Below are 55,950 nucleotides of genomic sequence, written 5' to 3' on the forward strand. Positions count from 1 at the left end.
GTGATCGCTGGGGACAATGACCAGCCTGACTTGTTGTTTGAGGCGTGCGCGGGCGCCCAGGTGCTGGTGCATGAAGCCACCTACACCGAAGAGATGGCCCAGAAGGCTGGTGATGTCGGGCATAGCTACGCCAAGCTTGTCGCTGCGTTTGCCGAATCGGTACAGCTTCCCAATCTGGTGCTGACGCACTTTAGCCCCCGTTACCAGCTCCACCCCCTTGCCTCGCCTTCCATTGAAGACATCCGAAAGGAGGCCCAGCGCGTCTACTCGGGTTCGCTTTATCTGGCACGGGATTTTGGCGAATACACCCTGGATAAAGCGGGCCACTTTTCTGAAGTGGCGGGCGAGTAGTCTCTTTATGTTTTGATCTATGCGACCCAACGCTACTGCTAGGAAGGCGGCTACTAAAGCAGTAATGATTTGGTGAGGTAATGGTGTGCGTGAGGTGGGCTTAAATCCAATCTTCTACTCTAAGCCCTGGTACGCGATTAAACTCACGTAGATTATTGGTTACAAGAATCAGCCCTCTTGAGCGAGCATGCCCAGCGATCATCAGATCATAGGGTCCTATTGGTGTGCCTGCTTTGGCTAGCTCTGTACGTAGCAGGCCACTGTGATAGGCGGCACCGGAGCCGTAATCAAGAACATCCAGCCGGGCTGCGAACCCCTCTACCACGCTTAAGTTCTTCTCAGGAGAAGCAGACTTTTCAGCACCATACACCAACTCCATCAGTGTCACGGTGCTGATGCATAGCTGGTCGCTATGCTGGTTAAAGGTCTCACGAACATGAGGGGGTTTATGTTTGATCGTGAAAATGCAGATATTGGTATCGAGCATGTACTTAAGCATTAAAACGCTTCGCGCTCCTGTTCGTTTGGTTGCTCGCGTTCACTCATAAAGTCTGCAGTGACACTTTGGCCATCAAACCAGCTATCCCACGCTTCACCTACGGGAGTAATTAAGCGCGCACGGCCCAACGCAATAACATCTACGCGTTTAATGTCCTCTGGCAGCGCGAGAGACTTAGGCATACGCACCGCTTGGCTACGGTTACTTTTAAACACCGCTGCTTTTTCCATGGCTATCTCCTGATTATTGCTGCTTTTACTCGCTAAATACACGACGTAACGTACTTCTTAAGTATGATCGTATTTTGGGATATGTCAATGGGATATACATTGCTGTGTCGTTTAAAAAAAGGGGCTATACAGTAGAGCTTAATAGAGAATATGAAATGGTGTGTGAGCAGAAAGTAGCAATGCCAACGGACGTAGGGATTTGAGCTATGCTGGGAAAGCTATTTTTTCTTAACGTTTTACCCTTCCGCTCAAGGATACGGTGACATGAGCCTAGAAATAACGTTGATCGTATTGCTCGCTGCCATCTTCAACGCCAGCTGGAATGCCATCGTTAAAGTGAGTGGCGACAGGATTGCCGTCATGGCGGTGATTACTTTATTGGGCAGTCTGGTTTCTACACTCGCCTTGCCTTTCGTGACGCTCCCTGATCCTGCTAGCTGGCCACTTCTTGGCCTAGCCATATTGATTCATACCGCTTATCACTTTTGCCTGCCCATGGCTTACCACTATGGTGATTTCGGTCAGGTTTATCCCATCGCGCGCGGGTCGGCGCCATTACTCGTGACCCTTGGCGCAGTCGCGTTCGCGGGTGAAATGCTGGGCTTTATCCCATTACTCGGCGTGCTGTTTCTTGGGGTCGGCGTGATGTCGCTAGCCTTCGATACCAGCACCGGTATCACCAGAAATCCTCGCGCTATCCTTCTTGCTCTCGGTACGGGCGCCTTTATCGCTTCATATACGTTGGTGGGCGGTCTGGGTGCTCGGCAAGCTGGCTCGGTACTCGGCTTTGCGGTGTTGTTGACGCTCGGCAATGGCTTGCTGACGTTCGCGATTGCGCTTACGTGGAAAGCCAAGGAAATAAAAAAAGTGATAGGCAGCAATCTGGCGCCCGCCATTGCGGGCGGTGGCATGCAGGTCGGTGCGTATTGGATCGTGATATGGGCCATGGCCTACGCGCCGCTCGGCATGGTCTCGGCGCTACGCGAAACCAGCGTGCTGTTCGCCGCGCTGATTTCCACCATCATTCTGAAAGAAGGCTTCGGCGTATGGCGGTTTGTGTCTTCGGGGCTGATCGCTTGCGGCATTGCGTTGACGCGTTATAAGCCTTAGCCACTGCCCATCAGTAGTAGGACGAAAGATGATCTCCCTGGTATCGAATGTGAGAACATGGCGGTTGTGTTCGCTTGGTCAGCACTTTATGTGCGTTCGGGGAAAAAATGAAAAAGTGGCTACTCATACTGCTCGCTACGCTGTCGCTTGCAGCCGTGGCTGACGACGAGGCGCTTGATTTCAATAATATAATGAACACGCTCGAGACCAATCGGTGCGCGGCTATCGAGTTAGAGATCGCCGAGGAGGTACTCACCCACTATCTGGAAACGAGCGTTGAGCATAACGCGGTTGATCCTGCGTTAGTCGATGCTATCCAGGTGGCTCAAAAGCAGTGGCAGGCGTATGCCGCTGCCCATTGCGGCGCTGTCTATACGCAGTGGCGCGAGGGGAGCATTCGGAACGTCATGGGCATTACGTGCAGTACTCGTTTAACGAAACAGCGAACGCACGACATCTGGCAAGACTTCCTGACCTATATGGACAGTACGCCGCCGGTGTTACCGGAACCCACTATCGAGTAACGCCTTTATTCGTTACATGACGGTACTGTCGTTACTTTCTATAGGCACGTACCATGCCTTCTTCAGTTTTATCGAATGAGGGGATTGCCCAATGCAGACGTTGAGAATTGACCTGGTGTCCGATGTTGCTTGCCCGTGGTGCGCCATCGGCTACCGCCGCCTGGAACAAGCGCTGGAAACCCTGCAGGGCGAAATCGAAATCGAGCTGCACTGGCAGCCCTTCGAGCTCAACCGCGACATGCCGCCCGAGGGTGAGCCAATACTTGAACACCTGTGCCGAAAGTACGGCAAGGACGCGGCCACCATGGAGCAGTCCCAGCGTGAGATCATGAAGGTCGCCGAAGAGCTGGGATTGAATTTCCGTGGCGCCCTGGAGCGGCGGGCGAACAATACCTTCGCCGCCCACCGCGTGCTGGCCTGGGCTGGAACGCAAAACCAAGAGACAGCCCTGCAGTTGGCCCTGTTTGATGCCTACTTCGGTGAGGCGAAAAACCCTTCAGACCCAGAGGTTCTTCGCGAAAAGGCCATTGAGGTTGGGCTTGACGGTGACACTGCCGAAGCCATTGCCCTGTCTGATCAGTACGCGGACGAGGTTAGAGCGGCACAACAGCGATTTATGGAGGCGGGGGTGAGTGCGGTGCCGGGATTCATCCTCGACGGCCGCTACCTGATTTCTGGCGCCCAGCCCGCTGACGTGCTGGTCGATGCGCTTCGTCAGGTGGCTGAAGAAAACGCGAACGGCTAACGTCTCGCATTAGAGTGATCACCGAGTCTACTGACTTCAATTCAACTGTGAAAAATGCCCATGACGTCATCACTTCATCGCCTTTACTCTTTTCGTCGCTGCCCCTATGCCATGCGTGCCCGGCTCGGCTTATTGTTTGCTGAGTTACCGGTGGAGCTGCGCGAAATCACATTGAAGAACAAACCGGCCCAGATGCTAGCGATTAGCCCGAAAGGCACTGTGCCTGTTTTACAGCTTTTTGATGGTACTGTGATCGAAGAGAGCCGAGAAATAATGGTGTGGGCGCTTGAGCAACAAGATCCGCAAGGGCTGTTAGATGCGAAGGTTAGGACTCAGGCCAATGTCCTGATCGAGCAAAACGATAATGAATTTAAACATTGGTTGGATCGCTATAAATACGCCGACCGACATCTCGAAATGACCCAGGCAGAGTACCGGCAACGGGGTGAAGCTTTTTTACAGGTTTTAGAGGAGAAGCTGACTCAAAAGCCTTATCTTCTGGGAGATAAGGCGACCATTGCTGATATTGGCATCATGCCTTTTATCCGCCAATTCGCCCATGTAGATCGCGATGTTTTTTATAGCCTACCTTACCCGCACCTGCAGCGGTGGCTACAACACTGGTTGGAACACGCGTTTTTTCTGCAGGCCATGACCAAGTTTCATCCATGGCAAGAAGGGGATGACGTGGTGGTTTTTCCATTTTGAAAAGCGCTACCTGTTAATTCCTTGTCGGTTTTCTCACGAAGGCCATTGAGGTAGGGTTTTATGGCGACGCCGCTGAGGCCATCGCCCGCTCTGATCCGTACGCGAATGACGTTCGTGCGGCAGAGCAGCGCTTCATGGAAGCCGGAATGAATGCGGTGCCGGGTATCATCCTCGACGGCTACTACCTGATTTCCGGCGCGAGGGCTAGTCGATCAATATGGCGCCACACACGTGGCGCCATGTGCCTCTTGGCTTTACTCGCTCAATCCCACTTTCTCCATAAACGCCCGCGCATGCACATCCACCGCTTTAATAGCGTGAACAATCTGCTTGGGCGTTAGCTCATACGCCAGGTTATGGCTTGATTCACCCTCTTTAAGCGCCGCTTCGGCTACACGATAAAGATCTTCCTCGCTTGCCTGGTCGAGCTTCAGTGCTTTCAGCGTCACCGGTAGGCCCAGCGCCAGGTAGAGGTCTAAATACTCTTCCAGCTCCGCCTGAGGCGCTTGGTCGAGAATCAGCTGCGCGACCGTGCCGTAGGCCACTTTTTCGCCGTGGGTCAGGTTGTGAATCTCGCCGTGCAGGGCGGTAAAGCCGTTATGGATGGCATGCGCTGCCGCGAGGCCGCCGCTTTCAAAGCCCAGGCCGCTGAGCAGTGTGTTGGCTTCGACCACGGCTTCAAACGATGGCGTGACGATCTGCGCTTCGTTGGCCTGATAGGCCAGCATGGCGTGCTCGAAGAGGATGTCTTCGCACTTCTCACCAATCGTGGCGCCCAGCAGTGTGGCTTTGCCGCCCGCCATATTGTTGGCGTTAGCGCGAATAGCGGCGCGTGCCTCAACCCAGGTGGCCAGTGCATCGGCAATGCCCGAGGCCAGAAAACGCGGCGGCGCTTTGCAGATGATGCCGGTATCGACCAGCACCAGGTCGGGATTCTTGCTGTAGAAGCGGTAGGACTCAAACTCGCCATCGTCACTGTAGATGACTGACAAGGCGCTGGTAGGCGCATCGGTAGAAGCAGTGGTTGGCAGTATGGCACAGGCTGCTTCGAGCTTTTCAGCCACACCTTTGGCAGTGTCGATGGCTTTACCGCCACCAAAGCCGATAACGACATCTGCCTGCTGCTTGCGGCCGAGCTCAACGAGGCGGTCGATTTCGCGGGTAGAAGCCTCACCTTCGAACACTGCACGCTCGAAACTGACGCCTTCGCCTTCCAGGCTCGCGCTAAGCTCCTTACCCGCGATGTCCCAAACCACATCGTCGGCAATCAGCAGCGCCGTTTTCCCGAGCGCTGACACATAGTGTCCGGCGCGGGCGGTAACACCTTCCCCCTGCACGTAGCGGCCGGGGCTGATGAAGACTTTCTCGTTGATGGCTGTCATGGCAAATCGTCCCTAAAAGAGAGTGGGTTGCCTGACCATTGGTAACACATGAAAGGTGCATGTGTATTGCGGTCGTGTGACTTATTAGCGCTTATGTTGACCGCTGTCAGCTAAATAAAGGAGTGCCAAATGCTTACCACCCAGGATGGGGGAACGCTGGCTAATTTCGGCAGAGGCCTTGCCGACCACTTGTTACAGCGGGCTACCGAAGGTATCGGTAAAGCGTGACACTCGGGGAAGTTAAGTGGCGTTTTGGGTATTCAAGATATTGATATCGCAGGGCATGTTTCAGTACCTGACTTTATTGTTTATTAATGAGGGAGTAATGATCTCTTTAAATTTGGGGAGTCGTGGCAATATGAGCGATGCATACGAATAATGGCGGCTATTCAACCGATTCACACGTTGGCTGGTGTATTTTTCTCACTGTTTAGCGGCCATGCCGATACCAATCAATAGATGCCCCGGAAGAATATGAACTTACTGTTTCTAGGCACCTCCGCCGGTGTGCCCACCAAAAGCCGAAATGTGACTGGCATTGCTTTGCGCGAGAGCAAGGGCAAAGGCTGGTACCTGATTGATTGTGGAGAGGGCACCCAGCATCAGGTTTTGCGTACGAAGCTGTCGTTTCATTCATTAAACGCCATTTTGATTACCCATGTGCACGGCGACCACTGCTATGGGTTACCGGGCATACTGGCGAGCGCGGGAATGAACGGTCGGAAAGCGCCGCTTACCATTGTCGCACCCGCAGGCATCAAAGCGTGGTTGGAGGCTACTTGCGAGGCCACGCAGCTAGGTTTGCCCTTCGCGCTGGAATTTATCTGCTCAGATGACCTGCCGAGCATTGAGTTTGAAAACATGGCAGTTGCCACGTTCAAACTTTCCCATGGGGTGGCGTCTTATGCCTATGCGTTGACAGAGAAAAACATCGACGCTGCCCTGGACATCGAAAAGCTCATCCAGAAGGGGGTTCCCAGAGGGCCGTTGTGGGGGCAGTTGAAAAGAGGGTTCGATATTGAGTTCGCGGGGGAGACATTAACAAGCCATGAGTGCTTACTCCTCAAGCATGAGGCCAGGAAAGTGGTCATCGCAGGAGACAATGCCCAGCCTGAGCTGTTGTGGGAAGCGTGCGCTGGGGCGCAAGTGCTGGTGCATGAAGCCACGTATACGCAGGAAATGGCCCAGAAGGCGCTTGAGGTGGGGCATAGCTACGCCAGGCTTGTAGCTGATTTTGCCGAATCGGTAGCGCTGCCCAACCTGGTGCTGACGCACTTTAGCCCGCGTTATCAGCTCAACCCCCTGGCATCGCCCTCTATCGAGGATATCCGCAAAGAGGCCCAAAGCGCCTATTCGGGCGCGCTTTACCTTGCGCGAGATTTTCTTGAATTTAGCCTGGATAAGTCGGGCCACTTTGCTGAAGTGGCGAGCGAATAAGTTTTCCCGGTTTTAACGATTCTTGCGAATGGGCGGCTACCCGAAAGCAGGTAGCCGCTTCTTGTGATTGCCGGGAAAATCAGTCGCGGCAGTAACCTTCGCCTGCCTGAACTACCAGGCAGTCTTCCTTCTCCGCTAGCCATTTCAAGCCGGTGGCTTCGCCGTCTCCGGCGCGAAGTCGCTGCTGGCCGTCATCGCGGCTGAAGCTAATGCCGTCGTCTGTAGCTTGCCCTTCGAATGTGCCGTGTTGGTCGGCGTCCAGGCCGTACTGCATTTCAAGCAGATAATGGCCGGGGCCAGCGGAATCATCTTGGCTGACCTCCAGAAATAACCCTTCCACACCGATCCATCGGCCAACCCACTGATCGGTCATCTCATGGTCTGGCTGGCTTTGCCCGGCTTCAGTCTCTGGTGCAGGTGCGTTGGAAGCGGCGGTGTTGTCGTCGTTACACCCGCTAATCAATGTCATGGCGCATAAAACTAACGATAGGGTTAACGCTGTTTTCATCATGGCGAGAGTCACCGGCGGTGGGGGTAGTTGAAGGGTAATCTGAGATTCGTCTTGATCAAGCCCTTTGGCGGAGATTAAAGGTACAGCACTCCCAATAGCGAGCTTTACCAGAAATAGACTACCCTTTTTTTTGCTCATATATTCGCTAAAACACGGTGCTTATATTAGTCACTAACACCTTCTGAGCGTATTCAGCTCACAGACCGCTGCATTAATATTCAGTATCATTTAGAAAATTCAGTACTTGAAAAAGGCAGTGCTTGAGATAGAGCGCGTGGTTAGTAATATTGATGGCAGGAGCCACGATGAATCGTACGCTGTTTGGCACCACCTTGATAAAGCAGGCATTTGACCATGCCTGGTATCACATCAGGACGTGTTTCTCGAAGCACCTCAAACACAGCGTTGAGGAGACTGGTTGGCATTTATTGGACCTTTCTCCACACCTTGGATATCCACTGGCGCTTGAGATTCAAGGTTGGCAAGGCTCTAGGCCTTTCTGTTGGAGAAGTATCAGCGACGGAGTCGTTGTGGCGGAAAGCCGCTTTCTCCAGGCGCCCGGCCTCCCTTTTGATGTTCTGAGTGCCCAAGGCAACGTACTTGGACAGGGGCTACCTTCTGAACTTGTCTCGTTGGGTGATAACGCGCCTTTTGTGCGTTATGCCCTTTACCAGGCTTGTGCCTGCTTACCAGCTGCCAGACAATTAGCGCAAGATTCTCCGTTACTGTTGATCCTCACGCTTGATTGGGCACAGAAGTTAACGATTGAACAAGCTGAATTAGCCGCTTGGCTTTCAGAAAAACGCGCTCGATTATTGGAAATGATTGGCCTACCGGGATCTGCTTCGCTCGCCAGGCTGCTACGTCGTATTCCATTGGCGCCAATGACGAGTTGGCAGCTGTGCTATGCACGCAAATGTTTGCAACAGCCTGATGATGTGGCGCTATTACGGCATCTCGCACGCCCCAACCTTAACCATTTGTGGTTTCTTAACCGCTTTCCTGCTCCTTGGCCAAAGCTGTTGGAGATGGTTGAGCCGAATATGCCGCTGCACGAAATCGCTTGGTTACAACGCATGGCCGAAGACATCCAGCGCCTTGCACCCAACGGTACCCGGCTTTATCGCGTAAACGATATCCACGTGTTACAGCAACTGCATGATAATCTCGTAGAGCGCTTCAATGCTTTAAGCCAGGTTAACCACGCCGCTGCACTGGCACTGCAGTACGGTGATTATCCTGAAGCGCCCATTCCGGGCAATGCCGATATTGTTGCGTTGGAAAGTTGGGATGCCTTACTGGCTGAAGGCAAGCAAATGCATCACTGCATTGGCAGTTATGCGGCACAAGTCAGCGCTCGCCAGGTATTTGTCTACCACATGGAAGCACCAGAAGCGTTAACCATCGCGCTCTCCCCACAAGGCAGCCAGTGGGGAGTGCAAGAAATACGTGGCTATTGCAATGCATTACCGAGCGAGGCGTCACTTGAGGCAATACAGCGATGGTTAACTGCTCACTATTAGGCGTGGGTTGTGGCTTGGGCTTCTGGCAGGAAGGCGTGCTCGTTCACCCATTTAGCTAAATCGCCCAGCGCTTTCATGGCGCCTGCTTTAGTGTACTCGTGGGGCCATGCACTCAATGCTAACCAGCGCCCTTTAACTTCGTACCAGGTATGCGTGTCATTGCCGTCTCTGTACCAACTACAGCTCGGCTGCTTAGTGACAGGCGTTACGTCCAGGAAAGCTTGCTCGATATTTTTTAGCCAAGGGTCATTGCTTGTTTGGCTTTCCAGATATACTCGAACTTCAAAACCGATACTTTCATCGCCTTCTGACACTGAAGAAGGATAATAAATGAGACATATTTGGGCAGCTCCTGAATTACCCCAAGTACTGGGGGAAAAGCGCCAGGCTTTTATATTGTCACCCCAGTCCTCGGGGTTATTTTTGGTATTAATGTCTGTCGTCGCTATTTGCAATGCAGCAGCAATATGACTTTTACCTTCCGCCACCAGTTCTTGCTCGAATTGTTTCAAACGTTGAGATGCTTCATATAAGCTATTGAAATGCTTTAACGAAAAATCCAGTTCGTTTTTTGTCATCGTCTTTTCTTCAGTTGGGTGGGCGATAGAGGCGAGATGCTGTAATAATTCCTGGTAGAAAACTTGCCACTTTGTCTGATTGGACGGGGCCACGTCTTGCCCGTAAAGTGCATACGCCGAGGCCACTATTTCCGAGTAGGATAGCGTCGGCCAGCCTGCGTTACGGGCGGGTATCCGAACATCTTCTTTGGTGTCATCCGGGCATAAAACGCACTTGTAGGTGGTAACCGCATAGCTTTCCAGCAATTTGTCATAGGCATAAAACGGATTATTCGTCGCTGCAGCCCATACTTTATGCTCGATGCCTAATACGAAGTCGTTTCCCGAAACCACTAAGTCCAAGCGTTTGGTTGACTCGCTTTCAACATTCCAGCTTCCTACTTCCCGTTCGGTAGTGATTGCTTCCCAGTCGACTTGCTGTTGATCGTCATGATCAAACTTACGAGCTAGCGCATGCAAAATGGCCTTGGCTAACCAGTGCGGTGCGCCGGGATAGCCGCCCATAAAGAAGGCCATTAAGTTGGATAGCCGGTTCTCATGCTGACCTGGCCCTGCAACGGAAAACAAATTGGGTGTTAAAGGTTCTGGTTTAGGCAGCAGTGCCAATTTCTCGAAAAAACGCTCCAACGCTGCCAAATCGGCCGATTCTGAAGACATTGATTAATCCTAAAGAGTGGTAAATGGGTCCCGTCCATTAGCTTGCTGCCTAATTATACTATTGGCGAATGCGAATCGTATGACTAGGTAACCTTAAATTATCCAGCGATAATTGGTCACGCGATAGCATAGCGTTAAGGGAAACTGTCGGTATTCGTCATCAGCGCCAAGCGAGCCACTTGGCGATAACGCCTTCTACGTTAACTGATAAGAGCGAATTAAAAGCGCAGCAATAGCTCACAGGTAACGCAGATAGCGTTACACCCAGGGGCAAGCGCTCCTTGATGTTGTTCGCCGCCGATACCGACAGAGACCGCTTGAAGTGAGGGCTGCCCATCTTTCAACGTTCCATCGAGTATCAGTATTTCATTCGCGTGGCTTTTAAGCTGGTGGCCGTCTGTAAAACAGGTTTGTACCAGGCTTCCAAGGCCCATGATCTGTGCCGTATCAATCCCGTAGCGTTTAGCGGTTGCTGCGATGGCGGCATTGAGGTCTTGATTGGGGCGTAGCGTCAGTAAGAGGGCGTTGGGCTTAGCGGCGCTGCTGGCGCCTTGGTAAGGCGCAAAAAGAGGAAACCGGGTTTCTTCATCAGCCGTGACGGCCAAATAGGCGCCTTCTATCGCGATACACGACACCTCAATGTCATTGGCTAATATCGACGCGGGCGCTAGCAGATGGCCAACCGCGGTATGCCCATCGCCTTGCTGCCATATCCCGTGGCAATGCAGGAAAGGTTCACCATCACGCAGGCCTACATGAATGCCTGCGGTGTGTATGTTTGCCGGTGGTGATAAGCGATGCGTTTCACTATACCAGGCAGCATGTTGCCCACTTGGGTCATCGCCCGGGATGACATAGTGAAGCGTTTGCATCGCTGCATTATTGATCGTTAAGTACGCTGACGAGATGGCCTGCTTTTGAAGCGCCTGGACGATGGCGTCATGTAGCGTTTGGCCGCCTTCAAGCGTGAGTGATCGCTCTTGTGTATGGCAGAGCTGCGCCTGGTAGCGCGTTTGTGCAGGCGTGCCTGGGTGTTCGATATAGCCAAGCGCTACCGCATTGCTGGGAGGAGAACTCATGTTGCCTCCTGTAATTCACCACGCTCAGTTAATGTTTCACGAATGAGCTTTTTAGTGATTTTTCCGTAAGCCGTTTTGGGCATTTCTTCCCAGAATACGTAGCTTTTAGGCATCTTGTAGCGAGCAATGCGCTCACTCAGCCATGCATTCAAGGAGGCAGTATCCAGTGGCTGGCCGGGGTAAAGCACACACACGGCCATGCCGACTTCACCCCAGACAGGGTCAGGTACGCCCAATACGGCTGTTTCGGAAATGGCAGGATGGCTAAGCAGCTTCTCTTCGATCTCGCGAGGATAAATGTTGGAGCCGCCCGATATATACATATCCGAAACGCGCCCGGTCAGGTAAATGAATCCTTCTTCATCCCGATGGCCCAGGTCACCCGTTAAAAACCAGCCATCTCGAAAGCTCTTTTGATTGGCTTCGGCGTTATTGTAGTAGCCCGCAAAAACAGCCGGCCCGATGACGGCGATTTCTCCCGTTTCACCGGCGGCCACTTCAGCACCGTTGCTATCCTGAATTTGCACCTGCATGCCGGTACGCGAAAAGCCGCAGCTCCCGATTTTCATGTGGTTATCGTCAACGTGGTGAAGCGCAGGGGGTAGCACCGTTATATTGCCGGTTACCTCGCCAAGCCCGAAATACTGAACCAGCACAGACCCTAATGTTTCCAGCGCTTTCACCTGGTCGGACCGGTACATGGGCGCACCAGCGTAGACAACGTAGCGTAAGGAGGAGTGGTCATGCCGCTTTACACTGGAGTGCTCAATGAGCATTTTGACAATAGTGGGCACGGTGAATAGGTTGGTCACGTTCCACTTTTCCACAAGCTGCCAAATCACCTCGGGGTCAAATTTCTCGTCCGCCGGGAGTATGGTTTTAACGCCGTGAGCGACTTGGGCAAGCTGATGAACGCCCGCGCCGTGCGACAGAGGCGCGACGACGATAGACGCGTCAGAGGCGTTGGTTCCTGGCATCAAGTCACATAAATGGTTAGTGACAACGAAGGCCATTTGGCCATGGGTCAGTACGGCTGCCTTGGGGCGTCCGGTGGTGCCAGAGGTGAAGAAAAACCACGCAGGGTCATCGCGATTAACCGCGGCGGCTGGCATGTGCTGGCCTGAAAAGCGTTCAACCAGCGTTTCGTAATCGACGGCGAAATCACTCTCTCCAATCGAGATCGTCACATCAATAAGAGGGGCACAAGCGGCGGCGTGATGGGTAAAGCTGGCGCCACAAAGCAGGCCTTTTGCCCCAGAGGATTCAGCCAGGTAAGCCACTTCGTCGGGCGACTGACGATAGTTGGTCGGCACCCATACGGCGCCTATTCTCCAACAGGCAAACATCGCTTCAAACATTTGGTGGCAGTTGGAGGACTGAACCAGTAAGCGGTCACCCTTTTGCAGGCCCATTTCATGGCGGAGCGCGTACGCAAACGCTTGTGAACGCTCCTCCATCTGTTTCCATGTCCAGGTCTTTTCGCCCCATACAAAGCCAATCTCATTCGAGAAGCGGCGCGCGCTTTCGGTGAGAAGGTGAGACAGGTTCATTACTCGGGTAGAAACAGGCATGACGCTATTGTGTTCATTCAGGCTCATTTCACACGCTCCAGAATAGACACGTAATTAGTGACGGCCGCGCCGCCCATATTGAAGACGCCAGCCAGGTTTGCATTGGGTATTTGCATCTGTTCCGCCTCACCCATTAACTGCATGGCGGCCATTACATGCATGGAAACACCCGTAGCGCCGATAGGATGACCTTTGGACTTTAGCCCGCCGGATGGATTGACGGGCAAGGCGCCATCTTTTTGCGTGATACCTTCCTGAATAACACGATAGCCCTCCCCCTTCTTGGCGAGCCCCATCGCTTCGTACTCAAGCAGCTCGGCGATAGTGAAGCAGTCGTGTGTTTCGACGAGGGATAAATCCATAATGTTGACGTCAGCGCTTGCGAGCGCTTTCTGCCAGGCCATCGATGCCCCACGAAACTCCAATATGTCTCGTCTTGAAAGCGCCATTAAGTCATTGGCTTGCGTTCGTGCCCGAAAGGCAATCGCACGCTTTAATTGAGCGGCCGTCTCAGCATCGGCAATAATCATGGCTGCGGCGCCATCCGATATGAGCGAGCAGTCTGTGCGACGCAAAGGGCCTGCGACCGTCGGGTTGTGGTCTGAAACGGTGGCGCAGAAATCGACGCCGATATCTTTGCGCATTTGGGCATAGGGGTTAAACACGCCGTTGGCGTGGTTTTTGGCCGCGATCATGGCGAGTTCGTAGGAGCGGTCCCCGTAGGTTTGGAAGTAACGTTCCGCAATTTCGCCGAACACCCCCGCAAAGCCCCCCGCAATATGGGCTTCTTCACGGTGATAGCTGGCGCTTAGCAGAATGTTGCCCACTTCAGCAGTGGGCGTTGCCGTCATTTTTTCAGCGCCGATGACCAGGGCGATGCGCCCACGCCCAGACTCTATAAAGTCGAGCGCGCCATGCAGCGCTGCGCTGCCTGTTGCGCAGGCATTTTCGTAACGCGTGGCGGGCGTGTGCGCAAAGCGCTCGTCGCCCATCGCCACCAGGGCTGCTTGGAAGTCCTGAGCCGAGAAACCGTTGTTATAGACACCGACAAAAATGCCGTCGATAGCCTCATGATCGACGCCTGCATGAACGAGCGCATCCTGAACCACGCTTTGCATCAGCGCTTGGGTGTCGGGTTCGGGCAATTTTCCAAAAGGGGAGTGGGCCCAACCGACGATCTGTGCTTTTGTCATTATTTGCTCCTGGCGAGGGGAGTGGGAGATGTTTGATGTCTTGTAAATTCAGCGGCTAACAGATGCTCAATCGCTAACGCCTCTTCTTTTAATCTCGGCACAAGCGTTTGGGAACGACGTGGTTCCTGCATACGGCTCTCTATCGCTGCTAGCGAAAGTGAGCCGGCCAGTACGCCATCAGGCCAACGTAGGGCAATGCCGATTCCCCATGAATCCGCAAACACCAGCCCAGGGTTAACGGCATAGCCCTGCAACCGCGTTTCGTTCACCAGGTTTACCATATGCTCTGGAGCCAGTTGGGGGTACTGCTGTTCAAGGAGCGGGCGTTGTGCATCTAATACGTGGGTAATTTCAGCGTCAGGCAGCGCTGCCAACATGGCGAGTGAGCCTGCGCCTACTCCCAGAGGATGATAGGCGCCTTGCACAAGGGCATGGGTCCGAATGGGATAAACGCCGTCTTCACGATACAGACACAGCGAGAAGTGGCCTCGGCGGATAGAAAGACAGGCGGCATCTTCCGTTCGCTGCGCTAAACGAGCGACATTGCACGTAGCCAGTCGCGTCAGGTTATGTTGCTCGGAAGCTCTGTGGCCCAGCAAATAGGCTTCTGGGCCTAATTGATAATGATGATTAGCGGGCGATTGCTCTACCATTCCTGCATTAATAAGTGCCAGCAGCAATCGTCTTACCGTGGGCTTGTTTAAACCACTGTGCCTGGTTAAATCGGCCAGTGAGCTGCCTTCGGCTTGTCGAGCAATCAGGCTTAATAACCCCAGTGCACGGTCGACGCTTTGTGCACCAGCGGTTGTGCTCTCCGTTATTAAGGCTTTGTGTTCCATATTATGGACCGATTGTTGTTTTAATGGCGCGTGTATTGAGCTTATTTTGCTGATACTTTGACTTTCTGGAGTGCTTTTGGCAAATTTTTATTGTCGTATATATAACGAATGGTCCATATTGTGGATTATAACAATCAAGTGCGTTAGCACGGATACGCCACGAGGAATAGAACATAATGAAACGCCATGCTTTTTTAAAAACTGTCTGGGCCACCTCTGCTGCAAGCTTGCTTTTTGCCAGTGCGGCATCCGCTGAAACATTAAGGCTTTCTCATAACACCGGTGACACCACCACGTGGCATGAAGCCGCTGAACTCTTTAACGACTTGTTAAATGAAGCCTCAGAAGGCGAACTGTCGGTTCGTACGTTTCCTAACTCGCAGTTAGCGGGTGGCGACCAGATGCGCCAGTTTGAAATGGTGGGTAGGGGCGCTATTGATTTAGTGATGACCTCCGCCATTAATGTCACGCCGTTAATACCTGAAATGGCTGTTTTTTCACTGCCTTATCTCTACGACGGTTATGATCAGGTAGACGCCACCATGAACGGCGAGCCGGTTAAGTTGCTTGAAGAGATCATGGATGAAAAGGGCGTTAAGGTGCTGGCCTGGGGTGAAAGCGGTTTTCGTGAACTGACCAATAGTAAACGGCCGATTCGTAGCCCTGACGATATGCGCGGGTTAAATATGCGCGTGGCAGGTCCTATGTATGTTGATGTTATGGATGCATTGGGCGCCAACCCGCAGCAAATGCAGTGGGTCGAGACGATCTCGGCATTGCAGCAAGGCGTTGTTGACGGTCAGGAAAATGGAATTGGTGCCGTTATCATTCCCCAGCGTATTTATGAAGTGCAAGACTATATAACGCTCTGGCACTACTCGTATGACCCTATCTTTTTAGGCATTTCCAAGCAGCGTTGGGAAAGCTTCGATGCTGAAACGCAGGAGATGGTTCAGCAAGCGGCTGACCAGGCCATGGCGCATCAGCTCGCCATTACACGCGAAAATACGGCTGAGGGCGTCGACTTCCTTCGTGAACAAGGCATGGATATTACCGAATTGACCCCGGAAGAGATCGAGGTATTTAGGCAAGCAACGGCACCTGCCTTTGATATCTGGGCTGAAAGAGTCGGTCCTGACATCGTTTCCAGCTTTGTCGAAACGATAGAAAGTTCCAAGCAGCAATAACGAATAGCATTTACTGACAATAACTCTGACTAACCTTAGTCAGAGTTATTGGTGTCAGTATAGGGTCAATGCCTTATGAAATTTATAATTAACGAATTTGAAAAAATAGTATGCACTGGCCTCTTCTTGAGTATGGCGCTACTTGGCTTCGCTAATGTCGTTGTTCGATACGGTACTAACTACTCGCTTGCCGCGACAGAAGAACTTCTTACCAATGGGTTTTTGATATTAACTATTTTTGGCGCGGCGATTGCGGCAAGGCGGGGTGAACACTTGGCGGTAACTGTTCTCTATAACGTATTGCCAAGGCACGCTAAAACAGTCGTCTTTATGTTGTCTGTGCTGCTGTCTGTAACGTTACTATGCATGTCAGCCTATTTCTCCTGGGAAGTGTTAAGCAATCAGTTTAATAGTGGAACCCGCTCTTACGGCCTAGGGTTACCCGCCTGGTACTACCACGTTGCGATACCTTTTGGCTTTATTCTCATTGCTATTCGATTTTTGCAGCGTGCATGGCAAGAAATGAACGGCAACGTGGAACCCACGATCGGAGGCGCAGATGTTTGATATCTTCGGCACGCTTTCGACAGGTTCACAGATGATTAGCGTCTTTTTCCTGCTGCTTTTGTTGAGGGTGCCCGTCGCATTCTCACTCGGTCTGTCCGCTATTTATGCCATGTGGCACATGGGGTTTGGATTAGATCTCGCCGGTGATTTGATTGCGACAGGTATTACCAAATTTTCATTATTAGCGATTCCCTTCTTTATTCTTGCTGGAACGTTGATGGGAAGGCTTGGAATCGCTGACCGGATGATCCGATTTTTCAGAGTACTGGTGGGTGGTCTTCCCGGTGGAATGGGCATCGTCGGTACGGTCGTTTGTTTGTTTTGGGGTGCTGTTAGCGGTTCTGGCCCGGCATCGGTTGCCGCCATTGGGCCCATGATCATAAAAGGCATGGAAGAAGACGGCTACCGCAAGGCCTATGCTGCAGGTTTGGTGTGTACGGGCGCGGCCTTGTCGATTGTTATCCCGCCTTCTATCGGGTTGGTGATTTACGGCGTTATTGCTGAAACCTCAATATCGAAGCTGTTTATGGCTGCCATTTTACCTGGCCTGATGATGGGCGGTTTAATGATAGTGACCCTGCCGTGGGGGCGCGTGAAAAACGCGGGAACTGCGGGATCATCGGGCCTGTCATCTGAACCTTCCGTTATGTCGATGGGCGATAACCCTTACCCGCAACTGGGCTATGCAGGTCGATTATGGGCTTCCTTTAAAGACTCTTTTTGGGGCCTGCTCACACCGGTCGTTATTTTGGGAGGGATATACGCCGGTGTGTTTACCCCTACGGAAGCCGCATTAGTGGCCACTATCTATGCGTTACTGGTGGGCGCGGTCATCTATAAAACATTAAGCATCAAAAAATTGTATGAAGCCGTTAGTGATGCGGCGGCATCGTCTGCCGTCGTTATGCTGGTGGTTGCTTACGCAAGCCTGTTTGGTTGGGTGGTAACGGTTGATGACCTGGTAGGCACTTACTCTTCCATGCTGTTAGGCATGAGCAACAACGAGTGGGTTGTTTTATTGGTTATCATGCTGATTCTACTGATTATTGGCATGTTTATGGATGCGGTAACGGTAATGTTTATTTCGTTACCGGTGTTTCTTCCTATTGTGCACCAGCTTGGCTGGGACCCTGTCTGGTTTGGTGTTTTGGTGATGATTAACCTCTCCATTGGCCTGATAACACCACCTGTGGGTATTAATCTTTATGTCGCTGCGAATGTGACAGGTCTTTCCATTGAAAAAATAGCGCGAGGCACCTTTATTTGTGTTGGCGCGTGTTTGGTAGGGCTCGCATTAGTGGCTTTCTTCCCGCAGATATCCATGCTTTTGGTCAGTCAATAATAACGAGAGAAGAGGTGCTTGATGGTCACTAAAAAAGTTGCCGTTGTAACCGGTGGTGCGCGGGGAATCGGGCTTGCTGCCGTAGAGATTTTTCTTGCAAAGGGTTATGACGTAGCCGTGGTGGACATGAGCTATACGGTTGCCAACGAATTGGCCGAGACGTACAGCGGCGTGCTGCCAATCGAATGTGATGTTTCTAATCCTGATGACGTTATCGCCATGGCTGCGGTCATCGAGCGCCAATATGGTCGTGTCGATGCGCTCGTCAATAACGCAGGAATAGCCGCTCTTCATCCGATAGAGGAGACTGGCTTTGATAGTTGGAAAAAAATCATGTCGGTGAACCTGGACGGCACCTTTCTTGTCACGCAGGCCCTTACGCCGCTGATGAAAAAGGTATCCGGAGCGATTGTTAACGTAGCTTCTATCGCGGGTTTGCGCGCCAGTACGTTAAGAACGGCTTATGGTACGTCCAAGGCGGCGGTTATTCATTTAACCAAGCAGCAGGCAATGGAGTTGGGCGAGCACGGTATAAGAGCCAACTGTGTAGCGCCTGGGCCCGTAGAGACGGAGCTATTGGCAAAACTGGTGGAAGCCGCGCCGGAAATGAAAGCAAGCTACCTTGAGACCATTCCTCTTAACCGGTTTGGCCAGGAGAAAGAAATAGCCGAGGTGATTGCCTTTTTATGCTCCCCTGAGGGCGGGTATGTCACGGGGCAGACAATTGCGGTTGACGGTGGTTTTCAGTCAGCGGGAGTGGGGCTCACCGCCTTACGAAGTGCTAATAACCCGTAAGTAGCTGGCGCAAGCTCCAGTCTTGGCAGCATGCGCCACTGCGTTTACCGACCGGTTATGAAATAAATCTATCCCTTCTTAAACGGATTCAACCCATTGGCCTGTTGCATCATCATGCGCTTGGCGAGTGGGAAGCGTTCGGCCAAATGCAGGCTTAGATCACCCAGCTGGCGCAGCGGTTTGGCGCCGGTGAACAGGTGGTGGAAGCTGTCGGTCGCGGCGATCATGGCCTGATTTGCCACGCGGCGCTGGCACTCGAAGCGGTGCAGGTTAATGTGGTCGCCCGGGTCGCGGCCTTTAATAACCATCTCGGCCAATGTATCGGCATCGTGCAGGCCAATATTTAACCCTTGGCCTGCCAGCGGGTGAACCACATGGGCAGCATCGCCAATTAACGCCAAGCGCTTGCCGATATAGCGGCGGGCGTGCTGGCGTTTAATCGGGAAGCTGGCGCGAGCGACAATGCGGGTCAGTTTGCCCAGCCGCTTGGGGTACGCGTTTTCAATCGCCGCTTTAAGCGCGTCGTCATCCAGCGCTTCGCGGGCTTTGGTCGTCTCATCATGGTCGTACCATACTAACGATGCCCGATGGCCGGGTAGCGGCAGCATGGCGATGGGCCCGGTCGGCGTAAAGTATTGCCAGCTCACATCCTGCTGAGGAAGCGCTGTTTCCACGTTCACAATCAGCGCCCGCTGATGGTAGTTATGGCTAGTGACCTCGATGCCCGCTAGCTGGCGTAGCGTTGAACGCGCGCCGTCGGCACCGACCACCAGGCGCGCGCTCAGCATCTTGCCGTTATCCAGTTCGACCACCCGCTTGTCGCCAGCAATCAGCGTATTGATAGGTGCGCAGTGGGTATAACAGGTAACGCTGGGCAGCTCTTGAAGGCGCTGCCAAAGGGCGTGCTGAAGTGTTCGGTTTTCAATAAACAGGCCAAAATCGTCCATGCCGCTATCACTGGCAGAGAACACGCTATGCCCAGTGCCGTCCAGGTTGGAGACATCGATGTGGCGGAAGGGGCAGCAGCGTTCCTGGGGCAGGTCTGTACCGCTAAGCTTAACAAACGCCAGCGAGCGGGCGTTTAACGATGAAATACGCAGGTCATAATCGCCGCTCATGGGGGTAGGCGTGGCACCTCGCTCGATCAGTCCGATAGCGTAGCCCGCGTTACCCAACCGGGCCGCCAGCGCGGCTCCCACCATACCGCCGCCAACAATAATAATATCGTGATCGCTCTGCATGAGGCGCTCCTTCAATGCATGGTCAGGCATCGCTGCCCAGTACGCTGAGACCAGGTACGCTGAGACCAGGTACGTTGCATGTGCCCATAATGTCCTACAGTATCGTCGAGATAGGGGAAACTTGCCTAGGGCATCAATTGACGCAGGCCGTGGAAATGGAAAAAAGTGTGGCCCAAGCGGGGTTTGAACTTGCTCGCTTTATCGAGCAGCACCCCAGGTTGTGGGTAATTACCGGCGCAGGTGTGAGTACCGATAGCGGTATTCCCGACTACCGCGACGCTAGCGGGCAGTGGAAGCGGCCACCTCCTGTTCAGCACGGCGACTTTATGGCATCGCTCAGCGTGCGTCAGCGCTATTGGGCGCGTGCGCTGGTCGGATTTAAAGCGCTCCGCGAAGCCCAAATAAGTGGCGCTCACCAGGCGTTGGCAGCGCTAGAGGCGATGGGGTTTGTAGAGCTTTTGGTAACGCAGAATGTTGACCGCCTTCATCAGCGGGCAGGTTCAAAGCGTGTCATCGACCTGCACGGCCGGGCGGATATGGTGAAGTGCATGACTTGCCATTACCAGATGATGCGCCACGCCATGCATAGCGAAATGGCGCGCATGAATCCTGCCTTTGCCGTACTTAATGCGACCCACGCGCCGGATGGCGACGCTGACTTGGAAACCGATTTCAGTACATTTCACGTGCTTGATTGCCCGCGTTGCGGCGGCATTTTAAAGCCGGACGTGGTTTATTATGGCGATGTGGTGCCTGCAGAGCGTCGCCAAGCGGCGCAGGCAGGCTTGAACAAGGCAGATGCGGTGCTGGCCGTAGGCACGTCGTTAATGGTGTTTTCGGGCTACCGCTTCTGTCGTGAAGCTCATGCCATGGGCCTGCCCATTGCCTCGCTGTCGCTGGGTGTTACCCGGGCAGATGCGCTACTCAGCCATCAATGGCGCGCCCCATTAACGCCGGTATTAACCCATGCCGTTAAGCAGTTGACGCTGGGTCAGCGCGCTTTGGATACCCACGGGTTGTCTTCCAGCCAAAATCGCCAGGGCGCATCACGATCATCAGGCTCGGCGTAGTCGATGCCGACACGCGGGCCGCTGACAATGGGCGTCGAGTGGCTGCCTGCACATACCCACAACTGCTCGGCGCGCGTCATATCGTGGCCGTAAAGTGCTTTATCCACGCCAAGTGCCCGGGTGAGTTTGCCGGGCCCGTTACATAGTTGCCTGCCCGGTATGCTGCGCCGCTCGCGCATGGCCTGTTCGTTAAGCACGGGTTCAATAGCGCGGATCAGCACTGCACAAGGCGAGCCTTCAGGTTCGGTGACGATATTAAGCAGCCAGTGCATGCCATACACCAGGTACACGTAGGCGTGACCGGGCTGGCCGAACATCGCCGCCGTGCGAGGCGTTAATCCACGGTGGGCATGGCAGGCTGAGTCGTGGGCGCCGCAATAAGCTTCTGTCTCGACAATACGCGCCGCCATCTGAACGCCGTCTATGACACGCACTAACCAGCAACCTAACAGGTCATTGGCGACGGCGACGGTATCGCGTTGATAGAAGTCGCGTGACACCGGAGGCAAAGGTAACCCGTGAAGAGATGACATTATCTCACCGCCTGCTTGAGTGAACTGCTAGGGTATTAGGAGATAACGCCCAATGATAGAGGAGGTGACTATGCTGACGTTCGAGCATTTTTACAAAACACTGCCTGAGCCGCTGTGGATAGCGTGCCAGCCCACACCGGTAAAAGCGCCCAGCTTAATTGCCTTTAATCACGCCCTTGCCCAAACCCTTGGGGCGAGTGAGGTGCCTGATAACGCCACGCTGGCGCAGTGGTTTAGCGGCAATACGCTGCCCCCAGGCGCAGACCCTATTGCGCTTGGCTATGCGGGCCACCAGTTTGGTAATTTTGTCCCCCAGCTGGGTGATGGCCGGGCGCTTTTGCTGGGCGAAGTGGTAGACGCGCAGGGCCAGCGGCGGGATATACAGCTGAAGGGCAGCGGGCGAACTCCTTTTTCACGCGGCGGCGATGGCCGCTCGCCCCTCGGGCCTGTACTGCGTGAGTACCTGGTCAGTGAATTTATGGCGGCGATTGGCGTACCCACCACGCGGGCGCTGGCCGCGGTAGCCAGCGGAGAGGTGGTTAGACGCCAACTGCCTGAGCCGGGGGCTGTTTTTACCCGAGTGGCTCGCAGCCACGTGCGCGTTGGCACCTTTCAGTTTGCTTCGGTGCTGCGTAATGAACAGACCCTAAAAGCCCTGGCAGATTACGCGATTGAGCGCCACTACCCAAGCGCGGCCCAGGCCGATGATCCTTACCTGGCGCTGCTGGAGGCGGTTGTTGCCCGCCAGGCCGCGCTGGTGGCACACTGGATGAGCGTAGGTTTTATCCACGGTGTGATGAATACCGATAACACCAGCATCACCGGGGAGACCATTGATTACGGCCCCTGTGCCTTTATGGAGCAGTTTGATCCGCAAAAGGTGTTTAGCTCTATTGACGAGGCCGGCCGCTACGCCTTTGGAAACCAGCCCGCGATTGCCCAATGGAACCTGGCCCGCCTGGCGGAAACGTTACTGCCGCTAATGCAGGCGCAGGGCGATGAAGCGGTGGAGCAGGCAACGCAGGCCATTCATCGTTTTACCGATATACATGCCGATGAGCAGCGCAAGCGTCAGGCGGATAAGCTAGGGCTTTCGTCTGATAGCGAGCAAGCCAATACGCTGATGGCGTCGCTTGAAATCCAAATGGCCCAAGGCAAGATGGATATGACGGCAACCTTTGACGCGTTGACCCAGTACGCCGCCTCACCGGGTGCCCAAACCCATGATGCCGTGCTTGCGTTAACCACTCAGCCTGACGCATTGGGTGCGTGGACAGAAGCCTGGCAGGCCGAATGTGTTGCTCATCAGGATGCAGCGCGTTGGAAGGCGATGCGGCACGCCAATCCAGTCGTTATTCCGCGTAATCACCGCGTTCAGGAGGTGATTAATGCCGCTTACGAGGGCGACTACGCACCTTTTCATACCTTGCTTACAGCGGTGACCAAGCCCTTCGAAGACTCACCGGAAGCGCGTCGTTTGGCCGTTCCCGCCACCAGCAGCGAACAAGTACTGAGAACATTCTGCGGGACCTGAATGGGAAAAACCTGTGATAAACTGTGTTTTTTTACAGGTTAGAAGGGTGGCCAGTGCGCAAAATTATCCACTGCGACTGTGACTGCTTTTACGCGGCGGTAGAAATGCGCGACAACCCGGCGCTCAAGGATATTCCCATTGCCATTGGGGGTAGCGTTGAGCAGCGCGGGGTGGTCGCAACCTGCAATTATCCCGCCCGCGAATACGGCATTCATTCCGCCATGCCGATGGCTCAGGCACTGAAACGCTGCCCACATTTAACGCTTATCCGTGGCGATATGGCCAAGTACAAGGAAGTGGCGCGCCAGGTCTTTGCGATTTATCGCGAGGTGACCGATTTAATCGAACCGCTGTCGTTGGACGAGGCGTTTTTGGATGTCTCCGAGGTGACGCTGCACCAAGGAAGTGCCACGCGCATGGCGCAGGCGATCCGCGAGCGGGTTTGGCGGGAGGTAGGCATCACCGTGTCGGCGGGAGTGGCGCCCAACAAGTTCCTCGCCAAAATCGCCAGCGACTGGAATAAACCGGACGGCCTGTGTGTAATTACGCCTGATGAAGTGGAGCACTTTGTGCAGGCGCTGCCGGTGAAAAAGATTCATGGAGTGGGCCCACGCACCGCTGAAAAGATGGCGCGGCTGGATATCCATACCTGCGCTGACCTGCGTGCTCGCCCACTTACAGAGCTAGTGGAACAGTTTGGCCGCTTTGGTAAACGCTTGCACGAGCTAAGCCTTGGCCATGACGAGCGGCCGGTTAAAACCCATCGTGAGCGTAAATCGGTAAGTACCGAGCAGACCTATGCCAAGGACCTGCCCACGCTTGCGGAGTGCCGCCAACAACTCCCTGTGCTGTTAGAAGATTTAGAGCGCCGCTATGCCCGCTTGGACCCACCGCCTGGCGTAAGAGGGTTAATGGTCAAGGTGAAGTTTAACGATTTTACCCAAACCACGGTGGAGCATGCCGACCCCGCGCCCAACCTTGAGCAGTTCGAGACGCTGTTGAATGTTGGTTGGGCGCGCGGCGAGCGCCCGGTGCGTCTGCTGGGGGTGGGGTATCGCCTGGCAGAAGCCGCACCGGCCGAGCAGCTCTCTCTGTTTTAGAAATCAGCGGCTACCGATATTTTGTTAGCCTGTTAAACCTTATGTCGATTGACGCTCTTTAGTCCGCACGTTAAAACGGTTGTATGAAAACGCTTATATGAAAACGCTTGTATGAGAAAGATTGTATGAAAACGGTATTGCCACGTGTACTGGCGACCATAACGGCGGCGTTAAAGGCCCAAGAGTTTTTTTATGACAACAACCCCCGCACGGCCTCATCTGATGTTTGCCCATGCCAATGGGTTTCCTGGGCTAAGCTATAAAAGCCTGCTCGAACCCTTGGCCGATACCTTTGAGATCCACCCCGTGGATCGGCTTGGCCATCATCCAGACTACCCAGTGAACCACAATTGGGCCAACCTGGTGGATGAGCTATTAAGCTATCTGCCGGATACCCAGGCGCCCCTGCTAGGCGTGGGGCATTCGCTGGGCGGCACGCTGATGGCCATGGCGGCCGACAAGCAGCCCGAGCGTTTTTGCGGGGTGATCCTGCTCGACCCGCCGTTGATGCTGGGAGCCGATGCTTGGGCCATGAAAGCGGCCAAACGTTTTGGTTTTATGGATCGCATCACACCGGCAGGTAAGACCCAGGGCCGGCGCAGCGTATGGCCAAGCCGCGAGGTGATGGCTAAATCCTTAAGTCAGCGCGGCCTCTTTAGCCGCTTTACCCCGGCAGCGCTTAACGACTACATTGAAGCAGGTACCCGGCTTTTAGAGGATGGCAGCGCAGAATTGACGTTTGATCCGCGTGTCGAGGTGGAGATTTTTCGCCACTTGCCGGACCACCTTTCGCGCTTGCCGAGCCGGGTAGGCGTGCCGCTGGCGATTATTGCCGGTCAGGAGTCGGATTTGCTTACCACAGCGCGTATCAAACGTTTGAAGCGGAAAGGCTTAACCGTGAGCGACACGCCAGGAACCCATATGTTTCCGATGGAGCACCCCGACGAAACACGGTTAGCCATTCTGGCCGCTTGGCAGTGCTTTTCGAGCGCAACTGGCAGGCCACCACACACAACGTAAGGAGGCGTTATGTATCTTTCTGTACAGCTTAGCTACTACCCGCTGGGCAATGATGTTAAACCGCTAGTAAAAGACGTGGTCAAGCGCCTTGAGGCAACGGGGCTAGAGGTGTATCCCAACCGCATGAGCACTCAGATATTTGGTGAGTTCGATGCGGTGATGGCAGCCTTGAGAGAGGTGATGAAGTGGTCGTTTGAGACCTACGGCAAAGCGGTATTTACGGCCAATTTCCTGGAGGGCGATCGACGACCCCGTGATTGATTTGGCGACGAAACGCCGCTCAATTTGAGCGGCGCGTTTGTTTTCGACACGTGGTCGTTCTAAGCCAGCGATTCCAAACATGACTCGATAATATCCAGTCCTTCGTTCAAAACGTCGTCTTCGATGGTAATGGGCATTAAAAAGCGGATGGTGTTGCCGTACATCCCGCAGGAAAGCAGAATCAAACCCTCTTCGCGGGCCTTTTTGCATAATGCGCTGGCAAGCTCTGCATTGGGTGCCCGGGTAGTTTTATCAGCGACGAGTTCAAAGGCGGCCATAGCGCCCATGTGGCGAACATTTGCGACGCTTTCGTAACGTGCCTGCCACTGATTAAAATGCTTGGCCAGCTTATCGCCGAGGGCTTGGCTTTTCTCCAGGACGTTCTCTTTCTCAAACACTTCCATAACGGCAAGTGCGGCAGCGCAGGCGGTTGGGCTGCCCGTGTAGGTGCCACCCAAGGAGTTGGGGCCTGAGGCGTCCATTATTGTATCGGTGCCTACCACGGCTGAAATCGGCATGCCGTCGGCCATGCTTTTGGCCATGGTCATGATGTCGGGCTCAACACCGCTGTGCTCAATGGCAAACATCTTGCCTGTGCGCCCGAAGCCAGACTGCACTTCGTCAATAATCATCAAAATGCCGTGCTCATCACAGATGTCGCGGATCTTTTTAAGAAACGAGGCCGGTGCCGGGTAAAAGCCGCCTTCGCCAAGCACGGGCTCCAGGATGATGGCGGCGGTATTGGACGGGCCCGCGTCGGTTTTAAGCGCCATCATCAGGCCGCGAAGGGCTTCATCTTCACTAACACCGTGATAATCGACCGGGTAGGGCGCCCGAAATACGGTGCCTGGCATGGGGCCAAAGTCGGTTTGATAGGGCGCTACTTTGCCATTCATTGCCATGGTGAAGAAGGTGCGGCCGTGGTAGCCGCCATCAAAGCAGATGACGTTAGCGCGTCCGGTCGCTGCGCGGGCAATCTTGACGGCATTTTCCAGCGCTTCGGCGCCGGAGTTGGCCAGCATTACCTTGGCGTGGCCACGAACCGGTACCAGGTGGCTAAGTTTTTCGGCTACACGAACGTAGCCTTCATAGGGCATGACCGTTTGGCAGGTATGCATTACCTTGTCGAGCTGTGCCTTCACCGCGGCAACCACTTTAGGGTGGCGGTGGCCGATGTTCAGGACGCCGATTCCGCCAGCAAAATCGATAAATCGGTTGCCATCAGCATCCCACACTTCAGCGTTTTCGGCATGGTCGGCAAACGCTGTGGCAGGGCTCGCTGCGCCGTTGGCAACGTATTTCCGCTTTAGTTCGTTTAGCTCAGCATTGCTCATGGCTCAACTCCTATCTAATAAGGGATAGGCTTTCAGCATAGTGCGTAATTAATAGGCGTAAACACCGTATACGCCGAGCAATCAAATAATACCTGCCTCACGCAGTGCCTGTTGTTGGGCCGGGCTAATGCCGATGTCGTTTAACACACGTTCAGTATGCTCACCCAAGCCTGGCGGTGCTGTGCTGGCGCTCATGGAATGACCATTGACGCGAATAGGGTTAGCCACCAGATCCACCTGGCCCGACTGTGAGTGGGGCAGGGTCTGTTTTAAGCCGCGCGCTTTTACATGCGGGTCATCAAATACGCGGTCCAGCGTATTGATGGGGCCGCTGGGCACGCCTGCTGCTTCAAAGGCGGTCAGCCATGTATCCATGGTTCGCTGAGCAAGGGCCGCTTCGAGTAGGGGCACGAGTGTTTCACGGTGGTTAACGCGGGCACCGTTGGTGGCGAAGCGCTCATCGAGCGGCAGATCGCTTAGCGAGAGCACCTCACAAAAGCGCGCAAACTGTGCGTCATTGCCTACGGCCACAATGATGTGTCCATCCGCGGTCGCAAACGCTTGATAGGGCACGATGTTAGGGTGCGCATTGCCCAAGCGTTGAGGCACGTTGCCGGAGGTTAAGTAGTTAAGCGCTTGGTTGGCCAGCACGCCTACCTGGACATCCATCAGCGCCATATCAATATGGCAGCCAACGCCGCTGTCACGGCGTTGGTAAAGCGCTGCCAGCACAGCGTTGGCGGCATACAGGCCAGTAAAAATATCGGTAAACGCCACGCCGCTCTTCACCGGGCCGCCACCGAGTTCACTGTCGGGTTTGCCGGTCAAACTCATGATGCCGCCCATGGCTTGAATCATGAAGTCGTAGCCTGCGCGGTGGGCGTAGGGACTTTGCTGGCCAAAACCGGTAATCGAGCAGTAGATCAGTGCCGGGTTAAGCGCTTGCAGGCTGGCGTAATCCAGGCCGTATTTCTTCAGGCCGCCGACTTTAAAGTTCTCAAGCAGCACATCTGACTGGGCAACGAGCTGCTTGATCAGCGTTTGGCCTTCTGGCCTGGCCATATCAATCGTCACCGAGCGTTTCCCCCGGTTGGCGCACAGGTAATAAGCTGATTCTGCGGTGTTTTCAAGCCAGGGAGGTCCCCAGTGGCGCGTGTCGTCGCCGCTGCCTGGGCGCTCGACCTTCACTACATCGGCCCCCATGTCCGCGAGCATTTGGCCACACCAGGGCCCGGCCAGTACGCGAGAAATATCGAGTACCTTAATGCCCGCCAGCGGTTTGGTTACGTTGCTCATGATGATTCCTGTGGCCTATTGTGGTTTGTGCGCGGCAGCTTAGAAAAATGCCTGAATGCCGGTTTGAGAGCGGCCAAGAATCAATGCGTGAACATCGTGGGTACCTTCGTAGGTATTCACCGACTCCAGGTTCACCATATGGCGAATTACCCCATACTCGTCGGAAACGCCGTTACCGCCGTGCATATCTCGCGACATGCGCGCAATATCCAGCGCCTTGCCGCAGTTGTTGCGTTTGATCAGCGAAATCATTTCCGGCGCCCAGTTGCCGCTATCCATCAGACGACCCACCTGAAGCGCGGCCTGAAGGCCCAGGGTAATTTCCGTTTGCATATCGGCCAGCTTTTTCTGGATCAACTGGTTAGCCGCCAGCGGGCGGTTAAACTGCTTGCGGTCCAGGGTGTATTGGCGGGCGGCGTGCCAGCAGAATTCAGCAGTGCCCATTACACCCCATGCAATGCCATAACGCGCTTTGTTCAAACAGCCAAAAGGCCCTTTAAGGCCGCTGACGTTAGGCAGCAGGTTCTCTTCAGGGACAAAGGCGCCGTCCAGTACGATTTCACCGGTAATCGAGGCGCGAAGCGACACCTTGCCTTCAATTTTTGGGGTGGAGAAGCCTTCTGTGCCACGTTCAACGATAAAGCCTTTGATCTGGTTGTCGTGGGCAGCCGACTTGGCCCATACCACGGCGATATCGGCAATGGGGCTATTGGTAATCCACATTTTGGCGCCGGTTAACCGATAGCCGCCGTCGACTTTTTCCGCGCGGGTAATCATGTTGCCGGGGTCGGAGCCGTGGTCGGGTTCGGTAAGGCCAAAACAGCCGACCATTTCACCGCTGGCAAGCCTGGGCAGGTACTTTTGTTTCTGCTCTTCTGAGCCGTACGCTTCAATGGGATACATCACCAGCGACGACTGTACGCTCATGGCTGAGCGGTAGCCGGAATCGACACGCTCCACTTCTCGGGCTATCAAGCCGTACGCAACGTGGTTAACGCCTGCACCGCCGTACTCCGGGGAAACGGTCGCGCCCAGCAGGCCCAGTTCTCCCATCTCCGTCATGATCTCGCGGTCAAAGCGCTCTTCACGAAATGCACTTAATACACGGGGCTGCAGGTTGTTTTGGCAGTAGTCGTGGGCGGCATCGCGAATCTGGCGCTCTTCCTCTGTGAGCTGGTGCTCCAGCAATAGCGGGTCGTCCCAATTGAAGTGTGTCATTACGTAGTCTCCTGAGAATTCTTGAGGGGAAACAGGTTCGCGTCGACACATCCAGGCGCCCACGCCGATCCAGCGATCTACTTTGAAAGCTATTCCAATTTATCGCCGTTATTTAAAAATATCTACATTTTTTGAAATGAAGAATTTATTGGATGCCGCGAGCCTTAAGCACTTGCGTAATGATGGGGACTGGTGTCATCAAGTGATCGCGCATTAACGTGTCAGCCTGCTCGGCATTGCGGGCCAAAATAACCTCAACAAGGGCGGCGTGCTCTTGGCGCTTTTGCGCTAGTGCGGTGGGTGACATAACGGTTTCCTGTAGCCACAAGTGGCGGTAACGTTCCACCTGATCAAACAGAGTGTGGCGCATTTGCAGCAGGTGAGGGGAGTTGCAGCCGCTGGCAATCGCGGTATGGAACGCCTTGTGACGTGTATCCCAGCCATCAAGTAGTTCATCGGGCGAGCTGATATCGGTTACCCTGGAAAGCCGGTGTGCCGTGGCTACCACCGAGGCTTCCCACTCATCGTCGCCCCGCTCGATGGCCAAGCGCAAAATAAGCCCTTCCAGCTGGGCACGTGCGTCATAAATATCATTAAGCTCAGCAAGTGACATGGGCGCTACGCGGTATCCCCGCTGGCTAATAGCCACGACCAGGCGGTCGGCTACCAGTTGCGAAAGCGCCTCCCGTAGCGGCCCGGTACTAACGCCGTAATGCTCCTTTAAGCGGCTCATAAGGAGCTTCTCTTCAGGCGCATAGCGGCCTCGGATAATGTCGTGCTTGAGCGTGCGGTAAGCGTTAATCGCTAAATTTTGACGCGGCGCATCTGGCTCCATGGCAATCTCCATTGCTATAACGTCGGCTCGCTGGTGAAAGGGTGGCAAACCGGCGAAGATATAAGAATAGCGGCTATTATTACTAAAAATTAACACTTTGGCATAAGAGGCGTGATTGATGTGGGATTTCATCATTATTGGCGGCGGAATCCTTGGGATGTCTACCGCAATGCAACTGCAGCAGACCTACCCTGATAAGCGTCTGCTGGTGCTTGAAAAAGAGCACGGCCCCGCTCAGCACCAATCCGGCCATAACAGCGGTGTTATTCATGCCGGGGTGTACTACACGCCAGGCAGTTTGAAGGCGCGGTTTTGTCTTGAGGGCAACCGAGCAACGCGGGCGTTTTGTGATCAGCATGGGGTCGATTACGCCATTTGCGGCAAGCTGCTGGTAGCCACCGATGCCCTTGAGATCCAGCGCATGCAAGCGCTTTGGGAACGTACTGCGGCCAATGGTCTGGAGCGTGAGTGGCTTAGCGCGGAGGCGCTTAAAGAGCGTGAGCCGAATATCCGTGGCGAGGCCGCTATTTACGTCCCTTCAAGCGGGATCGTCGATTATGCCCAGGTGACTCGTGCCATGGCCGCTGAATTTGAACGCCTTGGCGGGAAAATTCGCTATGGCGTTGAGGTGAAAGGGTTGGAAGAGCGCCGTGCCGAGGTGGTGGTCTCCACCTCCAACGATACGTTGAGCAGCCGCTACCTGGTGACCTGTGCCGGGTTAATGGCTGACCGGGTGATCCGCATGCTGGGTCAGAAGCCAGGCTTTACCATCTGCCCGTTCCGGGGGGAGTACTATTTATTGCCCGAGCAGCATAATCATATCGTTAACCACTTGATTTACCCTATTCCAGACCCGGGCATGCCGTTTTTGGGCGTGCATTTAACCCGAATGATCGATGGCCGGGTAACGGTCGGCCCCAACGCGGTACTGGCGTTAAAGCGTGAAGGCTATAGAAAACAGGATATGTCGCTACGCGATATAGCTCAGATGTTGTCCCATCCCGGTATTTTAAAGGTATTGGGCAAGCACCTTAAGCCAGGAATCGGGGAGATGAAAAACTCGTTTTATAAGCGTGGCTACCTGGAGCTGGTCCGCAAATATTGCCCTGATATCACTATTGATGACCTTCAACCTTACCCCGCAGGCGTTCGCGCCCAGGCCGTATCCCGTGACGGTAAGTTGGTCGATGACTTTTTATTCGTCAATACACGGCGGACGGTGAACGTAGGCAATGCTCCTTCGCCAGCGGCAACGTCAGCGCTTCCTATTGGGGCGCATATTACTCAGCAGGTCGTGGCACTATTGTCCCATTAACATCAACGCAACAGCCGTGCTAACGTCACGTGGCCGCCGCTGCGAATGCAGCGGCAAGCACAATAAATATTCTGATCGTCACGCATACTTATAAGTCCAAGCCGGACGGAGGCAACTCGCATGCAAACACTAAAATATGCAGCCGCAGCATCCCTGCTCGCCATAGCACTGCCCGCCAGCGCCCAACAGCTTTCTATCGCCACTGGCGGTACCGGGGGCGTTTACTACCCTATTGGCGGCGGCCTGGCTGAAATGATCAATAACCATATTGAAGGTGCTCAAGCGACGGCGGAAGTGACCGGCGCCTCGGTTGAAAATATGGGGCTCATCATGCGCGGCGACGCCGATCTTGCCACCGCACTGGCCGACACGGTGTACCAAGCCTATACCGGCACCGACGATTTTGAAGGGCGTCAGGTGGAAAACACTCGGGCGCTGGCATCCCTCTACCCCAATGCGGTGCAGTTGGTGACGCTTGCCGAATCCGATATTCAAAGCATCAATGACCTGGCGGGCAAGCGAGTTTCGGTTGGCGCACCGGGTAGCGGCACCGAGCTTAACGCCCGCGCCGTACTGGAATCCAACGGCATTAGCTACGAAGACTTTACTCCCCAGCGGCTCAATTTCAACGAAACGGCCGATGCCATCCGCGATGGCGATATTGATGCTGGTTTCTGGAGTGTTGGCCCGCCCACCAGCTCCATTCTTAACCTGGCCGCCACGCGCGACATTCGCTTGATCAGCCTGTCCGATGAAGAAATTGCCAACGCGCAGGAAGAGGAAGCGGTGTTTGCTCCCTATGAGCTTGCCGCTGGCATGTACGACGGCATGGACGAAGCCGTTCAAACCATCGGCATCCCCAATGTCCTGGTGGTTAACGCCGAGATGGATGAAGAGCTTGCCTACCAACTGACCCAACTGCTGTTTGAGCACACCGATGAGCTGATTGCCGTCCACCCCGCCGCCAACGACACCACGATTGAGTTCACCATGAATTCAACGCCGGTGCCGCTGCACCCGGGCGCAATTCGCTACTTTGAGGAAATGGATGTCGAAATTCCGGACCGTTTGCGTCCGTAACGACGCCTTCATCTAACGGAGCATTCGTCATGCAGTGGCAACAAAAACTGATGGCGCTCCTGTTGGTCTGCTTACCGTTTGCCGAGGCTGGGGCTTCCCCCGCCTCGGCGTCTGCGTACCTTACGGTTACCACTGAAGATGGCGAAACGCTGTTGGAGGAAGCCGCTCCTGAAGGCGTGCGCTGGTGCATTCAGTGGCAGCATTCGGTTGAACACTTCACAGTGCTGGATTGCTATCGCAACGCCAACGGTGTCATGCAGCTTGAGCGCAGCCATCAGCCTGACTTTGCCGCAGGGCTTGGGCACATTGTTGGCCGAGGTGAGCAAGTGTCTGATGGCCAGGGTGGCTACTGGATCAATGCGATTAACGAGCCTGTCATCAATAACCGGTATGTACTTCGAGTCGGTGCTAATGCGGTCAATCATCAAGTGGTGTGGCCCGATGGCGAGCACCCTGACATTAGCCTGAGCGAGCAAGTGGCAGGGCAGCGAGTCATCATCCAACTGGGTGAGCCAGAGCGCTTCTAAAAGAAACAAGCGAGACAACACTTCCGAGGACTTCATGAACGAATCCACTCCACCGCCGGTATTAATGCCGGGCGGTAATGCGATTCAACCCCGCCTGGTGCTGCGGTGTATCACCATCGTGGCTGTCGGGCTTTCCCTGTTTCAGCTCTACTCCGCCGGTATTCAGCCGTTGGGGCTGTTTTATCAGCGCGGTATCCACTTGGCGCTGATTATGCTGTTAGCGTTTTTAATGTTCCCGGTTTTTGGGCCGAACCGTAAGCGAGGTGTACTTGGCTGGGGAATTGATCTTGTCTTTTTAGCGGGCGCGCTGATTACCGGCGGCTATCTTGTGCTGTTTTTAGACGAGATTATCAATCGTGCGGGTTTCTGGAGTGAAACCGATATTCTGGTGGCCTGCATTGCGACGGTCACGGTATTGGAAGCTAGTCGCCGTGCCGTGGGCTTCGGGATGACGATTATTGGCGTGCTGGCCATCATATACGCCTTTGCCGGGCCACGCGGTGAGCTGCCTTGGCTTGGCGAGTGGCTGCCCGGTATTTTAAATCATCGCGGCTATTCTCTGGACCGAGTAGCAGGCCAGCTGTACTTGGGGCAGGAAGGTATCTTTGGTTTGCCGTTAGGGGTTGCCGCGACCTACATTTTTATATTTGTGCTGTTTGGGGCGTTTTTAGAGAGCACCGGGGCGGGAAAATTCTTTATCGATATGGCTTACGCTGCAACGGGCCGCCAGCGCGGCGGCCCGGCGAAGGCGGCTGTGCTGGCGTCGGCGGGCATGGGGTCTATCTCGGGTAGCGCGATTGCCAACGTGGTCACCACGGGCGCGTTTACTATTCCGCTGATGAAAAAACTGGGCTATCAGCCCAGGCAGGCGGGAGGAATTGAAGCCGCTGCCTCCACTGGTGGGCAAATTATGCCGCCGCTGATGGGCGCAGGCGCCTTTTTGATAGCCGAGTACACCAATACGCCGTACCTGGATATTGTCAAAGTCAGTATTTTACCGGCGATCATGTACTTCGCGACGGTGTATCTGTTTGTACATATTATTGCCCTTAAACAGGGAATGCAGGGCATGCCGAGAAGCGAGCTGCCGAAAATGCGCCAGGTCATGAAGGATGGCTGGCATTTTCTGCTGCCGCTGGCCGTGCTGGTGTGGCTACTGGTAATGAACCTTTCGCCCATGCGGGTCGGCTACTACGCGGTGATTACCATGATTGCCGTGGCCGTTTTACGTTACGCGTTATGGTACTTCTTTGTCGCGCCTGGCCAGGGTCAGCCGGTGACAGTCAGGCGGACCCAAGAGGTGGTTTGGATCGGCCTGGTGAAGTTGGTGCAGGGCCTTGAACTGGGCGCACGCAATGCCGTGGCGGTTTCCATGGCGTGTGCGGTGGCAGGCATTATCGTGGGTGTGGTTGGGTTAACTGGCCTGGGGCTTAAGTTCTCCTCCATGATGCTCGCTTTCTCGGGCGGCAATCTGGTGCTTGCCTTGGTCATGGTGTTGTTGGCAAGTCTGATTCTGGGGATGGGCCTGCCGGTTACTGCGAGCTATATCGTGCTGATTGTTCTGGTGGGCCCGGCGCTTACGGCGGAGTTTGGCGTGCCGCTACTGGTCGCTCACCTGGTAGTATTCTGGTACTCCCAGGACTCTAACGTGACGCCGCCCATCGCCTTGGCAGGGTTTGCCGGGGCTGCAATCGCGGGCAGTAAACCGATGGAAACCGGCTTCCAGGCGTGGAAGTTTGCCAAGGGGCTTTATCTCATTCCGTTGTTTATGGTGTTCAATCCGGAGATTATTGTCGGCGGCCCGGTGCCGGTGGTGATCTGGAATGCCGTCATTGCGATTTTTGCGTTGTGCGCCTTTGCCGCCGCCCTTGAGGGGTACTTGTTTACCCGTATGGGCTTGTTACCGCGCCTTGCCATTGGCGCCGCTATCGTAGGGGTTTTCTACCCCAGCTTGATCACCGAGATTGCCGGTGTTGCCGTCATGATCGTTGCGATTGGCACAAACTGGCGAGCCAGTAAGCATGAAGCGCCGAGTGTTGCATAGCGCTTAAAACGATGGCGAAAGCTGGATGTAAAAAAGCCCGGAGACCATTAGGTTTCCGGGCTTTTGCGTTTCTTGCGTTAGCGGTTACTGGCTTCAGGCTTACTTAGAAGATGGATTCCGCTGTACCCGAGCCTTGTGAGCCGCTGGCCTCTTCCAGCTCGCGGCTAATTCCGCGCGGCTGGTAGTCGGGCAAGTGGTCGCGGTGGAAGAACTCGCTGATGCCTCCCGGCTGGTTGTCATGTAAGCGTCGGCCTGAGTTAGGGTCTATCCGCGCAGTCACCACCGTGTCAGGACGCTCAGGCACGGCGGAGGGTGTGCCTTCAAGCGCCTTGCCCATAAAGGCGTTCCAAATAGGCAGTGCAGCGTTGGCGCCATACTCGGCAATGGTTTCGTTGCTGTCTTTGCCCACCCAAACGGTCGTCACCAGGTCGGTGTTAAAGCCTGCAAACCATGCATCACGCTGGCTGTTGGTGGTGCCGGTTTTACCGACGATATCTTCACGGTTAAGACTCAGCGCCCCACGGCCAGTACCCGAGGTAATAACATCACGCAGCATATCGCGCAGAATGTAGGTGGCCGCTGCGTTGGCAACGCGTTTGGCAACCGGGTATTCACGGCCATCAATCTCAACAGTTTCCTGTCCCTCTGCACAGCTGGGGCAAGCCACTTGGGGTGTCGCTTCATCAATGAGCTCGTGATCATCATTGCGAGTTACGCGTTCAATAAACCACGGCGCCACCTGAAAGCCGCCATTGGCAATCACGGAGTAGGCGTTGGTCATTTCCATGGGCGTTAGACTTGCGCTGCCCAAGGCCAAAGAGAGGCCATGAGGCAGGCGGCCTGGCGCGAAGCCAAAACCTTCCAGATAGTTAATCGTATGATCAAGCCCCATCGCCTGTAGAACGCGAATAGTGACCAGGTTGCGCGAACGAGCAAGCGCCGGGCGCAAGCGCATTGGTCCTGCGAAGTCGCGGCTGGAGTTAACAGGGCGCCAGAGCGAGTTACTGCCGTCGTCCAATACAACAGGCGCGTCATTGATCACAGTGGAAGCGTTCATTTCGCCATCTTCAAGTGCCGCAAGGTAAATGAAGGGCTTGAAAATAGAACCCGACTGGCGCTGTGCCTGAACCGCGCGATTAAACTTGCTGGCGTTAAAATCAAACCCGCCCTGCAAGGCGAGAATAGCGCCGGTACGTGGGTCTTGAGCAACGAGCGAGCCTTCTGCATCTGGCCGCTGAGAAAGGCGTACGGTGCCATCCTGAGTTTCGAGAATGCGAACCAGGTCACCGCGTACGGCAATCTGGTCGGCAGAGCTTGGCTCAGCACCACGACTGCGCGGGCTGTTATAGGTACGTGCCCAGCTTAGGCCGTCCCAGTTAATGGTTTTCAGCTCGCCACCACGGGTAAGTACCTGCATTTCACGACCACCGCTTTCCACGACGATGGCGGGTTTTAGCAGACCATAGTTGGGGGTGCGCTCAAGCACCTGCAGCCAGTTACTGACATCACCTTCAACGCCGGCGATTTCCGTTTGGCTACGCTCGGCGGCCTGGCGGGCTGTCTGACGAATTTCAGGCGACTCGGCAAGCTCTTCTTCCAGCCCCTGGGTTGCTGTACGCTCTTGGGCTTCAACGAGACTGGGAGCTATATCGTGCTGTTCAGCGCCCCGCCAGCCGTGGCGTAAATCATACTCAAGCAGGCCATTGGCCAAGGCCTCGCGGGCAAACGGCTGAAGCTCACTGTCCAGCGTCGTATAAATGCGGTAGCCGCCGGTGTACGCCGCATCGCCAAAGCGCTCAATCGCATATTGACGCGCCATTTCTGCCACGTAAGAAGCATCTACTTCGGTTTGGGTGAAGTGACGACGTGCAGTAACCGGCTCCTGTACGGCAGCCTGATAAGTGGTGTCATCAATAAAACCCAGCTCGCGCATACGGAACAGAATCCAGTTGCGACGAATCAGTGAGCGCTCGGAGTTGGCCAGCGGGTTAAACGCGGAAGGCGCTTTAGGCAACCCGGCAATCATGGCCGTTTCTGCAAGCGTCAGTTCGGAAAGCGGCTTGTCGTAATAGGTATCGGCAGCGGCTGCAATGCCATATGCTCGATTTCCTAAGAAAATTTTGTTAACGTAAAGTTCGAATATCTCATGCTTGCTGAGCAGTTTTTCCATCTGCAGAGCCAGCAGAATTTCACGCAGCTTACGAGTAAAGGTTTGGTCAAGCGTCAGCATATAGTTACGCGCGACCTGCATAGTGATGGTGGAGCCGCCTGATTGAATGGCACCACTTCGGGCAAGCTCAACGGCCGCCCTTGCGAGTCCTCGAGGATCAACCCCCGAGTGCTCAAAGTAATTGGTGTCCTCGGCGGCCACCAGAGCGTTGACCATGTTCTGAGGTATTTCGTCGAAATCAACGACGATGCGCCGTTCCTCACCAAACTCACCGATTAACTTACCGTCATTGGTGAAAATTCGTAGAGGTGAGTGAAGCTCGAAGTCTTGCAACTGACGAACATCAGGTAAGCCAGGCGAAAAATAGATAGCCGCGCCCACCATGGCTAACGCGGCGGCCCCGACTAACGACACGATAAGAAAGAACAGCGACAGAATGAGGGTTCGCAAAAACGTCATGAACAGAGGGCACCCATGAAAAGGAGAATAGGATCGGCATCCAAGCGGCCGTATCGCGCAATTGGCTGCCATTATAGGAAGGCGAGGCAGCGGCCACCAGTGTTGATATGCCGTAAATATAACGGCGCGTTACCTGACTAGCGCGTTATGCCACTACTTCTTGGGCATATCAGATGGCAGGAATAAACTCATAATGCGCCTGTTTAAAGCCAGTAAGGGATTGATCGGCATCGATATTACATCGACCGCCATCAAGCTGTTGGAGCTTAAAAAGAGTCACGACACCTACCAAGTGGAAAGCCATGCGGTTTGCTCACTTCGTGACGGTGCAGTGGCTGAACGGCGTATTCAGGACATTAATTACGTCACAGATAGTTTAAAACGTGCCATTGACCACGCCAAGCCCTCTACGCGTAATGCCGTGGTAGCACTTCCTGCCAGCATGGCGATTACTAAAATGCTCACGTTTGCTGCTGAGTTGAACGAGCAGGAAATCGAGGAGCGTTTGATGATCGAATCAGACCGTCATCTGCCTTTTCCGTTCAATGAAGTGGCGTTTGATTTTGCATGCCTGGGTCCCGCTCCCTTGGCTGTGCATTTACAACAAGTAATGTTGGTGGCTTGTCGTCAACAGGATGTTTGGCAACTGACAGAGCCCGTGGTGCGCGCAGGACTGGAACCCGTTGCGGTGGATGTCGAAACCTTTGCGATTGAACGTGCCTTTGCTGCGCTGCGCCCTCAGCTATCAGCGGCGTACGACTCTGCCGCAAGCGTTGCGTTGGTCGATATCGGGGCGCAGACAAGTACGTTTCGCGTTTTTCATAATGCACGCACCGTTTACGTCCGCGAAAACCTGCAGGGCAGCGAACCGTTAACCGCCGCGACTCAAGAGCGATACGCGCTCAGTCGAGAAGATGCCTTATGGGCTCGTCAGCATGGCGGCTTGCCAGATGATTTTCAGGACGTGGTCCTGAAGCCTTTTCTGGGTGCATTCGCACAGAGCATTGCGCGAGCCTTGCAGCTTTATATCGCCACCAGCCGCCAATCGCCTGTGGGTCATATCGTGCTAGCCGGTGATATAAATGCGCTGCCGGGGTTAGCGACCTTTATGGCTGATGCTTGTCAGCTACCGGTGACGCCGCTAAATCCGCTGCAGACGATGCCGGTCAACAAGCGCGTGGATAGGCAGGCGCTTACTCTGAATCTCCCCGGCTTGCTGACCGCAAGCGGCCTTGCGATGCGGGCACCTTTATGAGCATTACGATCAACCTGCTGGCTTGGCGGGAAGAGCGCCGAGAACAGCACACGCGACGCTTTTATACGGTCATACTGTTGTTACTGATCGCTGGTATCGCGCTGGGTAGTGGGGTTTCGCATGTCTATCAGAGGATGCTGGGCGCTCAGGAGCAGCGCAATGTGTATATCGCTGCTCATATAGAGCGTTATACACATGAAATTAGTGAAGCTGAACGCACTGTTCTGCAGGGAGAACAGCTGCGCCAGCAGTTAACCCGCTTCCAGCGCCTGCTTCAACAGCGAACACAGGCGGCTCAGCTGTTTAACAACCTTGCCGCAAGTCTTGGCGAGGGCGTGGTCTTTCAGCACCTTGAACAGCGCCATAATCGGCTAAGCGTATCCGCGGCCGCAGAAGATGAGCGTCAGATAACCGAGCAGTTACGTCGTCTTGCTGAAATGCCGGGGTTTGATATTCCGGTACTCTCCGAAATGGTCAGTGATCCGCAGGGCAGTGGGAGAACCTTCCATTTTGAAGTAACCCTCACCCAGCCGAGCGTTTCTTTGGCCGGTTCTGGAGTATCGCCATGAAATCAGGGGCGCCGCTATACCTGCTGCGATGGGGAAAAGTGTGGCAGCAAGAGTGGCAGCGTTTGCGTGCGCTTGACTGGCAGACGCTTGATCTACGTGATGCAGGCGCATGGCCCTGGTTGTTAAAAGTACTTAGCGGCGGGCTGGTGTTTCTAATGGCGTTAGTGGCGACCTGCGCATGGCTGGTGAGTGAGCATCGTGCGTCGCTGGCACAGGCACAGCAACAAGAGATAAGGCTGTTAAGCGATTACCGCAGCAGTGTTCATGCTGCCGGATTGCTGAACGGTGCGCGTACCCAGCTGGCTGGCCTGGAGGAGCAAATGGCCCGGATGCGTGCCCTGTTAACACCCCAGGCGGCGCTTCCAGCGTTACGGGATAGCATTAGAGACGCTGCTGATGAGAACCAGCTCACCATCGATGATATTTATCTGCGTCCTGTCGTTAGCCAAGTGTCAGAGCATCCTATTGATATTCAGGTAGTAGGCGATTATCACCAGTTGGCGCAGTTTATTACTGATATTAGTCAGTTGGAATACCTTGTCACGCAGCATGACATTACGCTTGCGCCGATTGATCAAGCTGCGAGCAGATTGTCTCTGTCGTTTGTGGCTAAGGCCTATAGCGACGCTGATGCTGTCAGCCAGGATGAAAGCGAAGAGGCTGAAGGCGAAAAGGGTGGCGGCGAAAATAGCTTAAATCGGCGGGAGGAGGATCAGTGAAGTGGCTTGCCCGCGTGATGAGCTGCCTGGTCAGCGTCGTTTTGCTTTCTGGTTGTCATGGGCCTGAGCTTGATCAACTGGATGACACGCTCTCAAGGATTCGCCAAACCCCAGGCACTCCCTCCGCTTCGCGTATTGAGCCACTGGTTGTATATCCCGTAGAGGCGTATGGCTACTCAGACACGCGCAGTCCTTTCCAAGCAGTGCAGTCGCCTTTGCAGATAGCTGACGTAACCCAGGATGCCCCGCTGGTGCCTGACGCACAGCGAACCCCCGAGCCGCTTGAGCGTTTCTCTATTTCGGAGCTTCGCCTGGTGGGCACGCTGGTTATGGGAGAGCGCCATGTCGCGTTGATAGAAACGCCAGATGGGCATGTAACCAGTGCTCGTACGGGAGACCATGCGGGCAGCAATGGCGGGCGTATCACGCATATTGAGGCGCACAAAGTCCGTATTACCGAGCGCATTACTACTCAGCAGGGGTGGCAAGAGCAGCAGGTTCTCCTTTCGCTGACATCGCCGCCATGATCAACCCAGGCAACTCGGTGAGCTTACCGAAAGCCTCTTTTTTTCTTATCGGAGCACGCCATGGCCGTGGTTAGTCGAATCATTATGCTTGTGTGGGTGGTACTGCCTTGGCAGGCAGTGGCGTCGGTGTTAACCGATATTGAGGTGCATCCTGTAAGTGCTGGCGCCGTGGATATTGATCTGCACTTCAGCGGTGGCGTCGCCAACGTTCAGGGTTATCGCCTGGAGGCTCCGCCACGCCTGGCGCTGGACCTGGCCAATACACAAAATGGCTTGGGTCATCGCCACATTGAGGTAGCGCGTGCGGGTGTAGAGCACATTAAGGTATTGGAAGGCAGTGGCCGTACGCGGTTAGTTATCGGCCTGGCCAACTCGTCGAATTACACCTCCCGGGTAATGGGGGATCGGCTACGAATTTCCTTGCGTGAATCGACAACGCTTGAATCGCCAATAGAGGGCTCCCTTAGTGCCCTCCAGGGCCCGCAGATTAGCGCTATTGATTTTGAGCGCGGGGCTGATCAGGCAGGTCGCTTGCTGGTGACGTTTGACCGTGAAGGCGTCGTCGCAAGCGTTCAGGAAAGCGGACATTCGAATGTATCGGGCGGCGAGGTAATTGCCACATTGCCTAACGTAACGCTGCCGGATGCGCTTAGCCAGATTTATGACGTTACCGATTTTGCGACACCGGTGACGCGGATCACCCCTCACGTTGATGCGCAGGAAACGCGTTTGGCACTTACCATCGACGGCCCCTATGCCATGCTCTCTTCACAACATGGCCGTGTGCTGAGTATCGAAGTGCAGCCTGCTGACCAGCAACGCTTGGTCGATCATGAGCTCCTACAAGATAGTTTTAGTGGTGAGCGGATAAGCCTGAACGTCCAGGATATGGAGGTACGTGCGGTGCTGGTAACGCTTGCTGAATTTACGGGGCTTAACCTGATCGCCAGCGAAAATGTGACCGGACGTGTCACGCTGAACCTTAATGAGGTGCCTTGGGATCAAGCGCTTGCCCTGATGTTAAAAAGCCAAGGGCTTGCAAGTCGTGAGCATGGCAACGTTATCCTGGTGGCGCCTGTCGCCGAGCTTGCTGAGCTTGAACGCCAGGAAATTGAGGCTCACCGCTATCATGAAGCGCTGTCACCAATCATTGATGAATTTATCGAGGTTAAGTACGCGCGTGCTGAAGATCTTGCCCAACTGCTGCAGGGTGAGGATGGCTTTGGGCTTCTGACCGAGAAAGGGCGGATCAGTGTCGACCCAAGAACCAATGCCTTATTGGTTCAGGACACGGCGAACCAGGTAAGTATTATCAAGCGTACTCTGGAGCGCCTGGATGTGCCGGTGCGTCAGGTGCAAATTGAAGCACGCATCGTTATCGCTCGGGATACCGCCTCTCGAGCGCTAGGTGTTAACTGGGGCGCTTCGACGACGCGAGGTTTTCAGGCGTTGGATAACGGCAATGTTGGCGCGCGCAATATCAATCCGGATGGCTTGAACCGTGCCCGCAGCGGTTTAGCGGTAGACCTGGGCGCGCCTTCAGGGCCAGGTACAGGATTTAGCTTTGGTTACTTGTCCGGCGACATTTTGCTGGACCTGGAGCTTCGTGCGCTGGAAAGTGAAGGCAAAAGCCAAACCATCTCGCAGCCAAGGGTCATCACGGCCAATCAGCGTACGGCAATTATTCGCCAAGGCGAGGAGCGCGCATTTCAGAGTGTCGATGCGCAGGGAAACCCCGATACTGAATTTAAAGAGGCCGAGCTTTCGTTGGAAGTGACACCGCAGATCACGCCGGATAATCGTATTATCATGGACCTGGTGGTGAAAAATGATAGTTTCAGGGAGTCGGGGTTTGGCGGAGAACCGCCCATCGATACCAATCAAATTGAAACGCAGGTGCTGGTCGATAATGGCCAAACGGTTGTATTGGGTGGCATTTTGACCACGGAACAATTAAACCAAATGACCAAAACCCCGCTTTTGGGTGATATTCCTTTGCTCGGACACCTGTTTCGCTATACCGAAGAGAGCAATGAAAAGGTAGAGTTGTTAGTCTTTATTACTCCACGACTACTTGACGATGGCTTGGCGGTTCGCTGATGCAGGATTTACCCAACCTTTTTTTGATCGGCCCCATGGGGGCTGGTAAAAGCACAATAGGTCGCTTGTTGGCGGCAGAGCTTACGCGCACATTTTATGATAGCGACCACGCCATACAGGATCGCTGCGGTGCGGATATCCCGTGGATCTTTGATGTAGAGGGTGAACCCGGTTTTCGCCAGCGTGAGCTGCAGATGATCGATGAGCTGACAAGGCTCTCCTGCGTGGTGATGGCAACAGGCGGCGGCGCCGTGCTGCACCAGGATAATCGCCGGATGCTGCGTGAGCGCGGAACGGTGATCTACCTGATGACCACGGTTGAACAGCAGCTTAAACGCACGGCGAAAGACCGTAATCGCCCGCTTCTTCAGTGCGCAAACCGGGAGCAGGTGCTCAACGATATGTTTGCTGCCCGCGACCCGCTTTATCGCGCCACCTCGGATATTTCAGTGCGCACGGATAGGCGTAGCCCGCGCGCCGTAGTCAATGAGATATTGCGCCGGGTGCGGCGTTTGACCGACCCGCTGGAAAATAGCGCCACGCTTAACTCAAAGGTATCCCAATGACACAGCCCGCCAGTGCTCAGCGTACACTTCATGTTGCGTTGGGTGATCGCAGTTATCCGATCCATATTGGCGCCGGCCTGCTGAGTGACCCAGAGGCGATAACGCCCTATCTGGCCGGTAAGCAGGTGATGGTGGTGACGAATGAAACCATCGCGCCCCTTTATCTGGAGGCGCTGTGCGCCAATCTTCCTGACGATGTGGAGGTGCGTACCGTCGTTCTACCTGACGGGGAGCAGTACAAGAGCATTGAGCAGGTTAGCCGCATTTGGGACGCGCTGTTGGAGGCAGGGTTTAACCGCCGCTGTACGCTGATTGCGTTAGGCGGCGGCGTAATTGGTGACATGGCTGGATATGCCGCCGCGTCGTACCAGCGTGGCGTGGCCTTCATTCAGGTGCCCACCACGCTGCTTTCCCAGGTGGACTCTTCTGTCGGAGGGAAAACGGGCGTTAATCACCCGCTTGGCAAAAACATGATTGGTGCTTTCTGGCAGCCGAAAGCGGTACTGATCGACATTGCAACGCTTGCGACGCTGCCCGAGCGAGAGCTTTCTGCCGGGCTTGCTGAAGTTATCAAGTATGGCTTTATTCGTGATGAAGCGTTTCTTGGCTGGCTTGAGGCCAATATGGCCGCGCTGCGTCATATTAGCCCCGACGCCATTGTCGAAGCCATCGCACGCAGTTGCCAGATTAAAGCCGACATTGTGGCCGATGACGAAACGGAGCAGGGCGTGCGCGCATTGCTCAATCTTGGTCATACCTTTGGTCACGCGATTGAGGCCCACCAAGGGTATGGCAACTGGCTGCACGGCGAAGCAGTCGGTGCAGGCATGGCCATGGCGGCTGCCCTTTCTCAGCAACTGGGGCGTATCAGTAGTGCGGATTTAACGCGTATCCAGGCGGTGATTGAAAGCGCTGGTCTTCCTCTTCATGCCCCAGCGGATATGCTAAGTGACGACTTTTTAGCCCGGATGCGTCTGGATAAGAAAAACGTGGATACCAGACTTCGGCTGGTGCTGCTAAACGCTACCGGCGATGCATGTGTTGATGACACGACGCCAGAGGCGTTAGTGCGTGCTTTGTTGGATAACTACCCACGGCTGTAACCCGCCTGTAAACGTATTTTGTGCTCACTAAGCCCACCGACAAGGTGGGTTTTTTTATGGCCCGATATTACCAGGCGATGCGCCGGATAATGTTATTAGCATGCCGTATGCACTATCGGCATGGATATATTAGGGGTGTTTAGACTAAAGTTTAACGCTCGGCATCCTTCGTTGAAATAGCGTTATATGGCTTTTTAAGTGTTTGAAGTGTATGCATTTTTCGTTGAAGGGTGGTTTTCAACTATAGGATTTGAAAAGACTTTTCGGGGTTTTGATGTTGGCGGTGATTGCGCTGGCGGGAAGCAAGTCGCTATGCTGAGCGACCATTTTCTTGCGGCAGTGAATCGGGGAAACACCCAGTTATAGGCGGGTAGAGGTTTGTGTGTGAAAAGAAAAACCGTCTATTACATCATAATAACGCTGCTAATAAAATACCTTTGACTAGAGGCACGCCCATGAATAAAGGTCTTCACCAGCCCGGCGAGTTTCGCGATAACTGCGGCTTTGGCCTTATTGCCCATATGGAAGGGCAGGCCAGTCACGATTTGCTGAAAACCGCTATCGAATCACTCACCTGTATGACGCATCGGGGCGGGATTGCCGCTGACGGTAAAACCGGTGATGGCTGTGGGTTGCTGCTTAAAATGCCGACCCGTTTTATGCGCGAAGCCGCACAAGACGCGCTGGCGATTACGCTGGGCGATCAGTTCGCCGTGGGCGTTGCTTTTCTACCCAGCGATGATGCCCGTGCCGAGGCTGCGCGCGAGACGTTTGCGCGCGAATTGGGTGCTCGTGGCCTAAATGTCGTCGGCTGGCGCGTTGTGCCCACTGATTCAAGCGTTTGTGGCCCCATGGCGCTTGACTGCCTGCCGCGTATCGAGCAGGTCTTTATCGAGCCCGGTGAGAGCGAGCAGTTCACTGTTGATCTGTTTATGGCGCGCCGTTATACCGAGCAGGCTTTACGGGCCGAAGAAGACTTTTATGTCGCATCGCTCTCCTCTGACGTGGTGTCGTATAAAGGCCTGGTCATGCCGGAAGATCTTCCGGCGTTTTATAAAGACTTAAACGACCCGCGTCTGGAAACCGCTATCTGTGTTTTCCACCAGCGCTTTTCAACCAATACGGCGCCGCGCTGGCCGCTGGCACAGCCGTTTCGTCTGCTGGCTCACAACGGTGAAATCAATACGATCGAGGCTAACCGCGGTTGGGCGAACTCACGCAAAGCCAACTTTGTTAACGAGCGCCTGCCCGATATCGCCCAGTTGGATGAAATCGTTAATACCACGGGGTCCGACTCTTCCAGCATGGACAATATGCTGGAAGTGCTGCTGACGGGGGGGATGGAGCTGCACCGTGCGGTACGCATGATGGTACCGCCTGCCTGGCAAAACGTTGAAACCATGGATGCTGAGCTGCGCGCCTTCTACGAGTACAACTCCATGCACATGGAACCGTGGGATGGTCCGGCGGGTGTGGTCATGACTGATGGCCGCCAAGCGGTGTGTATGCTGGACCGTAACGGCCTGCGTCCCGCTCGTTGGGTCATCACCAAAAACGGCTATATCACCCTGGCATCTGAAATTGGTACTTACGGTTACAAGCCTGAGGACGTGGTCGCCAAAGGCCGCGTAGGCCCTGGTCAAATGCTGGCGGTTGATACCCAAACCGGCGAAGTGCTGCATACCCGGGATATTGATGACCGCCTGAAGTCTGCTTATCCCTATAAGCGCTGGCTCAAGCAGGAAGCCAACTATCTGGAATCCGCGCTCACCGAACTTGCACGCTTCCAGACCATGGAGGCTGATGCGCTGAACGTGCACCAGAAGATGTTCCAGGTGACGTTTGAAGAGCGTGACCAGGTGCTGCGTCCGCTGGCCGAAAGTGGCCAGGAAGCCGTAGGTTCCATGGGTGATGACACCCCCATGGCGGTGCTTTCTAGCCGTCCGCGCCTGTTAACCGACTTCTTCCGCCAGAAGTTTGCTCAGGTAACCAACCCGCCGATTGATCCGCTGCGTGAAGCCATCGTGATGTCGCTGGAAACCTGCTGCGGTGCTGAGCTTAACGTTTTCAAGGCAACGCCTGAGCACGCGCATCGGTTGATCCTGACTACACCGGTACTTTCACCACGTAAATTTACCGCGCTGGTTAGCCAGGGCGACCCGGCCTTTGCAAGCCACACGTTGTCAATGGGCTACGACCCGGAACAGCAGAGCTTAAAGCAGGCGCTGAATGCGCTCTGCCAAGAGGCCGAAGCCCAGGTGAAAGCGGGCAAGGTGATCCTGGTACTTACCGATGCGGAGCTACCCAAGGGTATTATTCCTATTCAGGCGCCGCTCGCCGTTGGCGCGGTGCATACGCACCTGGGCCGCCTGGCATTGCGTCCCAACGCCAATATTATCGTTGAGACTGGCTACGCCCGGGATGCCCACCAGATGGCCGTGCTGTTTGGTATCGGTGCGACCGCCGTGTATCCGTGGCTTGCCTATCAGATTATGGCCGATATGCACCGTACGGGTGAGCTTACCGGCAACCCGGCCGACGACCGTGAGAACTATCGCAAAGGCTTGCAAAAAGGCCTGTTCAAGATTCTCTCCAAAATGGGCATCTCGACGTTGGCCTCCTATCGTGGCTCCATGCTGTTTGAAGCCGTAGGGCTTTCTGATGACGTGATGGATACCTGCTTTGCAGGCATGGCATCGCGCATTCAGGGCGCGGGTTTTACCGAGCTGCAAATGCAGCAGGAGCTGTTGGCCAAGGATGCCTGGATTCCCCGTAAAGGTATCTCCCAAGGCGGTATGTTCAAGTATGTGCATGGTCATGAGTACCATGCCTATAACCCTGATGTGGTGAAGTCGCTTCAGGCTGCCGTGCAGGAGGGCAGCTACGCCAAGTGGAAGGCGTTTGCTCAGCTGGTTAATGAGCGCCCTGTTGCCACTATTCGTGATTTGCTGACGCTAAAGCCTGCCGCGACGCCGTTGCCGCTTGAAGACGTCGAGCCGGTTGAAGCGCTGCTGCCGCGCTTTGATAGTGCCGGGATGTCGCTGGGAGCGCTCTCTCCTGAGGCGCACGAGGCGCTGGCCCAGGCAATGAACGAGGCGGGTGGGCGTTCCAACTCGGGTGAGGGTGGCGAAGACCCGGCCCGTTACGGGACGATCCGCAGCTCTAAAATCAAGCAGATCGCCTCGGGGCGCTTTGGGGTAACGCCTGCTTACCTGGTCAATGCAGAAGTGCTACAGATTAAAGTCGCCCAGGGCGCGAAGCCGGGCGAAGGTGGTCAGCTACCTGGTGGCAAGGTCAACCAACTTATTGCGCGTCTGCGCCACGCGGTGCCTGGCGTCACGCTGATTTCACCGCCGCCGCACCACGATATTTACTCGATTGAAGACCTCGCGCAGCTGATCTTTGATCTTAAGCAGATCAATCCGGATGCGCAGGTGTCGGTCAAACTGGTATCTGAGCCGGGGATTGGCACCATCGCCACCGGCGTTGCCAAGGCTTACGCCGACCTGATCACCGTGTCGGGTTACGACGGCGGCACCGCGGCAAGCCCGCTGACCTCTATCAAGCATGCGGGCTCCCCTTGGGAGTTGGGCCTGCCTGAGGTGCACCAGGCGCTGCGTATCAACGGCCTGCGCGACAAGATTCGCCTGCAAACCGACGGCGGCCTTAAAACCGGTCTGGACGTGATCAAAGCGGCCATTCTGGGGGCGGAAAGTTTTGGTTTTGGTACCGCACCGATGGTGGCGCTGGGCTGTAAGTTCCTGCGTATTTGCCACTTGAACAACTGCGCCACCGGGGTCGCTACTCAGGACGACTTCCTGCGCGGCGAGCATTTCCGCGGCACGGTGGATATGGTCAAAAACTACTTCCGCTTTATCGCTGAAGAAGTGCGTGAGCTGATGGCCATGCTGGGCGTGCGCCAACTGACCGACCTGATCGGGCGTACTGACCTGCTGGCAGTGCTTGAAGGCAACACGGCAAGCCAGCACAAACTCGACCTGATGCCGTTATTGGCCAATGACTTTGTACCCGCCGAAGCGCCTCAGTTCTGTACGGTGAGCCGTAACGTACCGCACGACCCGGGGGCCAAAAACCAGGAAGTGCTGGCGGCGCTGAAAGATGCCATTGAGCATCAAACCGGCGGTGAGTTCAGCTTTACGATCACCAACTGCGACCGCAGCGTTGGCGCACTTACCTCCGGCGCTATCGCCAAGCGTTATGGGGAAGAGGGCCTGGAAAACGCGCCTGTTACCGCACGCTTTACCGGTGTGGCAGGGCAGAGCTTCGGCGTCTGGAATGCCCGAGGCCTTAACCTGTACCTGGAAGGCGATGCCAACGACTACGTGGGTAAGGGCATGAACGGCGGCAAGATCGTTATCGTGCCACCCAGAGTCAGCCAGTTCGAAAGCCATAAAACCGCGATTATCGGTAACACCTGCCTGTATGGCGCAACCGGCGGCACGTTGATGGCTGCGGGCACCGCTGGCGAGCGGTTCGCGGTGCGTAACTCCGGCGCCACGGCGGTGATTGAGGGCGCTGGCGACCACTGCTGCGAATACATGACCGGCGGTCTGGTGTGCGTGCTGGGTGAAACGGGCGTTAACTTTGGCGCAGGCATGACCGGTGGGTTCGCTTACGTGCTGGATGAAGACCGTACCTTCGTGGACAAGTACAACCACGAGCTGGTCGAAATTCATCGCGTCAGTACCGAAGCCATGGAGGCCTACCGCCGCCATCTTCGCGAGCTGATTAGCACCTACGTCGAAGAGACGGGTTCTAGCCGTGGGGCAGCGATTTTAGAAGACTTTAGCGACTACTTGCGCCACTTCTGGCTGGTGAAGCCAAAAGCGGCGAGCCTGGGTAGCCTGCTGGATCAATCTCGGCGTCAGCCGCAATAAACCGCCTGTGTCTACGCTTCGAGGAGAAATATCATGGCTAACCGTTTAAATAACGATTTCCAGTTTGTTGATGTGGGTCGTCAGGACCCACAGAAAAAAGCCGCCCATACGCGTACCAAAGAGTTCGCCGAGATCTACGAGCCGTTCAAACCCACGGATGCGGCAAGCCAGGCGCACCGTTGCCTGCACTGCGGCAACCCGTACTGCGAGTGGAAATGCCCGGTTCACAACTATATTCCCAACTGGCTGCAGCTGGTGGTGGAAGGCAACATCATTGAAGCTGCGGAACTGTCACATAAAACCAACTCACTGCCCGAAGTGTGTGGCCGCGTATGCCCGCAAGATCGGCTGTGTGAAGGCGACTGTACGCTTAACGACGGCTTTGGCGCGGTCACCATTGGCTCGGTTGAGAAGTATATTACCGATACCGCGTTTGCCATGGGCTGGCGCCCGGACATGTCCAAGGTCGTGTGGACAGATAAAAAAGTCGCCATTGTAGGCGCAGGCCCTGCCGGGCTTGGTTGCGCTGATATTCTGGCGCGCAACGGCGTTAAACCCGTGGTGTTTGATAAGTACCCGGAAATCGGTGGCCTGCTAACCTTCGGCATTCCTGAATTCAAGCTTGAAAAGAACGTCATGGAGCGTCGCCGGGCGGTGTTCGAGGAAATGGGCATTGAGTTTCGTCTGAACACTGAAATCGGCACGGATATCGAGTTCGACACGCTGCTTCAGGAGTACGACGCGGTTTTCCTGGGGATGGGAACCTATAAGTACATGGAGGGCGGCTTCCCCGGTGAAGACTTGCCCGGCGTGTACAAAGCGCTCGATTTTCTGATCGCCAACGTCAACCGCTGCCTTGGGTTTGAAAAAGACCCCAGCGATTACATCTCAATGGAAGGCAAGCGCGTTGTGGTGCTTGGCGGTGGTGACACCGCCATGGATTGTAACCGTACCTCTATTCGTCAGGGCGCTGAGAGCGTTACTTGTGCTTATCGCCGTGATGAAGAGAACATGCCCGGTTCACGCCGTGAGGTGACCAACGCACGCGAAGAGGGCGTCGAGTTTCTGTTCAACCGCCAGCCGGTGGCGGTGGTGGGCGAAGATAAGGTCGAAGGCGTTAAAGTGGTGCGCACTCGCTTGGGCGAGCCTGATGAAAATGGCCGCCGCCGTCCTGAGGTGGTGCCGGGTTCTGAAGAGACTATTGTCGCCGATGCCGTGGTCGTGGCGTTTGGTTTTCAGGCAAGCCCTGCGCCCTGGTTTGAAGGCTCGCGGATTGATCTGAATGAGCGCGATCTGGTAAAAGCCCCCGAGCACGGTCAGTACGCGTTCCAAACCAGCAATGAAAAAATCTTTGCTGGTGGTGATATGGTGCGCGGCTCCGACCTGGTCGTGACCGCTATCTACGAAGGACGCCAAGCGGCAGAAGGCATCATGAACTACCTGGGCGTTTAAGCGATGAGCAGGCCGTGCTGCTACGGCCTGCTGACAGCTCCCCCGCTATTGTGGGAGCTGAATTTATTCGGCGAAGGCGGCGTCAGCCGCCCTTACTCGCGGCCGGTAGGGCATCAACTGGCCACCGACCTCGGCAGCGCTTCGCACTGCATCGCTGGCTGAAGCCTGCTCCCACCAGGCCTGAAGCCTGCTCCAAGGCCCGCTTGCAAAGATTAAAGCCTGTTCCACAAGGCCTTCACCAAGGGTCAGGGCTTGCTCCTCACTCCTGGTGCTATTGTGGGAGCTGAATTTATTCGGCGAAGGCGGCGTCAGCCGCCCTTACTCGCCACAGAAGAATGTTTCAGCCATGGCCGCCCAGCCCGGCAGTGCTGGGCACTGCATCGCTGGCTGAAGCCTGCTCCCACAAGGTCTTCCTGCAATTCCAGAGGCTTATATCTCACTCCCGGCATACAGCTTGTTACTATCAACGTGTGGATGCTTGCCTTTTGTTGCGATGGGGGCCGAGGTTTGTAAGGGCATGACAGTTCAAATTGAGCCTTGGGGCGTAGTCTGCTATTCTGCCGTCCCATCCTGGTGTGGCTTTCTGTTACGCCTTTTGATCACGTTTCGACAGGTTTTCCATGACACGATATATCTTCGTGACCGGTGGCGTTGTGTCCTCTCTTGGCAAGGGCATCGCGTCGGCCTCGCTGGCGGCGATTTTAGAGGCCCGCGGCCTTAAGGTCACCATGCTCAAGCTCGACCCGTACATCAACGTGGACCCGGGTACCATGAGCCCGTTCCAGCACGGCGAGGTGTTCGTCACTGAGGATGGCGCCGAAACCGATCTGGACCTTGGCCACTACGAACGCTTTATTCGTACCAAGATGACCCAGCGTAATAATTTCACCACTGGCCGTGTTTACGAGCACGTGCTGCGCAAAGAGCGCCGTGGTGATTACCTGGGTGGCACGGTGCAGGTAATTCCGCACATCACTGATGAAATCAAGCAGCGCGTTTATGCCGGCGGCGAAGGCTTTGACGTGGCGCTGGTGGAAATTGGTGGCACGGTCGGCGATATCGAATCGCTGCCGTTTTTGGAATCCATCCGTCAGATTCGCAGCGAGCTGGGCGCTAACCGCGCGCTGTTTATGCATTTGACCTTGGTGCCCTATATCAAGACAGCCGGTGAGACGAAAACCAAGCCGACTCAGCACAGCGTTAAAGAGCTGCGCTCCATCGGTATCCAGCCGGATATTCTGATTTGCCGTAGTGAAGTTGAGCTTGAAGAGAGCGAGCGTCGCAAAATCGCATCGTTCACCAACGTTGAAGAGCGTGCGGTCGTTCCGCTTCAGGATGCCGATACGATCTATCGCATTCCGTTGATGCTCCACGAGCACGGCCTGGACGATATCGTGTGCGACAAGCTGCGTCTGGAAGCCGAGCCTGCTGATCTTTCCGAGTGGGTAAAAGTACTGGATGCCAAGCTGAACCCGCTGAAGTCGGTCAGCATCGCCATGGTCGGTAAGTACATGGAACTGCTGGATGCGTACAAGTCGCTTAATGAAGCGCTGATCCACGCTGGTATTCAAGGACGTATCAAGGTCAACGTCGACTATATCGACGCTGAAGACATCGAGCGCCACGGCACTGAGCGTCTGGCAGGTAAAGATGCGATTCTGGTACCTGGCGGCTTTGGTGAGCGCGGCGTGGAAGGCAAAATTCTGACCGCCCAGTTTGCGCGTGAAAATAACGTGCCTTATCTGGGCATCTGCTTGGGTATGCAGGTAGCGGTGATTGAGTTTGCGCGTAACGTGGCGGGTTGGAAAGACGCCAACTCCACCGAGTTTACCCACGATACTCAGCACCCGGTGGTCGGCCTGATTACTGAATGGCTGAACGCTGAAGGTAAAATCGAGCTGCGTGATGCGGCGTCCGATTTGGGCGGCACCATGCGCCTGGGCGGCCAGGTATGCCACCTGACCTCGGGCAGTAAAGCACGCGAAGCCTACGGCTCTGATGAGATTGTCGAGCGCCACCGTCACCGCTTTGAGGTCAATAACCAGTTTATTGATGAGCTGGAAAAAACTGGCCTGGTGATTTCGGGTAAAAGTGTCGATCAGTCGCTGGTCGAAATGGTTGAGCTTGCGGATCACCCCTGGTACGTGGCGTGTCAGTTCCATCCGGAGTTTACCTCCACCCCGCGTGACGGGCATCCGCTCTTCTCGGGTTTTGTGAACGCAGCGCTTGAGTATAAAACAGCGCGGACCAGAACTCACACGACACCTCAGGAATAAGGGGGAAGCCAATGTCTTCTCAAGCACCTTTCCAAGAGCGTCATATCAACATTGCCGGCCTAACCGCCGGCAATTCTTTGCCTCTCATGTTGCTGGGAGGCATGAATGTACTGGAGTCGGCAGAACTTGCCGATGAAGTCGCCCAAGCCTACGTTAGCGTGACGCAAAAGCTCGGCATGCCTTATGTATTTAAGGCAAGCTTTGACAAAGCCAATCGCAGCTCGATTCATTCGTACCGTGGTCCAGGTATCGAGAAAGGCTTGCAGATACTCGCTGATATTAAGTCGCGTTACGGCGTGCCGATCATCACCGATGTCCACGAACCCTGGCAGGCGGCTCAAGCGGCAGAAGTGGCGGATATTATTCAGCTGCCTGCTTTCCTGGCACGTCAGACGGATCTCGTGGTAGCGATGGCCAAAACCGGTGCGGCGATCAATATCAAAAAGCCGCAGTTTCTGGCGCCTCATGAAATGCGCCATATCCTCAGCAAGTTTCAGGAAGCCGGTAATGATCGCCTGATGCTGTGCGAGCGCGGTTCAAGCTTTGGCTATAACAACCTGATTGTCGATATGCTTGGGTTTGGCGATATGAAGCAGACCGGCTACCCGGTGTTCTTCGACGTTACCCATGCGCTGCAACGCCCCGGCGGGCGTGCTGATAGTGCGGATGGGCGGCGTGCCCAGGTCGCCGAGCTTGCCCGTGCAGGCGTTGGCGTCGGGCTTGCGGGGCTGTTTTTAGAAGCGCATCCTGATCCGGATAACGCCAAGTGCGATGGTCCCTGTGCGTTGCCGCTTGACCAGCTTGAGCCATTTTTAACGCAGCTATCTCAGCTTGATTCATTGGTGAAAAATTTTGCGCCGTTGACCATTCGCTGATCGCGGCCATCATGCGATACATAACCTTCTAATAGACCGCCAACCAAGGAGACTGTCATGACCAAAATTGTAGATATCAGTGCACTGGAAGTACTCGATTCACGCGGTAACCCGACGGTGCTAGCGCGTGTGCGCCTTGAAAGTGGGGCAACGGGCGAAGCCTGCGCACCCAGCGGTGCTTCGACCGGTTCGCGTGAAGCGCTTGAGCTACGTGACGGTGACAAAGCACGCTATCTCGGCAAAGGTGTACTGACAGCTGTCGATGCGGTCAATGGCAAAATCCGTGAGGCGCTGCTTGGTATGGACGCGCGCGATCAGCGCGGTCTGGACGATGCCATGCTGGCGCTGGATGGCACTGACAACAAAGCCACTCTGGGTGCGAATGCAATTCTCGCGGTATCGCTGGCGGCCGCTAAAGCCGCGGCTAACGCCAAGGGCGTGCCGCTTTATGCACACATTGCCGAGCTTTACGGTCAGCCAGGTCAGTACAGCATGCCCGTGCCGATGATGAACATCATCAACGGCGGCGAGCATGCGGATAACAACGTGGATATTCAGGAGTTTATGGTGCAGCCGGTCGGCGCCAAAAACTTCCGTGAAGGCCTGCGTATGGGCGCTGAAATTTTCCACGCGCTGAAGAAGGTGCTGTCTGCCAAAGGCCTGTCTACTTCTGTGGGCGATGAGGGTGGCTTTGCCCCTGACCTGGCGTCCAATGCGGATGCCTTGGCTGTCATCAAACAGGCGGTGGCGGATGCTGGTTATTCGCTAGGCAGTGATGTCACGCTGGCACTCGACTGCGCGTCGTCTGAGTTCTACAAGGATGGCCAGTACAATCTTTCCGGTGAAGGTAAAAGCTACGATGCACAAGGCTTTACTGACTATCTGGCGGGCTTGTGTGAAGACTATCCGATTGTCTCTATTGAAGACGGTATGGATGAGTCGGATTGGGATGGCTGGAAGGCCCTCACCGACAAGCTGGGCGATAAAGTGCAGCTGGTGGGCGACGATCTGTTCGTTACCAATACCAAAATTCTTAAGCGCGGTATCGACGAGCAGATTGGTAACTCGATTTTGATCAAGTTTAACCAAATCGGTTCGCTGTCTGAAACGCTGGACGCCATCAAGATGGCTCAGGATGCAGGCTTTACGGCGGTTATTTCGCACCGCTCCGGTGAAACAGAAGACACCACCATTGCTGATTTAGCGGTGGGCACCTGTGCAGGCCAGATTAAAACCGGCTCCTTATGCCGCTCTGACCGGGTTGCCAAATATAACCGCTTGTTGGTGATTGAGTCAGAACTTGGCGATGTCGCTTATCCCGGCTTGAAGGCTATCAAGGGCCAATAACGGGATTTGTTGGCTGTCTTGTAAGAAATGTCTCAAGATTTTGTAAGACATGTCCTACAAAAACCGACGAAAATCGCTCGACGTGGGTAGGAAAAGTAGAAAATTTTCGTCTAATTTAAGTTTATCTGATTGATTTTAAGTTGTTTTTTATTGAGGGGCAGGCCACTTAGGCTTGCCCTTTTTGTTATAGGCCGCCTTGAGATGACATTGTTATCTGCCACAATGCATTCAGGACAGGGGAGGCAGGGATGCTTTAGACAGAATGCAACGCAATGGGGTGTAAACAGGCCCACCGAATGACACACTGAGGTGAATTTCGGTAGGGAAGTGGCCTGAGGAAGTTGACACATGGAGCGGTCAGAGGAAGTGTTTGGAGCGGGCGACCTAAGGGTCGCCTT

Annotated in this window: 48 protein-coding genes and 1 pseudogene; 33 read left to right on the forward strand and 16 right to left on the reverse strand. The window is 54.9% G+C overall.

Annotated elements, in window-relative coordinates; genetic code table 11:
• A pseudogene (locus tag ACT3TY_RS14250) lies at positions 1–351 on the forward strand (MBL fold metallo-hydrolase); the annotation flags it as partial.
• A gap of 100 nt (positions 352–451) precedes the next feature.
• Here ACT3TY_RS14250 and vapC read toward each other — a convergent pair.
• Both vapC and vapB read right to left on the reverse strand, forming a co-directional pair.
• Positions 452–838, reverse strand: coding sequence for a type II toxin-antitoxin system tRNA(fMet)-specific endonuclease VapC (vapC, locus tag ACT3TY_RS14255; protein ID WP_444628683.1), 387 nt, complete (start codon positions 836–838; stop codon positions 452–454).
• Positions 839–849: 11 nt separating this feature from the next.
• Positions 850–1,080 (reverse strand): type II toxin-antitoxin system VapB family antitoxin, encoded by a 231-nt coding sequence (vapB, locus tag ACT3TY_RS14260; RefSeq protein WP_444628685.1) that lies wholly within the window; start codon positions 1,078–1,080, stop codon positions 850–852.
• Between the two features lie 264 nt (positions 1,081–1,344).
• Between vapB and ACT3TY_RS14265 the strand changes: the two genes are divergently transcribed.
• From ACT3TY_RS14265 to ACT3TY_RS14280, 4 genes are all read left to right on the forward strand, one after another.
• Positions 1,345–2,190 carry an EamA family transporter gene (locus ACT3TY_RS14265; protein ID WP_444628686.1) on the forward strand — a complete coding sequence of 282 codons (846 nt, stop codon included), beginning with the start codon at positions 1,345–1,347 and terminating at the stop codon, positions 2,188–2,190.
• A 107-nt stretch (positions 2,191–2,297) separates the two neighbouring features.
• Positions 2,298–2,714 carry a lysozyme inhibitor LprI family protein gene (locus tag ACT3TY_RS14270; protein WP_444628687.1) on the forward strand — a complete coding sequence of 139 codons (417 nt, stop codon included), beginning with the start codon at positions 2,298–2,300 and terminating at the stop codon, positions 2,712–2,714.
• Positions 2,715–2,805: 91 nt separating this feature from the next.
• Positions 2,806–3,459, forward strand: coding sequence for a DsbA family oxidoreductase (locus ACT3TY_RS14275; protein WP_444628688.1), 654 nt, complete (start codon positions 2,806–2,808; stop codon positions 3,457–3,459).
• A gap of 60 nt (positions 3,460–3,519) precedes the next feature.
• A complete protein-coding gene (locus ACT3TY_RS14280) occupies positions 3,520–4,167 on the forward strand; it encodes a glutathione S-transferase (RefSeq protein WP_444628690.1) in 648 nt (215 codons plus the stop codon).
• 254 nt (positions 4,168–4,421) lie between these two features.
• Here ACT3TY_RS14280 and ACT3TY_RS14285 read toward each other — a convergent pair whose 3' ends face one another.
• On the reverse strand, positions 4,422–5,549 hold the full coding sequence (locus ACT3TY_RS14285) for a glycerol dehydrogenase (RefSeq protein WP_087110182.1): 1,128 nt from the start codon (positions 5,547–5,549) through the stop codon (positions 4,422–4,424).
• A 474-nt stretch (positions 5,550–6,023) separates the two neighbouring features.
• On the opposite strand from ACT3TY_RS14285, the gene ACT3TY_RS14290 reads away from it, so the two are divergent.
• Positions 6,024–6,986, forward strand: coding sequence for a ribonuclease Z (locus tag ACT3TY_RS14290; protein WP_444628691.1), 963 nt, complete (start codon positions 6,024–6,026; stop codon positions 6,984–6,986).
• Positions 6,987–7,065: 79 nt separating this feature from the next.
• Here the strand turns inward: ACT3TY_RS14290 and ACT3TY_RS14295 are convergent, their stop codons facing one another.
• A complete protein-coding gene (locus tag ACT3TY_RS14295; protein ID WP_444628693.1) occupies positions 7,066–7,635 on the reverse strand; it encodes a hypothetical protein in 570 nt (189 codons plus the stop codon).
• 167 nt (positions 7,636–7,802) lie between these two features.
• Between ACT3TY_RS14295 and ACT3TY_RS14300 the strand changes: the two genes are divergently transcribed.
• Complete coding sequence (locus ACT3TY_RS14300) at positions 7,803–9,020, forward strand: PcfJ domain-containing protein (protein WP_441679976.1); 1,218 nt, start codon at positions 7,803–7,805, stop codon at positions 9,018–9,020.
• Here the strand turns inward: ACT3TY_RS14300 and ACT3TY_RS14305 are convergent.
• From ACT3TY_RS14305 to ACT3TY_RS14325, 5 genes are all read right to left on the reverse strand, one after another.
• On the reverse strand, positions 9,017–10,255 hold the full coding sequence (locus ACT3TY_RS14305; protein WP_444628695.1) for a PDDEXK-like family protein: 1,239 nt from the start codon (positions 10,253–10,255) through the stop codon (positions 9,017–9,019). The two genes, ACT3TY_RS14300 and ACT3TY_RS14305, sit on opposite strands and share 4 nt — an antisense overlap.
• Positions 10,256–10,473: 218 nt before the next feature.
• Complete coding sequence (locus tag ACT3TY_RS14310) at positions 10,474–11,334, reverse strand: hypothetical protein (RefSeq protein WP_444628696.1); 861 nt, start codon at positions 11,332–11,334, stop codon at positions 10,474–10,476.
• Positions 11,331–12,932 carry an acyl-CoA synthetase gene (locus ACT3TY_RS14315; RefSeq protein WP_444628698.1) on the reverse strand — a complete coding sequence of 534 codons (1,602 nt, stop codon included), beginning with the start codon at positions 12,930–12,932 and terminating at the stop codon, positions 11,331–11,333. The genes ACT3TY_RS14310 and ACT3TY_RS14315 overlap by 4 nt, the downstream gene beginning before the upstream one ends.
• Positions 12,929–14,098, reverse strand: coding sequence for an acetyl-CoA acetyltransferase (locus ACT3TY_RS14320; protein ID WP_192526544.1), 1,170 nt, complete (start codon positions 14,096–14,098; stop codon positions 12,929–12,931). Before ACT3TY_RS14320 ends, ACT3TY_RS14315 begins: the two co-directional genes overlap by 4 nt.
• Positions 14,098–14,937 (reverse strand): IclR family transcriptional regulator, encoded by an 840-nt coding sequence (locus ACT3TY_RS14325; protein ID WP_192526545.1) that lies wholly within the window; start codon positions 14,935–14,937, stop codon positions 14,098–14,100. The genes ACT3TY_RS14320 and ACT3TY_RS14325 overlap by 1 nt, the downstream gene beginning before the upstream one ends.
• A gap of 176 nt (positions 14,938–15,113) precedes the next feature.
• Here ACT3TY_RS14325 and ACT3TY_RS14330 point away from each other — a divergent pair, with 176 nt between their 5' ends.
• From ACT3TY_RS14330 to ACT3TY_RS14345, 4 genes are all read left to right on the forward strand, one after another.
• Positions 15,114–16,124: a DctP family TRAP transporter solute-binding subunit gene (locus ACT3TY_RS14330; RefSeq protein WP_192526546.1), complete on the forward strand. Its 1,011-nt coding sequence runs from the start codon at positions 15,114–15,116 to the stop codon at positions 16,122–16,124.
• A 75-nt stretch (positions 16,125–16,199) separates the two neighbouring features.
• On the forward strand, positions 16,200–16,691 hold the full coding sequence (locus tag ACT3TY_RS14335; RefSeq protein ID WP_192526547.1) for a TRAP transporter small permease: 492 nt from the start codon (positions 16,200–16,202) through the stop codon (positions 16,689–16,691).
• Positions 16,684–18,033: a TRAP transporter large permease gene (locus tag ACT3TY_RS14340; RefSeq protein WP_444622321.1), complete on the forward strand. Its 1,350-nt coding sequence runs from the start codon at positions 16,684–16,686 to the stop codon at positions 18,031–18,033. Before ACT3TY_RS14335 ends, ACT3TY_RS14340 begins: the two co-directional genes overlap by 8 nt.
• Positions 18,034–18,054: 21 nt before the next feature.
• Entirely contained in the window at positions 18,055–18,828 is a 774-nt protein-coding gene (locus tag ACT3TY_RS14345) for an SDR family NAD(P)-dependent oxidoreductase (RefSeq protein WP_087107844.1), read from the forward strand.
• 68 nt (positions 18,829–18,896) lie between these two features.
• On the opposite strand, the gene ACT3TY_RS14350 is transcribed toward ACT3TY_RS14345, so the two are convergent.
• Positions 18,897–20,069, reverse strand: coding sequence for a UbiH/UbiF/VisC/COQ6 family ubiquinone biosynthesis hydroxylase (locus tag ACT3TY_RS14350; RefSeq protein ID WP_444628699.1), 1,173 nt, complete (start codon positions 20,067–20,069; stop codon positions 18,897–18,899).
• Between the two features lie 155 nt (positions 20,070–20,224).
• Here ACT3TY_RS14350 and ACT3TY_RS14355 point away from each other — a divergent pair, with 155 nt between their 5' ends.
• Positions 20,225–21,139, forward strand: coding sequence for an NAD-dependent protein deacetylase (locus ACT3TY_RS14355; RefSeq protein WP_444628722.1), 915 nt, complete (start codon positions 20,225–20,227; stop codon positions 21,137–21,139).
• On the opposite strand, the gene ACT3TY_RS14360 is transcribed toward ACT3TY_RS14355, so the two are convergent.
• Complete coding sequence (locus tag ACT3TY_RS14360; RefSeq protein ID WP_444628701.1) at positions 21,061–21,672, reverse strand: DNA-3-methyladenine glycosylase; 612 nt, start codon at positions 21,670–21,672, stop codon at positions 21,061–21,063. The genes ACT3TY_RS14355 and ACT3TY_RS14360 overlap by 79 nt on opposite strands.
• Before the next feature lie 70 nt (positions 21,673–21,742).
• Between ACT3TY_RS14360 and ACT3TY_RS14365 the strand changes: the two genes are divergently transcribed.
• The 4 genes from ACT3TY_RS14365 (at position 21,743) to ACT3TY_RS14380 (ending at position 25,587) form a co-directional block, all read left to right on the forward strand.
• On the forward strand, positions 21,743–23,206 hold the full coding sequence (locus ACT3TY_RS14365) for a protein adenylyltransferase SelO (RefSeq protein ID WP_444628703.1): 1,464 nt from the start codon (positions 21,743–21,745) through the stop codon (positions 23,204–23,206).
• Positions 23,207–23,259: 53 nt separating this feature from the next.
• On the forward strand, positions 23,260–24,306 hold the full coding sequence (gene dinB / locus ACT3TY_RS14370; protein WP_444628705.1) for a DNA polymerase IV: 1,047 nt from the start codon (positions 23,260–23,262) through the stop codon (positions 24,304–24,306).
• A gap of 192 nt (positions 24,307–24,498) precedes the next feature.
• Entirely contained in the window at positions 24,499–25,326 is an 828-nt protein-coding gene (locus ACT3TY_RS14375; protein WP_444628706.1) for an alpha/beta fold hydrolase, read from the forward strand.
• Between the two features lie 9 nt (positions 25,327–25,335).
• Positions 25,336–25,587, forward strand: a complete 252-nt coding sequence (locus ACT3TY_RS14380) for a thiamine-binding protein (protein WP_444628707.1) — start codon at positions 25,336–25,338, stop codon at positions 25,585–25,587.
• A 59-nt stretch (positions 25,588–25,646) separates the two neighbouring features.
• Here the strand turns inward: ACT3TY_RS14380 and gabT are convergent, their stop codons facing one another.
• From gabT to csiR, 4 genes are all read right to left on the reverse strand, one after another.
• Positions 25,647–26,921: a 4-aminobutyrate--2-oxoglutarate transaminase gene (gabT, locus tag ACT3TY_RS14385; protein WP_444628708.1), complete on the reverse strand. Its 1,275-nt coding sequence runs from the start codon at positions 26,919–26,921 to the stop codon at positions 25,647–25,649.
• An 81-nt stretch (positions 26,922–27,002) separates the two neighbouring features.
• Entirely contained in the window at positions 27,003–28,217 is a 1,215-nt protein-coding gene (locus ACT3TY_RS14390; protein ID WP_444628710.1) for a CaiB/BaiF CoA transferase family protein, read from the reverse strand.
• Positions 28,218–28,256: 39 nt separating this feature from the next.
• Positions 28,257–29,435, reverse strand: a complete 1,179-nt coding sequence (locus tag ACT3TY_RS14395; protein WP_444628711.1) for an acyl-CoA dehydrogenase — start codon at positions 29,433–29,435, stop codon at positions 28,257–28,259.
• 145 nt (positions 29,436–29,580) lie between these two features.
• Positions 29,581–30,270, reverse strand: coding sequence for a DNA-binding transcriptional regulator CsiR (csiR, locus tag ACT3TY_RS14400; RefSeq protein ID WP_087107872.1), 690 nt, complete (start codon positions 30,268–30,270; stop codon positions 29,581–29,583).
• Positions 30,271–30,388: 118 nt separating this feature from the next.
• On the opposite strand from csiR, the gene lhgO reads away from it, so the two are divergent.
• The 4 genes from lhgO to ACT3TY_RS14420 all read left to right on the forward strand — a co-directional run bounded on the left by lhgO (position 30,389) and on the right by ACT3TY_RS14420 (position 35,236).
• Positions 30,389–31,585 (forward strand): L-2-hydroxyglutarate oxidase, encoded by a 1,197-nt coding sequence (gene lhgO / locus ACT3TY_RS14405; RefSeq protein ID WP_444628712.1) that lies wholly within the window; start codon positions 30,389–30,391, stop codon positions 31,583–31,585.
• 120 nt (positions 31,586–31,705) lie between these two features.
• Entirely contained in the window at positions 31,706–32,665 is a 960-nt protein-coding gene (locus ACT3TY_RS14410) for a TAXI family TRAP transporter solute-binding subunit (protein WP_193055323.1), read from the forward strand.
• A 29-nt stretch (positions 32,666–32,694) separates the two neighbouring features.
• Complete coding sequence (locus ACT3TY_RS14415) at positions 32,695–33,192, forward strand: DUF1850 domain-containing protein (RefSeq protein ID WP_444628713.1); 498 nt, start codon at positions 32,695–32,697, stop codon at positions 33,190–33,192.
• A 34-nt stretch (positions 33,193–33,226) separates the two neighbouring features.
• Positions 33,227–35,236 (forward strand): TRAP transporter permease, encoded by a 2,010-nt coding sequence (locus ACT3TY_RS14420; protein ID WP_444628714.1) that lies wholly within the window; start codon positions 33,227–33,229, stop codon positions 35,234–35,236.
• A 103-nt stretch (positions 35,237–35,339) separates the two neighbouring features.
• On the opposite strand, the gene ACT3TY_RS14425 is transcribed toward ACT3TY_RS14420, so the two are convergent.
• A complete protein-coding gene (locus tag ACT3TY_RS14425) occupies positions 35,340–37,865 on the reverse strand; it encodes a penicillin-binding protein 1A (RefSeq protein WP_172118661.1) in 2,526 nt (841 codons plus the stop codon).
• A gap of 193 nt (positions 37,866–38,058) precedes the next feature.
• Between ACT3TY_RS14425 and pilM the strand changes: the two genes are divergently transcribed.
• From pilM to eno, 13 genes are all read left to right on the forward strand, one after another.
• Positions 38,059–39,120: a type IV pilus assembly protein PilM gene (gene pilM, locus ACT3TY_RS14430; protein ID WP_193055326.1), complete on the forward strand. Its 1,062-nt coding sequence runs from the start codon at positions 38,059–38,061 to the stop codon at positions 39,118–39,120.
• Positions 39,117–39,689, forward strand: a complete 573-nt coding sequence (locus ACT3TY_RS14435; protein WP_193055327.1) for a PilN domain-containing protein — start codon at positions 39,117–39,119, stop codon at positions 39,687–39,689. Before pilM ends, ACT3TY_RS14435 begins: the two co-directional genes overlap by 4 nt.
• A complete protein-coding gene (locus tag ACT3TY_RS14440; RefSeq protein ID WP_193055328.1) occupies positions 39,686–40,408 on the forward strand; it encodes a type 4a pilus biogenesis protein PilO in 723 nt (240 codons plus the stop codon). The genes ACT3TY_RS14435 and ACT3TY_RS14440 overlap by 4 nt, the downstream gene beginning before the upstream one ends.
• The gene (locus tag ACT3TY_RS14445) at positions 40,405–40,935 is read left to right on the forward strand and encodes a pilus assembly protein PilP (protein WP_287078461.1); all 531 of its coding nucleotides are present in this window, start codon (positions 40,405–40,407) and stop codon (positions 40,933–40,935) included. Before ACT3TY_RS14440 ends, ACT3TY_RS14445 begins: the two co-directional genes overlap by 4 nt.
• A 60-nt stretch (positions 40,936–40,995) precedes the next feature.
• Positions 40,996–43,035 (forward strand): type IV pilus secretin PilQ, encoded by a 2,040-nt coding sequence (pilQ, locus tag ACT3TY_RS14450; RefSeq protein WP_444628715.1) that lies wholly within the window; start codon positions 40,996–40,998, stop codon positions 43,033–43,035.
• On the forward strand, positions 43,035–43,601 hold the full coding sequence (gene aroK / locus ACT3TY_RS14455; protein ID WP_192526567.1) for a shikimate kinase AroK: 567 nt from the start codon (positions 43,035–43,037) through the stop codon (positions 43,599–43,601). The genes pilQ and aroK overlap by 1 nt, the downstream gene beginning before the upstream one ends.
• A complete protein-coding gene (gene aroB, locus ACT3TY_RS14460; protein ID WP_172118668.1) occupies positions 43,598–44,704 on the forward strand; it encodes a 3-dehydroquinate synthase in 1,107 nt (368 codons plus the stop codon). Before aroK ends, aroB begins: the two co-directional genes overlap by 4 nt.
• A gap of 455 nt (positions 44,705–45,159) precedes the next feature.
• Entirely contained in the window at positions 45,160–49,602 is a 4,443-nt protein-coding gene (gene gltB, locus ACT3TY_RS14465) for a glutamate synthase large subunit (protein WP_444628717.1), read from the forward strand.
• Between the two features lie 33 nt (positions 49,603–49,635).
• Positions 49,636–51,054, forward strand: coding sequence for an FAD-dependent oxidoreductase (locus tag ACT3TY_RS14470; protein ID WP_444628719.1), 1,419 nt, complete (start codon positions 49,636–49,638; stop codon positions 51,052–51,054).
• A 3-nt stretch (positions 51,055–51,057) separates the two neighbouring features.
• On the forward strand, positions 51,058–51,216 hold the full coding sequence (locus ACT3TY_RS14475) for a hypothetical protein (protein ID WP_444628720.1): 159 nt from the start codon (positions 51,058–51,060) through the stop codon (positions 51,214–51,216).
• A 458-nt stretch (positions 51,217–51,674) separates the two neighbouring features.
• Complete coding sequence (locus ACT3TY_RS14480; protein ID WP_172118671.1) at positions 51,675–53,330, forward strand: CTP synthase; 1,656 nt, start codon at positions 51,675–51,677, stop codon at positions 53,328–53,330.
• 11 nt (positions 53,331–53,341) lie between these two features.
• Positions 53,342–54,205, forward strand: a complete 864-nt coding sequence (kdsA, locus tag ACT3TY_RS14485) for a 3-deoxy-8-phosphooctulonate synthase (RefSeq protein WP_087107934.1) — start codon at positions 53,342–53,344, stop codon at positions 54,203–54,205.
• Between the two features lie 57 nt (positions 54,206–54,262).
• Positions 54,263–55,552, forward strand: a complete 1,290-nt coding sequence (eno, locus tag ACT3TY_RS14490; RefSeq protein WP_087107936.1) for a phosphopyruvate hydratase — start codon at positions 54,263–54,265, stop codon at positions 55,550–55,552.
• Positions 55,553–55,950 lie beyond the last annotated feature (398 nt).

The organism is Halomonas sp. AOP22-C1-8 (genome assembly GCF_052378905.1).
Taxonomy (GTDB): domain Bacteria; phylum Pseudomonadota; class Gammaproteobacteria; order Pseudomonadales; family Halomonadaceae; genus Vreelandella; species Vreelandella citrativorans.

Bases quoted from the DNA above. Each gene is read 5' to 3' on its own strand.
- vapC (WP_444628683.1), bottom strand. From the start codon at position 838: ATGCTCGATACCAATATCTGCATTTTCACGATCAAACATAAACCCCCT.
- vapB (WP_444628685.1), bottom strand. From the start codon at position 1,080: ATGGAAAAAGCAGCGGTGTTTAAAAGTAACCGTAGCCAAGCGGTGCGT.
- ACT3TY_RS14265 (WP_444628686.1), top strand. From the start codon at position 1,345: ATGAGCCTAGAAATAACGTTGATCGTATTGCTCGCTGCCATCTTCAAC.
- ACT3TY_RS14270 (WP_444628687.1), top strand. From the start codon at position 2,298: ATGAAAAAGTGGCTACTCATACTGCTCGCTACGCTGTCGCTTGCAGCC.
- ACT3TY_RS14275 (WP_444628688.1), top strand. From the start codon at position 2,806: ATGCAGACGTTGAGAATTGACCTGGTGTCCGATGTTGCTTGCCCGTGG.
- ACT3TY_RS14280 (WP_444628690.1), top strand. From the start codon at position 3,520: ATGACGTCATCACTTCATCGCCTTTACTCTTTTCGTCGCTGCCCCTAT.
- ACT3TY_RS14285 (WP_087110182.1), bottom strand. From the start codon at position 5,549: ATGACAGCCATCAACGAGAAAGTCTTCATCAGCCCCGGCCGCTACGTG.
- ACT3TY_RS14290 (WP_444628691.1), top strand. From the start codon at position 6,024: ATGAACTTACTGTTTCTAGGCACCTCCGCCGGTGTGCCCACCAAAAGC.
- ACT3TY_RS14295 (WP_444628693.1), bottom strand. From the start codon at position 7,635: ATGAGCAAAAAAAAGGGTAGTCTATTTCTGGTAAAGCTCGCTATTGGG.
- ACT3TY_RS14300 (WP_441679976.1), top strand. From the start codon at position 7,803: ATGAATCGTACGCTGTTTGGCACCACCTTGATAAAGCAGGCATTTGAC.
- ACT3TY_RS14305 (WP_444628695.1), bottom strand. From the start codon at position 10,255: ATGTCTTCAGAATCGGCCGATTTGGCAGCGTTGGAGCGTTTTTTCGAG.
- ACT3TY_RS14310 (WP_444628696.1), bottom strand. From the start codon at position 11,334: ATGAGTTCTCCTCCCAGCAATGCGGTAGCGCTTGGCTATATCGAACAC.
- ACT3TY_RS14315 (WP_444628698.1), bottom strand. From the start codon at position 12,932: ATGAGCCTGAATGAACACAATAGCGTCATGCCTGTTTCTACCCGAGTA.
- ACT3TY_RS14320 (WP_192526544.1), bottom strand. From the start codon at position 14,098: ATGACAAAAGCACAGATCGTCGGTTGGGCCCACTCCCCTTTTGGAAAA.
- ACT3TY_RS14325 (WP_192526545.1), bottom strand. From the start codon at position 14,937: ATGGAACACAAAGCCTTAATAACGGAGAGCACAACCGCTGGTGCACAA.
- ACT3TY_RS14330 (WP_192526546.1), top strand. From the start codon at position 15,114: ATGAAACGCCATGCTTTTTTAAAAACTGTCTGGGCCACCTCTGCTGCA.
- ACT3TY_RS14335 (WP_192526547.1), top strand. From the start codon at position 16,200: ATGAAATTTATAATTAACGAATTTGAAAAAATAGTATGCACTGGCCTC.
- ACT3TY_RS14340 (WP_444622321.1), top strand. From the start codon at position 16,684: ATGTTTGATATCTTCGGCACGCTTTCGACAGGTTCACAGATGATTAGC.
- ACT3TY_RS14345 (WP_087107844.1), top strand. From the start codon at position 18,055: ATGGTCACTAAAAAAGTTGCCGTTGTAACCGGTGGTGCGCGGGGAATC.
- ACT3TY_RS14350 (WP_444628699.1), bottom strand. From the start codon at position 20,069: ATGCAGAGCGATCACGATATTATTATTGTTGGCGGCGGTATGGTGGGA.
- ACT3TY_RS14355 (WP_444628722.1), top strand. From the start codon at position 20,225: ATGGAAAAAAGTGTGGCCCAAGCGGGGTTTGAACTTGCTCGCTTTATC.
- ACT3TY_RS14360 (WP_444628701.1), bottom strand. From the start codon at position 21,672: ATGTCATCTCTTCACGGGTTACCTTTGCCTCCGGTGTCACGCGACTTC.
- ACT3TY_RS14365 (WP_444628703.1), top strand. From the start codon at position 21,743: ATGCTGACGTTCGAGCATTTTTACAAAACACTGCCTGAGCCGCTGTGG.
- ACT3TY_RS14375 (WP_444628706.1), top strand. From the start codon at position 24,499: ATGACAACAACCCCCGCACGGCCTCATCTGATGTTTGCCCATGCCAAT.
- ACT3TY_RS14380 (WP_444628707.1), top strand. From the start codon at position 25,336: ATGTATCTTTCTGTACAGCTTAGCTACTACCCGCTGGGCAATGATGTT.
- gabT (WP_444628708.1), bottom strand. From the start codon at position 26,921: ATGAGCAATGCTGAGCTAAACGAACTAAAGCGGAAATACGTTGCCAAC.
- ACT3TY_RS14390 (WP_444628710.1), bottom strand. From the start codon at position 28,217: ATGAGCAACGTAACCAAACCGCTGGCGGGCATTAAGGTACTCGATATT.
- ACT3TY_RS14395 (WP_444628711.1), bottom strand. From the start codon at position 29,435: ATGACACACTTCAATTGGGACGACCCGCTATTGCTGGAGCACCAGCTC.
- csiR (WP_087107872.1), bottom strand. From the start codon at position 30,270: ATGGAGCCAGATGCGCCGCGTCAAAATTTAGCGATTAACGCTTACCGC.
- lhgO (WP_444628712.1), top strand. From the start codon at position 30,389: ATGTGGGATTTCATCATTATTGGCGGCGGAATCCTTGGGATGTCTACC.
- ACT3TY_RS14410 (WP_193055323.1), top strand. From the start codon at position 31,706: ATGCAAACACTAAAATATGCAGCCGCAGCATCCCTGCTCGCCATAGCA.
- ACT3TY_RS14415 (WP_444628713.1), top strand. From the start codon at position 32,695: ATGCAGTGGCAACAAAAACTGATGGCGCTCCTGTTGGTCTGCTTACCG.
- ACT3TY_RS14420 (WP_444628714.1), top strand. From the start codon at position 33,227: ATGAACGAATCCACTCCACCGCCGGTATTAATGCCGGGCGGTAATGCG.
- ACT3TY_RS14425 (WP_172118661.1), bottom strand. From the start codon at position 37,865: ATGACGTTTTTGCGAACCCTCATTCTGTCGCTGTTCTTTCTTATCGTG.
- pilM (WP_193055326.1), top strand. From the start codon at position 38,059: ATGCGCCTGTTTAAAGCCAGTAAGGGATTGATCGGCATCGATATTACA.
- ACT3TY_RS14435 (WP_193055327.1), top strand. From the start codon at position 39,117: ATGAGCATTACGATCAACCTGCTGGCTTGGCGGGAAGAGCGCCGAGAA.
- ACT3TY_RS14440 (WP_193055328.1), top strand. From the start codon at position 39,686: ATGAAATCAGGGGCGCCGCTATACCTGCTGCGATGGGGAAAAGTGTGG.
- pilQ (WP_444628715.1), top strand. From the start codon at position 40,996: ATGGCCGTGGTTAGTCGAATCATTATGCTTGTGTGGGTGGTACTGCCT.
- aroK (WP_192526567.1), top strand. From the start codon at position 43,035: ATGCAGGATTTACCCAACCTTTTTTTGATCGGCCCCATGGGGGCTGGT.
- aroB (WP_172118668.1), top strand. From the start codon at position 43,598: ATGACACAGCCCGCCAGTGCTCAGCGTACACTTCATGTTGCGTTGGGT.
- gltB (WP_444628717.1), top strand. From the start codon at position 45,160: ATGAATAAAGGTCTTCACCAGCCCGGCGAGTTTCGCGATAACTGCGGC.
- ACT3TY_RS14470 (WP_444628719.1), top strand. From the start codon at position 49,636: ATGGCTAACCGTTTAAATAACGATTTCCAGTTTGTTGATGTGGGTCGT.
- ACT3TY_RS14475 (WP_444628720.1), top strand. From the start codon at position 51,058: ATGAGCAGGCCGTGCTGCTACGGCCTGCTGACAGCTCCCCCGCTATTG.
- ACT3TY_RS14480 (WP_172118671.1), top strand. From the start codon at position 51,675: ATGACACGATATATCTTCGTGACCGGTGGCGTTGTGTCCTCTCTTGGC.
- kdsA (WP_087107934.1), top strand. From the start codon at position 53,342: ATGTCTTCTCAAGCACCTTTCCAAGAGCGTCATATCAACATTGCCGGC.
- eno (WP_087107936.1), top strand. From the start codon at position 54,263: ATGACCAAAATTGTAGATATCAGTGCACTGGAAGTACTCGATTCACGC.